The sequence below is a fragment of the Stenotrophomonas sp. SBJS02 genome (assembly GCF_020428325.2).
Taxonomy (GTDB): Bacteria; Pseudomonadota; Gammaproteobacteria; order Xanthomonadales; family Xanthomonadaceae; genus Stenotrophomonas; species Stenotrophomonas africana.
Genome location: NZ_CP109812.1, coordinates 662,671 through 720,167, shown reverse-complemented (window position 1 = coordinate 720,167; position 57,497 = coordinate 662,671). Strand labels below are relative to the sequence as shown.

Below are 57,497 nucleotides of genomic sequence, written 5' to 3'. Positions count from 1 at the left end.
ACGCGTGCTGCGTCGTTGAGGCTGAGGAAGCCACGCGTACTGTAGCGGTACGCGGCCAGGCCGAAGTTGGTGCCGGTACTGGCCACATAACGTTGGTAATTCAAGCGGAAGCTGTTGCCCGTCACGGTCTCGCTGCCGCGCAGGCGGGCGCGTGAGTGGGTGACATCGGCACCGAATGCGCCGATAGCCGTGTTGACCGCGGCACCGGCCAGCAGCGCGTGATAGCCCTCGCCCAGCTGCGCGCCCCCCAACACGGTAAGCCGGTTGTTCAGGCCACCCGCATAGGTTCCCTCGGCGAAGCGCAACGTCTGCAGCGTCGTGCCTGTATCGCGCAGTTCACCAACGGTGAACGCGAAGCGCGACGCTCCCGCACGCAGCGCCTGCGGTACGGCGGAGAAATTGACGGTGAAGCGCTGCACGCGCCCATCGGCTTCGCTGACGCTGACTTCCAGATCGCCACCGAAATTGGTGGGATACAGATCCTCAATGGCGAACGGACCAGGGGCCACGTTGCTTTCGTGGATGATGCTGCCGTTCTGGCGGATGGTGACCACCGCATTGCCTTCGGCAATACCGCGCACCACCGGCGCGTAGCCTCGCAACGAATCGGGCAGCATGCGCTCGTCGCTAGCCACACGCACGCCGGTGAACGGCACACTTTCAAACAGTTCGCCACCGGTATTGCCCTGGCCCAGCAACAGCTGGCTGTTCCAGCGGGGAATGTCGCGCTGCAGGTGGCTGCTGATGACCTGATGGGCGGTGCCTTGGTTGCCTTGGGTGAACGACGCACGGTGACGCAGGCGCCAGGCACCCAGATTCAGGCCTGCCCGCAGACCCAGGTAGCTGCTGCCGTTGCCCCGGCTGCGGTAGTGGCTGGCGCTGTAATCGATGAATGCGGCGGTGATGCCGTCATCGCGCAGTTCCGGCGCAACGAAGCCGCGCGCAGCGACGGCCTGGGCAGCCTGTGGAATGCTGATGGACACCTGCAGTTCGCCGCTGTCGAAGGCAATGCTTGCGCCGTCCACCAGCGTCGGCAGCTGCACGCAGGCACGTTCATCGACCGGCAGTGTTTCCAGGAATGCCGGCTTCAATGGCAGCGTGCGTACCAGCGTCGGGGACAGGCAGGGCACGGCGAGGTGCGGATCGTCGTCGATGACGAAACGGATGTCCTGGCTGCGCATGAACTGGCCGTTGACATGCACATCCACAGCGTAGTCGCCGGCAGGCAGGGGATTGCCGTTGGCGTAGCGGGTCATGTCGATGGCCTCGCCGCCAATCAGGAAGCCTTCACTGAACTCGACCGGTGCAGCGACGGCGTCCACCGCCACGCCAGCCGAAAGTACTGCGCTGACGGCCGCCGGCAGCGACCGCACCGCGCGCAACGCCCGGGTGCGCCGCAGCTGAAGGGTGCGAAATGTTCTCATCGGTAAACGGCGGTCAGCACCGCCTCCCCTTTCACCTCACCGGGAACCAGCGAATCGGCGGTACGCAGATAGCACGCACTGAATGGAATGGACTGCGAGACCTTGCTGGAGCAGCCGTGGGACCAGACGCGGCCAAACTGCACCGGAAGGCCGCCGCGCAGCAGCTGCACCTGCACGCCGCCAGCAGTAGCGCCCGGGGCGGGTGCGAGTTGACCATTGCTGCTGCCAGGATTGTTGGCGTCGGCCAGCGACAGATGAACATCGATGTTGCCCATCGGGCAATCCATCATCACATCGAAGCTGGACTCCTTGGCGTTGCTGCCGCTGGTAGCAAGGTCATTGGCCACCACATTGTCGAGCGCGTGCGAGGTGCTGGTGATGCTGCAGGTGGCAGGGCGGATGGTGACCTCCAGCCGCATGGCGTGCTGCATCGTCTGGCTTGGGTCGGACTCCGCCGACGACGTGGCGAAGCCCAGGGCGGTGGCAGGGAAGCCTTCCATGGCACCGCCGCGAGCGAACAGCATGATGTACAGGCTGGATGCAACTGGCGTGGTGGTCGCCAGTACGGGGCCCTGGTTGCGATTCCGCCCCAAAGCGAGCGGCACTAGAATCTGCCCGCTCGCCCCCCCTCCGGTGCTCAGCACGTGATGAAACCCGATCAACGGCGAGCGTGGGCCCACGCTGTAGGCCCGGAACGTGAGACCGCGATAACTGATATCGCGCTCGTATGCCAGGCCAGGGACGGTCAGGTCGACGACAAATGCGGTCTGCCCTGCGGTGCACTCAAAGCCTTGTTCGACAAAGCCATTGGAGAACGGTCCAAATGCAGCGTCGGGCCGATCCACGTTCGGCATCGGGAACGGGGGAAGCACGATGTCCTGGTCACCTGGGACGAACCGAGAGCATCCAGCCTCGGCGCCACCCGGCAGTGCCAGTACGCAGATGGCCAATGCCGACGCAAAGCACACACGCAGCGCGGTGGAAGGACGGTTCATTGACAGGGATGCCGGTACTTGAAAAACAGGAAGTCTAGAAACCACGCAACGCGCTTCCCATCGGATTAATTGCAATTGGCAGAGATCAAGCCGTTTTTGCAACTAGTTGCATTCCGCAGATGCGCGCCCGCACCGAAACTGCCCGCTGGCTGCCATGGGCGGCCATTGCGTGTCTTCATTCCTCTACAGAGAACTGCCATGTCACTGACGTTCCGTCTGCTGTCTCTTTCCGTCATTGCCGTCGTGTCACCCTCGGTGTCCGCCGAAACGCTGGAAATCACCGGCGAACTGATGACCTCCACCTGCTCGGTCGGCTCCACCGGCGGCACCATCAGCGTACCGATGGGCAAGGTCGACCTGGCCTCGGTGAACGCCAACACCGCGCGGGCCAGAAGAACTTCACCATCGCCCTGGATTGCTCCGGCTCAGGTGCATCGCAGGACGTAGGCGTGCGCTTCGGCGGCACCCCCGATGGCAGCACCGGCAACCTGGCATTGACTGGGCTATCGACCGCCACCAACGTGGGCGTGGCGCTATACGACGCGGCTGGCAACCAGCAGAAGATCGGTGAGGACCCCACCGTCTGGGTCACCATTCCCGCCGGTGCCAGCGGCCAGCTGGCCTACAGCGCCTGGTATGCCTCGCCGGGCCAGAACGCCACCATGGGCAGAGCTGATGCTTCGGGTGACTTCGTGGTGCTGTACCGATAATGCCGCAGCCGGTTGGCGCCGCATCGCGCCAGCCGGTGGCCTCAACGAGACGTCCTATGAAACTCCGCCACGCTTTCCGGCTGGTCACCCTGTTGACCAGCCTTGCCGCATTGCCGGCGCCGGCCGCAGTGACGCTGCAGGGCACCCGCGTGATTCATGACCTGAGCACTGGCCGCGATGTAACGGTCAAGGCCAGCAACGTCGGCGAGCTGCCGGCGCTGACCCAAGTGTGGATCGATGATGGCGACAGCCAGTCGCGCCCTGAGAACGTGCGTACGCCCTTCCGGCTGACGCCCGCCGAGCCGCGCCTGCTGCAGCCGAAACAGGGCCAGGCATACCGGATCACCTATGCGCCACGTCCCTCCGACGAACCACTGCCGACGGATCGCGAATCGGTGTTCTACTTCAACCTGCTGGATATTCCGCCCAAGCCCGCAGACGCCGCCGGAAGGAACCTGCTGCAGTTCGCGGTACGCACCCGGGTGAAGCTGTTCCATCGTCCTGCTGGCCTGCCAGGCAATGCCCGCGATGCAGCCGGCCAACTGCAGTGGCGCGCGCAGGCGGGCGGCTTGCAGGTGAGCAATCCCAGCGCCTATCACGTGACGCTGAGTACGCTGTCCCTGCCCGATGGCAGCGAGTTGGACGTGGACATGATCGCCCCCGGTGCGCAGGTGAACCTGCCGCTGCCGGCGGGTAGCGCGATGCCGGCTTCGGTGACGTTCCAGTGGCTGGATGACTACGGCACGCCACGCGATGCCCAGGCGCGCATCGAGGGGTAAGCGTGCACGGCGCCGCCAGCAACCGTCATCTGCCGGCCGCCAGGCCGATCAGCAGCTGGCGGAAGCTAGGCAGCAGCACGCGATTGCCGTGCCCGCTCAGGTGAACGTTATCGAAGAACAGCGGTTCACCATCCTGTACGGCCGAAAAGGTATCCGGCCCGCGCAGCAGCGGCAACGGATCCCACACGGTCAGTGACGGGTAGCGCGCGGCCAGCTCGGCCAGCAGTGCCATCTGCGGCGCACGCAGCCGCTGCAGATCCGCGCGCGACATGCTCAGGCCACCGGCGCACGCCGGATTGCTACGGTTGAACCAGTCCGAGCAGCGATAGGCCCCGGCCTTGAACAGCGGCAGCGGTGCATCGATGACCACGTGCACGCCCAACTGCTGCAGGCGACTCAGTACACGCTGCAGCGACAGCCCACCCCAAGCCCCACGCCATTGGCAAATTTCAGCGACGCAGCGGCACTGAACTCGCCACGACTGCACGGAATGTACGCGTCCACCGCCTCATCGTCCATCAGCACGCCCGACGCTGCACGCTGGTGCAGCCAGTGCGCAGCCACATACGGCTGCACCTGCGCGGCGCTCGTGCCCCACCGGGTCACGCCGTCAAGGCGCACACCCGCACGGCCGAACAGCCCATCGGCATCGCGCCTGGTCACAACCGTGCCGTTGGCTTCGGTGTGGCGCAGATCATCCCAGCGGTTGTACCCAACCTGCAGCTGCGGCTCCAGGTAGAGACCACCGTTGGCAGCACCCCCTACTCGCATCGCATAACCCGCTTCCACCGCGCCCTGCCGGGCCTTGCTGTCATAGCGCTCCGGGGTCTGCAACGAAACATCCACATAGAACCCTGCATACGGATCTTCATGCGGTGGACGCCAGGTGCCATACACACCCAGTGCGGCGCCCTTCACTTTGCCGCGCGCGTAGTAGCCGGTCAGCGCATTGGTGGAGGTGCCGCCGGCGTTGCCGCGCGGACAGCATGACGCCGAAGGCGCTGCCGCCCGCGTTGCGCAGCAGATCCGCCCCCACGCTCGCGCCGCAAGCGCGGCGATTGATGGAAGAGGCGGGAGCCTACGAGGGAAGCAGGAGCCAATCCATGCAATTTCTTGCATTTGTTGTCGTCGACAGCGACACAATGGCGACTGCACAATCACCGTTCAGGCGATGGGTCTAGCGATACTCCGCCGTGAGCACCGCTTCGCCCTTGATCAACCCGGCGCGCAGTGGATCGGCCGTGCGTACGTAGCGGGCCTGGAACGGCACCTGCATGCCACCGGCGGCGGTATCGCCGCTCATCCACGGCTGTTGCATCGCCACCGGAATGTTGTGCTGCAGGATCTGCAGTACCACGCCGCCGGCGGTGGAGCCGGGCGCGGGCGCCAAGGTGTCGGCAGTGCTGGCCAGGTCGTGCGCGTCGCGCAGCTCCAGATAAAGCGGGCGGCCGCCAGCGGCGCAGCTGAGGCCCACGTTGAAATCCTTGCTGCCGGCGGCGTGCTGTGCATCCAGCGCGCTCGCGCTGATGTCATCCAACGTCACATCGCGCGGGGTCACCGCGCAGGTCTGCGCGCGGAAACGGACGCCCAGGTTGAGGTGGTGCCGCGCGGAGCCGCCACCTATGGAGGTGGTAACCGTCCCTGCGCTGCGTGGGGAGAAGGCCTGCATCCGGCCGCCGCGTGAGTAGAAATGGACCGTGACGTAGATTTCCTTCTTGGCGGCCGAGCCGATAGCGACTCGTACGGGAACACCATCCCGCAGCGAAAAATCGCCTATCGGCGTCTCTTCCGGCGCACAATCGGGCTCCATCTCACCACAGCTTCCGTGCAGATAGGTGAGCACGATCAGCGGAGACTCCGGAGAGAGTTCATACGCAGAGACCGTGTAGCCCCACTGGTCGATCTCGCGGACGTAGCGCATGCCTGCGAGGGTGGGGAGCAGGTCGTACGTGCGATCGCTGGCATCATCGCAAAGCAGTTGCACCTTGCCCTCCCCATACCCCAACAAGCGGTCGGGCTGCTCGGTAAAGGTCACCTCCGGTTCAAGATCGATCCAGGCATCGCCGCCGATCTGTCGGCAGGCGGCCTCTGCCTCGAAGGCAAGGCCGAGCAGGACGCAGTGGGCAAGGATGGAATGGCGCATGCGGAACTCCTGAAAGGCCAAGCGGAGCGCCGGCTGACAAGGGCTGGCACGGTAGCGCAGTTGGCGACTCAATCCCATGCAACTTGTTGCGATGTGTTGGTGCGGCCGTGGCTATCGGGAATCGGCCGTGAGCACGGCCTCTCCGGTGATCACGCCCGGCACCAGTGGATTCGGGGTGATGCGTGGTGACAGTGACTACCGCGAAGCGACGGCGAACCTGAGCGTCGCCTACAGGTGGTGATGTAAGCTCGAACGGCGCCGGAGAGATCCGGCGCCGTTCTGGCTTTCTGCGTTCTGTAGCGCCGAGCATGCGCTCGGCGCTACAACACATGTCGCAACTGGCACGCGCATGCGTGCTCGGCTTCGCGCAAAGCATGCGACACGCGTCTGCAATGTTTTCGAAATTGAAACTTCTCTGATTGGTATAGCAGCATCTGCGTGCACATCATGGCGCGCCACCGACAACGGGTGGCACGGGCTTGCAATCCCGTTTGGCAACTTTGTTGTTTACGCTTGCCTGTCGGCGTCGCTCTTTCCTTGTTGGGCGGCGTCGGCAGGCAATCCGTCCGTGCCCTATGGCGGGCGGTGCGTGGGGGTCTCGTACCCGCCGGCGTTTCGCAGAGTTGCCACCGGTATTGCAACCACGCACCGTCCGCCGCCCTCGCCCAACGCGAGGGCGGCCCCTTGCTTCACACTCAAGGACGCCGCCATGACTTCTTCGCTCTATCCCTATCTGTTCGCCACACTGGGCGACGCCGTCGAACGCCTGCCGGATGATCTGGCCAAAGCACTGGAAACCACGTTGGGCAGCACGATGCGCGCCCACGCCGACGAAGGCATCACCCTGCTCGGCTGCCTGCAGCGCATCCGCCAGGTGGACGCTGCCGACGGCCAACCGTGGCCGGACAAAGGTCGCAAGTGCTTCGGCTTCGCGATGGCACGCATCGACCGCGCCAATGCCGGGCTGACCTTGCTGCTGGAACGGCTGCACGCCATCGAGCGCGTACGCGTGGACGGCGATGCCGACCAGCAGGTGGGCGATGACGTGCGCGAAGGCTTGCTGCTGGCCTGCCGTGGGCTGGCCGAGTATGTGGATGTGCAGTTGCGGGTGGCGTGATGCAGCTTCCGCGGCACCTCGGCCACGCCAATCCCTGTCCCTGGCTCAGGGATTGGCGTCGAACAGCACGGTCATGTCTCCTTCCCAGCGCGAGCCCGGTGTCTTCACCATCTCCAGCACCGCGTCACGCCCGGCGGTGAAGCGCAGGGTCGAACGGCGCTGCATCAGGTAACCATCGGGCGTGAAGCGCGGTGCCTGACCGTCATCGGCCAGCAGTACGGTGTTCTGCGCCGGACGGCCATCGCGCAGGTTGTTCATGCCCGGAAGGGTGACGTCCACCTCCACCGGCACCTGCTTGTCCGCCTGCGGATCATGAATGCCGCACTGGTCGCCGACGTGGTGCTGGCAGCGCAGCTTCATGCTGAAGTCCATCGACGTGGTCAGATGAAACGGCAGCTCCTGGCGCAGCCTCGCCGGCGCAGTGCCATGATCGATCCAGGGCGACCAGCCCCCTTCGGGCGCCAACTGTACGCGAGGCGCCTCGGTGGCGAAGCGCACCTGGAAATCGTGGATCACATCGAACACGAAGTTCATGCGCACGGCCTCGACACCGGTGATATTGTCGCCCAGATCGATGTCGGCCCCGGCGCCGCCGGTGGTCCAGGTTTCCTGGGCCACGTAACGGCCGTCCTGCAGCGTCATTGCATTGGGCAGGGTAACGTGGATGCCGAGCCCCACGTTCCTGTAGGAGTAGCTGCGGGCATACCGCGTGTTGGTGCTGTAGCACTCGGTGGGGCTGGCTGGCGTCCGCACCGCCCAACCGCCCAGCGACCATCCACGCCCACCGGCGCCGCGGATGGTCGTGCAACCTCCACTGACGCCGTAGTACCAGGGATCGGCGCCACCACCGAAGTTGATGCGCATGGACAGCGCCGCAAAGCTGATGGTCGCCTCGAAGGTGCGTCCGCTCGACACCTCCTGCAGGGTGATCGTACGCGGCGGCGGGAAGCGGATGTAGGTGGTATCACGCCTTGATGTGTCGTCGCTCGGCCCTTCCTTGCGCCAGTACTCGCGGTTGCCGAGATCGAAGATATAGGCTCCGTTTCTATCGCATTCGGCCGGCCTCCAGTTGCAGAAGCTGCCCCGGGGTGTCGTGTTGCGGAATGCGGTATCGCCCGGATCCAGGGCGTTGGGCCTGAATTCACCGGTGACATTGACGTCCACCACCTGTGCGGTGGCAGGCAACGCCGCCATTACGGCCAGCAACGGGAACAGCCGGATGCCAATAGTCATGCTTTAGACCTGCCTGGTTCGTCGGAACAATGGGCTAGTGCGCGACCACCGACGGCGGGCAACCGATGCCGCCCACCATCAGTACATCGCCTTCGCGCGGGTAGCGGCCCTCCTCCATGGTCAGCACACAGCTGATCCGGTTCGGGTAGCGCAGCTCCACCACCGGCGCGCGTGCGCTGAGTTCAAGGGTGAAGAAGCCTTCTTCCTGGCTGACGCTGCGGCCGGCGTGGTTGATCACCTGCACCCCGCGCATGCCGTTGCCATCGGCATCCAGTACCTGCCCCATCACGGTGAAGGTGCGCAGTACATCCACCGTGGTGTGCACCACGCCGCCCTTGTTGAGGTGGTAGCTGATGGTCGACGGCTGCAGCGCCGCCGCAGGTGCGTGCCGGCCGTGGAAGTCGAACTGCACCTGTCCCGCACGATAGGCGGTGACCGGAACGAAGTTGCGTCCCGGGCGCAGCTGCACGCCACCGCCACGACTGTCGTCGGCACGCAACGTGACATTGGGGAAGTCACTGCGCACGTCGACGATGATGCCGGTGTCCACGCTGCCGCTGCGTCCTTGGCCCAGCACGGCAGCATGTCCTCCCCCGATCACCACGGTGCTGTCCAGGTTGGCGCTGCCGCCAACGTGGCCAGAACTGGCACCGCGATACAGCTGCACATCGCCTTCCAGCAGTGGACTCTGCAGATAGGTACCGGCGCCCGCGCCAATGCCGCTGCGTTCAGCTGTGACCATGCCATTGACGCTGCGCAGGATCTTCCCATCCACACGCTGGGTGGCGACCGCGGTGACGTAGCCGTCGCGCTGGCCGGCTTCGCCCGTCCGGCTGCCCAGGCTGCCGCTGTAGCTGCGACGCTCGCTGCCGAGAGACAGGCTGACGGTGAGATCAATGCCGCGCTGGCGGCGATAGTGGGTGAAGCGGCTGCCCGGACGGTCGTAGGCCGAGACACGCCAGTTGACGTCATGCCTGCCGAACAGGGTTTCGCGGCGACCGTAGGACACGTCGATGCCGGTGCCACGGGTGAAGCCGGAACTGCGGGCCACGCGCAGGCTCGCATTGTCGCGGTGACTGAAGCGATGGGTGATCGATACGGCCGTGGTGTCCTGCCAGCCTCCCCGGGTTTCCCAACGTGGCGGAGCACCCTCGCTGGCGGGCAGCCGATGACGCTGCTCTGCCCAGCTGCGCGCGTGGTTGGCGACCACCGAACCGGCACGGTAGCGATACAGTCCCTGCAGATCCACGCCGCGCCCGGCATCGCTGGAGGTGTAGAAATTGGTGTAGGCGCTGAAGCGATCACTGGCCTGCCAGTCCATCGACAGGCCGGTGGCGCGGCGCGTGCCGATCTGCTGCACGGTGGCACCGGCCACCGCGCGCGGGTGCAGCAGGTAGTTGACCACCGCACCGGCGGCGATCTCGCCTTCCTGCATTGAACGATCGCTGTCGAGCAGGCTGCGCTGCTGGCCGGCGAACGCGCTGTAGCGCCAGCGCCGGGTGGGATCGCGCCAACGGCTGGGTTTGTGGATCGAGGCGGTTTCGCGCGAGGCCTCCTGGCCGTCTTCAATGACCCGCAGTACCACATCGTAGATGCCGCCTGGCAGGCGACGCGTGTCGATCTCCTGCACGCCCGGCTTCACGGCCTGTGTGGCCAGCAGGTTGCCGTCGCGCAGAATCTCCACCACACCCTCGCGGTTGGCGGTGATATAGACCGGATAGACGCTGGCGCTGCGCGTGTCGGCCAGCAGCACATCCGACGAACCGAACATCACCCCCAGCGCGGTGTCATTCTGCGTACCCGGCGCGCGTGGCTGGCGGATGATGCCCTCGAACGTGGGCAGGAAATAGCCCGCGCGGACGAAATGATCGCCGAGCTCGCGTTGTGCATACAACGCACTGAGATAGTGCTCCGTGCTGCCGGGTTGGGCGTAGTACTGGTAGCTGCCAACCGTGCTCCACAGACCGATGCTGCCACTCAGTTCAGCGCTGTAGCGTGCGCTGGCCGGCTGGTCCTGGCCGCCATGCACGGCCAGGCTGTTACGTACGATCAAGCCGTGGCTGCCGGACGCCGGCAGGGCAATGTTGCGTTGTTCCGCACTGGCAGTTGCCGGCGTCAACAGGCTCAGCAGTGAATTGGCCAGACTGTAGTGCAGCGCGGCCAGGCCACGGCACTGCGGCGCGCATATGCCAAGCGGCAGCGGTTCGGCCAGCTGCCCGGCCCAGCGCGTGCGCTCGCTCTGCGGCCACGGGCTGTCGATGCTTTCGACGAAGCCGATCAGCTGTACGCGGTTGTCTTCATGCAGCAGTACTTCGGCGTCGCCCAGGTACTGCCCGTCCAGTTCCACGCGAACGGTCAGCGGATTGCCGAACAGATGCTCGCGGAACTCCGCAGGCATGCGGTCGCGCTGCTCCAGCAGGCTGACCTGTGCGTCTGGCGCGCCTGCGTTTGCCTGCGCCGAGGCAGCAGCAAGCAGGGCGGCAATGGCAACCGCCAGCCGCAGCGGAACCGGTTGCGGAGGTAGGTGTGAAAGGCGCATAGATGACATTGGCCCTCCTGCCGCACGCGCGGTGGGGCAGGAAGGCACAGAGCTCGGCAGGCGTCAGATGTCGCTTTCGAAGATCATGTGGAACTGACCGCCGTAAGTACCCTGCTTGTAGCCGCCGCTCGGTGCGGTAGGCGCGATGGCGAAGGCCAGAGACTTGCCGGATGCGGCCTGGGCTGCGTTGGCAACGGTGATCTTGGCGGCGGCCGTTGCCGGCACGACCACGTTGTCCAGTTTCACCGCCAGATCCACGACGTCCGCGGCCGAGGCCATCTGCGCCGGGGCGGACAGATAGGCGGTGATCGCAGCCGGCGACTTCACGTTGATCACGCGACCGGTCAGTTCGCCGAGCACCTGGCGTGCGGTATCCCACGGCAGATTCTGCGGCAGGCCTTCCCAGCCGTCCGGCGTGGACACCTGCAGGCCGGCGACGTTGGGAACGTCAGCCGACACATTGACGGTGATCGATTTGGTTTCGGTAGCCGCAAAGCTGACGGCCGGGGTGATGAGCAGGACTGCGGCAGCCGCCATCGCGTGTTTCAAGAAGGACATTCAGATACTCCTGGGTGAGTGGGTACAAAAGCCAGGACAAGGGCAAAGCTGTCCCATCGGACTCCTGGCGGGCCCGGGCGGGACAATGGCGTTGGTGGGGACGGACGGTCAGCGGCGGCTGTCGATGCTGCGCTGGCGTTCGCCCTCCTTCAGGTCGTAACGGATGAAATGCGTATCGTCAGACGCCAGCAGGTGAGAGCGGCCGGGGCGTACGTGCACGATGATTCCGGTCGTACAGGCGTCGACCTTGGCCCGCTCGCACTGGCGCAGGTTTTCCAGAACAATGGTGGCGTTGCCGTGGTTGTGGATCTGGCCGGATTCGATGCGTGTGTCATAGCGCGGGTGTTGTGGCGCGATGAACAGCACGGTGCCGAAGCCGGTGAACACGCGGATGGCCGAGGAAAGCTCTGCGGCCTGCTGTGCCTGTTCCTCGCTGAGCGAGAATTCCTCGGCACTGGGCGCCACCGGCACGAAGCGCAGGCGGTAGTAGCGTTCCTCGTCGCGCAGGCCCCGATACACCAGACGTGTGGCCTGCTGGCCGTTGCCTGCGATGATCAGGCGGCTGGGACTGGCAATGACCCCATGCGCCCCAGGCGCGTTGCGCACCAGCGATGGCGCATCCACCGGAACTTCGACGGGCTTGTCATCGGCATCGAAAACGATCTCTGCCACTTCCACCCGGACGTAGGCGGTGCCGGCGCCGGTATTGCGGATGCGTTTGAGCAGGTTGCTGCTGCCAGGCTGCAGGTAGTCGAAGAGGACGCCGACATTGATCTGCGGTGCACCGGCGTGACTGGGGAACGCCAGCGCACACAGCAGCAGGACATGGACGACACGTGACATGGGACCGCTCGTTTTCAGGAGCGTGGAGTGTGTCGTCGCGTCAAACGCCCCGCTATGAAAATAGTTGTAAGCCGAAGCGCGCAGCGTCGAATTCGGAGGATTCCTAAATGCTCATCGCCCGTGCTGCCAGCATGGCCGGCAATCAAGGCACCCTGCCCGCTGCCGTGTACCGGCGGGACACGAATCCCTGCCGCACTCAGGCGAAGTGCTCGTATCCGCTCGAGCCGTCGTGGCCTTCAGTGTGCACGCCCTGCCCTTCCATGATGCGGCCGATGCGGGTGATCGGCACGTCCAGCGATTCGGCCAAGAAGTGGCACGCCCGTTCCGCACGTTTAAGGGTTACGCCAAAGAGGCGGCGCGCAGAGCGGTTACATCCGTGCCAACCAAGGTTGGCACCCACCAGAGCAACGCGGTAGCCCCGGGCCATGTCCGGCGTTTTGGTAGGCGTCGACCTTGGTCGACACAGCGTCGGCACGAAGGCCTGACACATCCGTGCCAACCAAGGTTGGCACCTACCAGAGCAACACGGTAGCGCCGGGCCATGCCCGGCGTTCTCGTGTGTCAGGCGAAATGCTCGTATCCGCTCGGGCCGTCGTGGCCTTCAGTGTGCACGCCCTGCCCTTCCATGATGCGGCCGATGCGGGTGATCGGCACGTCCAGCGATTCGGCCACGTAGTGCAGCGCGTCGCGCTGGTCGGCGGCGGCGGTGAAGCACAGTTCGTAGTCGTCGCCGCCGTGCAGCGCGCAGTCACGGGCGCCATCGCGGCCGAGCAGTTCGCGCAGTGCCGACGACATCGGCAATGCATCGGCATCGACTTCGGCGCGTACACCGCTGCGTGCAGCGATGTGGCCCAGGTCGGCCAGCAGGCCGTCGGAGACGTCGACGGCGGCATGCGCGAATGCACGCAGGCGCAGGCCCAGGGTGACGCGCGGGGTCGGCCGCAGCAGTCGCAGGCGCAGGCTTTCGTAGTCGGCCAGCAGGGTGGCGGTGGCCACGTTCAGCGCACCCTGCTGCCACAGGCGCAGTGCACCGGCGGCGTCGCCGAGGGTGCCGCTGACCCAGATGTCATCGCCAATCTGTGCGCGATCACGACGCAGCGCCTGGCCGCGTGAGACCTGACCCATCGCGGTGACCGACAGCGACAGCGGGCCACGCGTGGTGTCGCCACCAATCAGGGCGATGTCGTGCTGGTCGGCCAGTGCGAAGAAACCGTCGGCGAAGGCCTCGATCCAGTCTTCGCTGGCTTCGGGCAGCGACAGCGCCAGCGTGCACCAGGCCGGGCGCGCGCCCATCGCGGCGAGGTCCGACAGGTTGACGGCCAACGTCTTCCAGCCAATGTCGAACGCCGGCGTTTCGGCCGGGAAGTGCACGCCGCTGTTGAGTGTGTCGGCGGTGACCACCAGCTGTTCGTTCGGGCGCGGCTGCAGCAGTGCAGCGTCATCACCAATACCGAGCACGATGTCGTCGCGCTCGACGGTGCGGGCGCGGACGCGGTCGATGAGGGCGAATTCAGCCAGGGACATGGGGCGTTCCCGTGGGGGTGGCGGCGATCTCGGGCATCGGTGCCAACCAGGGTTGGCACCCACCAGAAGCGGAGTCAGGGCCGGTATCGACCCAGCAGGTCACGGCCCGTCCAGGACGAGCAGAACCGGGTCAGTGACCCGATTCGACCTTGCGCCATTCCACAGCGGCACGATCCAGCACGCCGTTGACGTAGGTGTGGCCGTGTTCGGAACCGAAACGCTTGGCCGATTCGATGGCTTCGTTGATCACCACGCGGTATGGCACGTCCAGGCGGTAACGCAGCTCGTAGGCGGCCAGGCGCAGCACCGCGCGTTCGATCGCGTCCACTTCTTCGATGCCACGGTCCAGGTACGGGCCGAGCGCTTCGTCGATGTCGCGACGGTTGTCGAGCACGCCGTGCACCAGCGCCTCGAAGTACGCCAGGTCGGCGATTTCGCGGGCCTGCTCGTGGGCGAACTGGGCGATCAGCGACTGGGCGTTGCCGCCGGAGATCTGCCAGGCGTAGATGGCCTGCACGGCACGACGGCGGGCGCGCGAGCGCAGCACCGGATCGACGCCATCGCGGCGGACGGGTTTACCGGAGGGCTTGCCCTGGGTGTTCTTGTTCATGGCAGCTGCTCCAGAAGATTGACCATTTCCAATGCGGCGAGTGCGACTTCCTCGCCCTTGTTGCCGTGGCTGCCGCCTGCGCGGGCCTCGGCGTCTTCAACGCGTTCCACCGCCAGCACGCCGTTCAGCACCGGCACGCCGAAGTCCAGCTGCACGCGCATCAGGCCCTCGGCGCAGCGGTCGGCCACGTGTTCATAGTGGCGGGTATCGCCACGGATCACGCAGCCCAGGGTGAGGATGGCGGCGTGTTCATGGGCGGCAGCCAGGCGCGCGGCCACCAGCGGCAGCTCCCAGGCACCCGGCACGCGGATCACGTCGATGTTGGCTTCGGTGATGCCGTTGCCGGCCAGGCTCTGGCGGGCGCCAGCGACCAGCGTATCGGTGATGCGGGCGTTCCAGCGGCTGGCCAGGATGGCGAAGCGCGCCGATTCGGGAGTGCGAAGATCGCCTTCGTAGTGGCTCATATGCGGCTTGGGGGACTCGATAAGGGGGTAATTCTAGCGTGGATGGGCCCCGGCCGTGGCTGGCGGGGCCTGCAGGGTGTGCCGACCAACGGTCGGCACCCACCACGGGCAGGGCATGGTCGGCACCCACCAGAGGGCGGACGGTGGGTGCCGACCGTTGGTCGGCACACCAAGGGGGTTACAGGGTCACCGTCTCCACCACTTCCAGGCCGTAGCCGGCCAGGCCGATCTGGCGACGGGGCGTGCCCAGCACGCGCAGCTTGCCCAGGCCCAGGTCGGACAGGATCTGCGCACCGGCACCGTTGCGGCGCCACTGGCCCACGTCCTTGTCCTTGCCCGGCACCACCGGCGCTGGCTGCTGGCGCAGGCGGGCCAACAGCGCTTCGCCGTCGCGCGGGGCCGACAGCACCACCATCACACCAGCGCCCTCGGCATCGATGGCACGCAGAGCGTCGGTGGCCGCCACGCCGAAGTCATCGCGGCGCCAGTGCAGCAGGTCGGCCAGCGGGTTTTCCACCTGCACGCGCACCAGGGTCGGCGTTTCGGCATCCGGGGTGCCGCGCACCAGGGCGAAATGCACGTCGTGGGCGATGCGGTCGCGATAGGTGACCAGCTTGAACGGGCCGAATTCGGTATCGATGTCGCGTTCATCGACGCGCTCGACGGTCTTCTCGGTGGCCAGACGGTAGGCGATCAGGTCGGCGATGGAGCCCATCTTCAGGCCGTGCTCGCGGGCGAACACTTCCAGTTCCGGGCGGCGCGCCATGCTGCCATCCGGGTTCAGGATCTCCACCAGCACGCCGGCCGGTTCCAGCCCGGCCAGCATGGCCATGTCCACGGCCGCCTCGGTGTGGCCGGCGCGGGTCAGCACGCCGCCCGGCTGAGCGATCAGCGGGAAGATGTGGCCCGGCTGGTGCAGGTCCGACGGCTTGGCGTTGGGCTTCACCGCGGTACGGATGGTGTGCGCGCGGTCATGCGCCGAGATGCCGGTGGTGACGCCCTCGGCGGCCTCGATGCTGACCGTGAAATTGGTCTGGAACTGCGCGGTATTGGCCTGCACCATCGGCGCCAGGCCGAGATCGGCGGCGCGGGTGCGGTTCAGCGGCAGGCACACCAGGCCACGGCCATGGGTGACCATGAAGTTGATGTCGCTGGCCTTGACCAGCTCGGCGGCCATGATCAGGTCGCCTTCGTTCTCGCGGTCTTCGTCATCGACGATGACGACCATGCGGCCGAGGCGGATGTCTTCCAGGATGTCGGGAATGGGGGCGAAGTTCATGCGCGGGCTCCTTCACCCAACAACCGCTCGACATAACGAGCGACCAGATCGATTTCCAGGTTGATCGCGCTGCCCACGCCGGTGGCGGAGAACGCGGTATTGGCCACGGTGTGCGGGATCAGCGCCACTTCAAAGCCTTCGTCGTCCACTTCGTTGACGGTGAGGCTGACGCCGTCCACGCAGATCGAGCCCTTCTTGGCGATGTAACGGCGCAGGGCGGCCGGCGCGGCGAAACGCCAGCGCTGGGCACGCGCATCTTCATGGATCGACAGGACCTGGCCGAGGCCGTCGACGTGGCCGCTGACCAGATGGCCGCCGAGGCGGTCGGTCGGGCGCATGGCACGTTCGAGGTTGATGACCGCACCTTCGGCCAGCTGGCCCAGCGTGGTCAGGCCCAGGGTCTCGGTGGACGCATCGGCCTGGAAGCTGCCGGCGTCGAATGCGATGACGGTAAGGCAGACGCCGTTGATGGCGATGCTCTCGCCCATCTGCACGTTGTCGAACGGCAGATTCCCGACGTTGAAGGTGAAGCGGACATCGCCGCCGATGGATTCGCGTGCGGCCAGACGACCGACGCCTTCGATGATTCCAGTAAACAAGTAACGTTCTCCGCGAAAAGTGAGCGAAAAACGCCGCAAGGCAAACAGGCGGGCGCAGGGCCGCAAAGGCCCTGTGGCACCGTCTTCTTTCATCCGGACTATACCGTCGGCTCCGGCATTGGACCGGATCTGCTGACCCCCGGCCGTGGGCCGGGGCGCTCGCGGGCTTGTGCTTGCGCACCTACCGCCGGTGGGGAATTGCACCCCGCCCTGAAGACGTTTGTATACCGGCGAACCGGCCCGCGTAGTGTACCAGCCTGGGCTGAACGGGGCCGGCAACCCCTCGCAGCCTGTGACGGCCGTCGCTCGCATTTTGTAAAACTTTCATTAAAATCGCTCACCGGACGACATGAGGTCGCCACGGGCTGCCCGGAGGGCCGGCCCGCCAATGGACTGAAATTCACAGGAATTCCCATGCGCAAGATCCTGATCGTGGCCGCCCTGCTGGCCGCCGCCCCGTTCTCGGCTTCGGCCGACGCCCTGAGCTACACCTACGTCGAAGGCGGCTGGACGCAGGTCAAGACCAACGACGACCTGCTTGATGACCCGAAGGTCGACGGCGGCTATCTGCGTGGCTCGGTCGCCCTGTCCGAACAGGTCCATGTGTTCGGTGGCTGGACCTACGCCAGCAAGTCGTACAACTACGACTACGGCTCCTACAAGCTGAAGCTGAACCAGCCGGAGCTGGGCATCGGCTACCACATGCCGTGGACCGACCGCGTCGACTTCACCGCTGACGCCGCCTGGGTCCGCCAGCAGGCCGAAATCACCGTCAACTCCGATTTCTACGGCCGCCTGCGCAACAAGGACCACACCAACCTGGGCCGCGTCACCGTGGGCCTGCGTGGCAAGCCGTCGCGCATGACCGAAGCCTGGGTCAAGACCGGCTACATGGACGGCGGCAACAACTTCAAGGGCACCTGGGTCGGCACCCTGGGTGGCCAGATCAACTTCACCAAGACCTGGGGTCTGGTGGGCGAGATCTCCGGCTACCGCGATGTCACCCAGTACTCGGCCGGCGTCCGCGCCAGCTTCTGATCCAACGATCGCTCCTCGTCGTGCGATCGAACGGGCCCCGCAAGGGGCCCGTTTTTTTTGTCCACTGCACACCGTCACCTGGCTGCACCGCGCCATCGAAAGTGTGGGCAGATGCGCTAGGCTTGCGCGCCTCTGGAACAGGAAAACACCGTCATGAAGACTCCCGCCCGTACCCTTCTGGCCAGCGTGCTGCTGTGCGCCCCGCTGATTGCCAGCGCTGCACCGGCCCAACTGACGCCCGAGCAGGCCTTCGACCTGTATGCACGCGTGCTGCTGGAAGACGACGCAGCCGCCACGCGCACGCTCAACGACGCACTGAAGCCGGCGTTCGAGGGCCAGGATGCCGTGACCCCCAACCCGGGTGCGCTGGCCAAGGCATTGGCCGAACCCTGGCAGACCGTACTGGCCAGCACCGGCGCCAAGGTCGACGCTGCGGCCACTGAAGCGCTGTATGCCAAGGCGCTGCGTGATTCGAAGTGCCGCGCGACCAAGAGCGTGATCGAAGACAACGAATACGTTGAAGACCAGAAGCTGGCGCGCATCACCTACAGCTGCCAGCTGCCGGACCTGGGCAAGGTCCGCCCGCTGTTCGCCGCCAGCCTGGCCGACGATGCCAGCCCGGCCTCACGCAAGCAGTTCACCGATGCCTATGCCCAGGCACTGCAGAGTGGCGCGCGCGTGCCGGTCAGCGGCACCTTCACCCTGTACCCGGCCAAGGACAACGGTTACTGGTACAGCGGCAACTTCGATGACCTGGTGGGCACCGTGGCCGGTGCGCTGGCACCGTTCGAGGACTGGATGCAGGACGCGCAGGCAGCCAACGCGCCGAAAGTGACCGGCGTACCCGGCTGCGACCTGCTGCTGCAGCAGCACCGCGCCTGCGTGGCGAAGATCGCACCCGACCAGATCAGCGGCGTGGACGCAATGGCCGAGGAACTGAAGGCCAAAGCACAGGTGAAGTCGACCGATGAGATGACGCAGGAGTGCAAGGCACTGCGCCCGATCGCCGAGATGATGTGGACCGACGAGTGCAGCTGAGGTGGTTTCGCTGAAACACCTGGGGCTGGCCGCACTGCTGGCCCCTTGCAGTGCAATGGCCGCTGCCGAAGCGGCATCGCCCGCAGAGTTGTTCGATCTGCATGCACAGGTGATCGTGCATGGCGATGCCCTCGCGCAGAAGGCGCTGGCCGCGCAGCTGGAGATGGATGACGCGCCAGCCTTCGTTGCCGCGTTGACGGCTGCAAGCCAACTGGATGAAGCCCCCGAGCTCGCTGGATGGCCGGCTGCTGCACAGGCCCTGCGCGAGCGGCAGGCCTCGGCACAGTGCAAGGCCGATGGCGTGCGCTGGCCGCAGGGCCATGACGGCGACGTCGCAGAAGTGGCGTATCACTGCCGGCTTCCGGATCTGTCAGGCCTGCTTCTACTCTATCGCCAGCACCGTGTTCCCTTCAATGGGCCGCATCCACCGCAGATGTCCCCACCTCTGGCGGCCGCCTACACGACGGCGATGCACAACGCGCCCGATCGCGTGCGCAGCGGCACACTGATCTTCCAGCGCACTGGCGGCCACCGCGCATGGCGCGTGCGCGATCCGAGCCCGCTGATCGCGCTGGTGGCCGACGCCTTCCTGCCGTTCTTCGAATGGAACGAGCATCTGCCGGATGATTCCGGGTAGCACTGGGCCGCATCTCGGCTCACGGTCGCGGATGACGACTGCATCCGCATTTTCAGAACCGTTGCATGGCCCCGCGTGGCCTGCGTGGTCAATGCTGTTGCCCTGTTCCACCGGGGCACCCTTCGATTGCCTTCGAGTCAAGCCAGCTGAGCGACAGGCAGCTGGATGCGTGGATGAGCGAGGACGACGACTGCCACGCGCTCCTGAAGTATCACGATCAGTGTGCCGTGCTGGTGCAGGCGGATGAGTACGACGACGGTTTCACCCGTCACCAGCTGCGGTTGAAGGCTAGGCAACTGCCGGGCGAGGCACTGGGCACGTACTGCCGCGACCTGCATGTGCTGTGGAAGCAGCAATGGAAAGGACAATGCCCCGTCGGCGAAGACGACGAAGAAGGCGCCTGATGTCGGCGGAACAGCCTTCGCCGGGTCATTGCCTCACGGGCGCAGCAGCAGCCTGATGTCCTCGCCCACTTGCCGCTGATCGATCACACGCAGGCGACGCTGCTGGTCCATGGCGTCGATGCCGAGACCGGCCAGCAACGGGCGTCCGTTGTCGCCCAGCAACGTGGGGGCCTGGTACAACAGCAGTTCGTCCACCCAGCCGCCGCGCAGCAGCGCACCGGCCAAGGTGGCGCCGGCTTCGGTATGCACTTCGTTGATGCCGCGCTCGGCCAGCAGCGCCAGCACCGCGCCCAGATCCAACCGCCCCTCTGCGCTGGGAATGCTGGCAAATTCTGCGTCGGCCGCGTCCGGTGCGCTCACCGCTGCATCGTGCAGGTACAGCGTCGGTGCCCCGCCCTCGCGTACACGGCTGCATTCGAGCGAACGTAGCCGCGAATCGAGCACCACGCGCAGCGGTGGCATCACCTCGGTATTGGCCAGGCGCACGGTCAGCATCGGGTCGTCGGCCAGCACCGTGTAGGCGCCGGTGAGAATCGCACCGGCACGCGCACGCCAGTGCTGCACGTCTTCGCGCGCGGCCGACCCGGTGATCCACTTGGAGCTGCCATCGGCCATCGCGGTGCGGCCATCGAGGCTCGCCGCCAGCTTCACCCGCAGCCACGGTCGATTGCGCTCCACGCGTGACAGGAAACCCTTGTTGATCTCACGCGCCTGCGCCGCCATCAGTCCTTCGGCGACCTCGATGCCGGCATTGCGCAGCAGATCAAAGCCACCGCCATCGACTTTCGGGAACGGATCGCGCATCGCCGCGACCACGCGCGACACGCCCGCCTCGATCAGCGCCAACGCGCAGGGCGGCGTACGCCCGTAGTGCGCGCAGGGTTCCAGGGTGACGTAAGCAGTGGCACCGCGGGCCTCGCTGCCGGCCTCGCGCAGCGCGAACACTTCGGCGTGCGGTCCACCGGCGCGCTGGTGCCAGCCCTGCCCGACCACGCGTTCGCCATGGGCGATCACGCAGCCGACCATCGGGTTCGGGCGGGTGGTATAGGCAGCGCGCTCGGCCAGGCGCAGCGCGTTGGCCATGTGCAGGTGGTCGAGGACGGAGAACGGGGTGGTCATGCGGCCATGGTAACGCTGCCGGTGGTGGTGTAGATCCATGCCATCAGTGCCAACCAAGGTTGGCACCCACCAGAGCAAAGGAGATCCATGCCATCAGTGCCAACCAAGGTTGGCACCCACCAGAGCGAAGGAGATCCATGCCGTCGGTGCCAACCAAGGTTGGCACCCACCAAGGCAGAGGCGGTCAGCCCTTCTTCTTCTTGGTCAGGGCAATCACGTCGCCCAGCAGCTGCAGCTGTTCGGTACTGGAAGGCAGGTCGCGTTCAAGCTTCTCGATCTCCTCGCGGAAATCGGCCACGTCCTCGAAGCTGCGATAGACCGAAGCGAAGCGCACATAGCCGACATGGTCGAGCTTGCGCAGTTCGTTCATCACGAACTCGCCGACCTTGATCGAGGGCACTTCGCGCTCGCCGCTGATGCGCAGCTGGTGGACCACCGCACGCACCGCCGCTTCGATCTTGTCTTCGGCCACGGCACGCTTCTGCAGCGCGCGGTCGAAGCCTGCACGCACCTTGCGCTGGTCGAACGCCTCGCGGGTGCCATCGCTCTTGACGATGGCGGGCAGCTTCAACTCCACCGTTTCCATGGTGCTGAAGCGTTCGCCGCAGGCTTCGCATTCACGCCGACGACGGATCGTCGCGCCGTCTTCGGAGACGCGCGAGTCGATGACCCGGGTATCGGCATGTTGGCAGAAGGGGCAGTGCATGGAACGCCTGGCTCAGGGAGTACCTATTGCCACGGTCATGGCAGCGTCGCAAAGGTACCTGAGAAAGGGCCCCGCAGCAAATGCTGTCTGCGCGGAAGTGCCTGCATTTCGGCCGAACAGAGCCTCCAGCGCGGTCAGCGCTGCGCGTTCAACCAGGTGCCGGCGCCGCCGAGGCCGCGCGTGCCCAGCGCAACCACGCCAGGTGCCCGGCCATCACCAGCAGCGGCGGGCCAAAGCCGAGGAAGGCCAATGTAGAGATTTCCCCGTGCTTGAAGGTGAAGTACAGCGTGGCGGCAACGACGCCCAACGCGGCCAGCGCCCCCACCCCCAGCCCTACCCAGGCAACAACCGGGGAGTGGCGCAGGCCGGTGACACCGCGCCACAGGAACAGGCCGCTCAGCCACAACCAGGACAACGCGCCCAGGATTCCGGCCGACGACCACAGCAGCAACAGCCTGTGCTCGTCGCCCGTCAGGTACTTGCCGTCCCATACGACCATCAACCCCAGCACGGCACCCGTGCCGCCTGCCGCCACGGTGGGCAGGCCCACCAGCAGGCCGGCGATCGCCATCCAGCGTTTGTGCAGACGCTCATCCATGCGTTCGATCTCCTTCCCTGGGCCACGTCATGCGCGGCATTTGATCCACACCAGCATCGCAGCCGGCACAAGCATCGACGGGCCCAATAGCAACACGCCGATGCCTTCGGCATGCACGGCGACGCCCCACCACAGCGCCAGCCCCAGCGGGGGCAAGGCGGCGAGACCGCCCGCCAGCAGCATCCACCACCAGAGGCGGTGCACGTGCAGCCCGGCACGCCCCTGCAGCAGAAAACCCGCGCTGAGCCACAACCAGGCCAGGCAGCCGGCAATGCCGGCCAGGCCCCACAGCGGCATCACCGTCACCGAGGCCAGCGTGCCATGACCGAACTGGCCCAGCCCCATCAGCAGCAGCATCGTCGCCGCCGCGCCGCCCATCACCAGGCTGGGCAGGCCAAACAGCACCGCCAGCGCGGTGTACAGATACTTGAGGTGGCGCTCATCCATGCGCGGCATTCCTGCTGGCGGGGTCAGAGCCCTTCCCTGCGGGAAGGGATCCGACCCCACTCCCTGATCAGCCGTAGACCGGGTACTTGCGGCACTGCGCACTGACGGCGTCGCGCACGCGGGCGATGACGGCGTCATCGCTCGGCGCGTCGAGCACGTCGGCGATCCAGTTGGCCAGGTCCACGCAGTCCTGTTCGACGTAACCACGGGTGGTCACCGCCGGGGTGCCCAGGCGCAGGCCCGAGGTGACGAACGGCGAACGCGGGTCGTTCGGCACCGAGTTCTTGTTGACGGTGATGTGGGCCTTGCCGAGCGCGGCTTCCGCATCCTTGCCGGATACGTCCTTGCCGATCATGTCCACCAGCATCAGGTGGTTCTGGGTGCCGCCGGAAACGATCTTGTAACCGCGCGCGATGAGCGTGTTGGCCATCGCCTGGGCGTTCTTCACCACCTGCTGCTGGTAGGCCTTGAAGCCCGGTTCCAGCGCTTCCTTGAAGGCCACGGCCTTGCCGGCGATGACGTGCATCAGCGGGCCGCCCTGGATGCCCGGGAACACGATCGACTGCAGCTTCTTGACCAGGTCTTCGTCGGCGCCCTTGGCGACGATGATGCCGCCACGCGGGCCGCGCAGGGTCTTGTGGGTGGTGGAGGTGACCACGTGGGCGTGTTCCAGCGGGCTCGGGTAGACGCCCGCAGCCACCAGACCGGCAACGTGCGCCATGTCCACGAACAGGTAGGCACCGACCTTGTCGGCGATGGCGCGGAAGCGCGCCCAGTCGATCACCTGCGAGTAGGCCGAGAAGCCGGCCACGACCATCTTCGGCTTGTGTTCCAGGGCCAGGCGCTCGACTTCGTCGTAATCGATCAGGCCCTGGTCGTTCACACCGTACTGCACGGCGTTGAACAGCTTGCCCGAGGCGTTGACCTTGGCACCGTGGGTGAGGTGGCCGCCGTGGGCCAGGCTCATGCCGAGGATGGTGTCACCCGGCTGCAGCAGGGCGAAGTACACGGCCTGGTTGGCCTGCGAACCGCTGTGCGGCTGCACGTTGGCGTAGTCGGCGCCGAACAGCTGCTTCAGGCGGTCGATCGCCAGCTGCTCGGCGATGTCCACGTATTCGCAGCCACCGTAGTAGCGCTTGCCCGGGTAGCCTTCGGCGTACTTGTTGGTCAGCTGGCTGCCCTGGGCTTCCATCACCGCCGGGCTGGTGTAGTTCTCGCTGGCGATCAGCTCGACGTGGTCTTCCTGGCGCTGGGTTTCAGCGGCGATGGCCTTGGCCAGTTCGGGATCGTAGGATTCGATGCGGACGTCACGCGGGAACATCGGGTACTCCAGCAGGCAGGGAAAAGGGGGTACGGCTCAGCCCCCGATTGTAGCCCCGCACCGGCCCGCTGGGGCCGAAACAGACGGGGCCGGCATCCCCGAAGGAATCCGGCCCCGTATGGTTTCGACTGCGCTGCCCCGGCGTACCGGTGGTGCCTCGCCATGCGTGGATGTGGCTGTCGCCTCAGCGGTTGTTGAGCACGTACTGGGCGATCACGCCGGTGGCGATGGCGACCAGCAGCATGTTGCCGCGGTCATCGCGGATCCACTGGTGCCCGTACGGCGGGCGGCGCAGGTTGTAGCGCGGGTAGTCGTTCACCACGTAGATCGGGCCGCGGTAGTAGTCGCGGTAGCGGTGGCCGACCTTCCAGCCATAGCCCGGGCCGTAGGCCGGTCGATAGACCACGCGCGGCGGTGCCGGGCGGTAGTAGCGGTCATGGTCGCGGTGCCAGTCGCGGCGGTCGCGTTCCCAGTCACGACGGGCCTCGCGGCGGTCGCGCTCCCAGTCGCGGCGGTCCTGGCGCCACTCACGGCGATCCTCCCGCCACTCACGGCGGTCGTGGTCGCGGCGATGGTCGTTGTCGGCGAAGGCCGGGGCCACGGCGCCCAGCGCCAGCACAGAGGCCACGGCGCCGGCCATTACTCGATTGATGCGCATGTCAGACCTCTGCTCGGGTGGGTGGTGAGCTCATATTGCGCAACCGATCTGAACCGTTTCCGGCTGGAAACGCTTCCCGTTGCAGGACTGTGACCCAGTATTCAGGCCACGGCCAGCCCGGCGGCGCTTCCCGGGCGCGGCCCGGAACCGGTTCCGGCTATAATTGGCGGTATTCCATTTCAGTCTGTGCCCGCTGCCGCAACGGGATCTTCCCGTGACGGACCGGGCGCAGGGCCGCGCCTACGGAGACCGCATGTCCTCGCAATACATCTACACCATGAACCGCGTGTCCAAGGTGGTTCCGCCCAAGCGGCAGATCATCAAGGACATCTCGCTGTCCTTCTTCCCGGGCGCGAAGATCGGCCTGCTGGGCCTCAACGGCGCCGGCAAGTCCACCGTGCTGAAGATCATGGCCGGCGTGGACACCGATTTCGAGGGCGAAGCCCGCCCGCAGCCGGGCATCAAGGTCGGCTACCTGGCGCAGGAACCGGAACTGGACCCGACCAAGACCGTGCGTGAAGCGGTCGAGGAAGGCGTGGGCGAAGTGCTGCAGGCACAGGCCGCGCTGGACGCGGTGTACCTGGCCTACGCCGAAGAAGGCGCCGACTTCGACGCGCTGGCCAAGGAACAGGAGCGCCTGGAGGCGATCCTGGCCGCTGGCGACGCGCACACCCTGGAAAACCAGCTGGACGTGGCCGCCGATGCGCTGCGCCTGCCGCCGTGGGATGCCGTGGTCGGCAAGCTGTCCGGTGGTGAAAAGCGCCGCGTGGCGCTGTGCCGCCTGCTGCTGCAGAAGCCGGACATGCTGCTGCTCGACGAACCGACCAACCACCTCGACGCCGAGTCGGTGGAATGGCTGGAACAGTTCCTGGCGCGCTATACCGGCACCGTGGTGGCGGTCACCCACGATCGCTACTTCCTGGACAACGCCGCCGAGTGGATCCTGGAACTGGACCGCGGCCGCGGCATTCCGTGGAAGGGCAACTACACCGACTGGCTGACCCAGAAGGATGAGCGCCTGAAGCAGGAAGACAACCAGGAAAAGGCCCGCCAGAAGGCGATCCAGAAGGAACTGGAATGGTCGCGCCAGAACGCCAAGGGTGGCCGTACCAAGGGCAAGGCCCGTCTGGCCCGCCTGGAAGAGCTGCAGTCGGTCGATTACCAGAAGCGCAACGAGACCAATGAAATCTTCATCCCGCCGGGCGAGCGCCTGGGCAATGCGGTGATGGAGTTCAAGAACGTGTCGAAGAAGTTCGGCGACCGCCTGCTGTTCGACAACCTGAGCTTCCTGGTGCCGGCTGGCGCCATCGTCGGCATCATCGGCCCGAACGGTGCCGGTAAGTCGACCCTGTTCAAGATGATCACCGGGCAGGAAAAGCCGGATACCGGCGAGATCGTGGTCGGCCCGACCGTGAAGCTGTCCTACGTGGACCAGAGCCGCGACGCGCTGGAAGGCAACCACAACGTCTTCCAGGAAATCGCTGGCGGCCTGGACATCCTCAACATCAACGGCATCGAGATCCAGTCGCGCGCCTACATCGGCCGCTTCAACTTCAAGGGCCAGGACCAGCAGAAGATGGTCGGTTCGCTGTCCGGTGGTGAGCGTGGCCGCCTGCACATGGCCAAGACCCTGCTGCAGGGTGGCAACGTGCTGCTGCTCGACGAACCGTCCAACGACCTGGACATCGAAACCCTGCGTGCGCTGGAAGATGCGCTGCTGGAGTTCCCGGGCAACACCTTCGTCATTTCGCATGACCGCTGGTTCCTGGATCGCATCGCGACCCACATCCTGGCGTTCGAAGGCGACTCGCACGTGGAGTTCTTCCAGGGCAACTACCGCGAGTACGAAGAAGACAAGCGCCGCCGCATGGGCGACGACGCGGCGCCGAAGCGCCTGCGCTTCAAGGCGCTGAAGTAAGGCAACCGGAAAGGCCGCGCTCGCGCGGCCTTTCTCATTTCGGTAGGTCACCACCGTTGGTGGTGACGCTTTGAAGTGTACCGACCAACGGTCGATACCCACGTTCTGCATTCGGGTAGGTCACGACCGTTGGTCGTGACACCTTATTGTCGCGAGAAGCCTCATGTCCCTGTTCGAGCGCCTGTTCCAGCTGCAGCAGCACGGCACCACCGTGCGCACCGAGCTGCTGGCCGGTGTCACCACCTTCCTGACGATGTCCTACATCGTCTTCGTGAACCCCGAGATCCTCGGCACCACCGGCATGGATGCGGGTGCAGTGTTCGTGGCCACCTGTCTGGCCGCAGCGCTGGGTTCGGCGGTGATGGCACTGGCCGCCAACTTCCCGGTCGGCATGGCACCGGGCATGGGCCTGAACGCATTCTTCGCCTTCACCGTGGTCGGTGCCGCCGGACTGCCGTGGCAGCAGGCATTGGGTGCGGTGTTCATCTCCGGCCTGGTGTTCCTGGTGCTGTCGCTGACCGGTGTACGCGCGTGGCTGGTGTCGGGCATTCCGTCGTCGCTACGCTCGGCCATCGTGGCTGGCATCGGCCTGTTCCTGGCGATCATCGCGCTGCAGAAGTCGGGCGTGATCGTCGGCAATGAAGACACGCTGGTGGCGCTGGGTCCGTTGAACACGGCGCCGCCGCTGCTGGCGCTGGCTGGCTTCCTGCTGATCGCGGTGCTGGAAGCGCGCCGCATCCGCGGTGCGATCCTGATCGGCATCCTGGCGGTGACCGGCGCTGGCTGGGCATTGGGCGATGTGCAGTACCAGGGCCTGGTCTCGCTGCCGCCGAGCCTGGCACCCACCTTCCTGCAGCTGGACCTGCCGGGCCTGCTGCACCATGACGGCGGCGCACCCATCGCAGTACTGCTGCAGGTGGTGCTGGTGTTCGTGCTGGTGGAAGTCTTCGATGCCACCGGCACGCTGTACGGCGTGGTCGGTCGTGCCGGCCTGCTGAAGCTGCCAGGTGCGCAGAAGCGTTTCGGCCGCGCGCTGCTGGCCGACAGTACCGCCATTGTGGCCGGCTCGATGCTCGGCACCAGCAGCACCACCGCCTTCGCTGAAAGCGCCTCGGGCGTGCAGGTGGGTGGGCGGACCGGCCTGACCGCACTGGTGGTGTCGGCACTGTTCCTGGCCGCGTTGCTGTTCTCGCCGCTGGCGGCGATGGTGCCCAGCTATGCCACCGCACCCGCGCTGCTGTTCGTGGCCGGCCTGATGCTGCGCGAACTGGTGGAAGTGGACTGGAGCGACCTGACCGAATCGGTGCCGGCCGCGCTGTGTGCGCTGGCGATGCCGTTCACCTACTCGATTGCCAACGGCCTGGCGTTCGGCTTCATTGCGTATGCCGCGCTGAAGGCCGGTACCGGGCGTTGGCGCGAAGTGCATCCGGCGGTGTGGCTGGTGGCGGTGCTGTTCACCCTGCGCTATGCGTTGGAATAAGCGGTAGGCGATGCCGGCCAGCGGCCGGCACTACCAGAGCGCGCTTCGGCCCGCGGCCGGCAGGGTTCACCCGCCACGCACGGCGCTCTGGGATGATGCGGGCATGGTTCGGCCTGACCTTCCCGCGGATCCGTCTTCGCCGTTGCGCCGCCGATTGCTGCGCGCGGCGGTACTGGCGCCATTGGCCGGTACGCTCGCTGCCCTGCCCGGCTGCTCGCTGCCGGTGCAGGTGGATGGCACCTTCCTGCAGCCGTGGCGCAGCCACCTGCAATGGGGCCTGGCCGACTGGCAGCGATCCTTGAAGCTTGCACGTACGCTGGGCTGCCGGCAGCTGGTGCTGCAGTGGACCGGCATCGCCGGTGGCAGCGACGGCGACTGGTCACTGCCCGACAGCAGCTTGCAGCAGCTGTTCACCGCCGCCAGCGAGAACGACATCCGCATCCGCGTCGGCCTGCCCTTCCAACAACGCTGGTGGCAGGCGATCGGCGCAGACGACGCCACGCTGCAGGCCTTCCTGGCCGAGAGCCTGGCGCATGCACGCAGCTGGTTGGCACAGGCACCCTGGGCACAGCAGCCGGCCTTCGGGGGCTGGTACCTGCCCTACGAACTGGAGCAGTACCACTGGGCCGATCCGGCCCGCCAACAATGGCTGGCGCAGTGGCTGCACGGGCTGGTGCAGGCCGCCAGCGCGCGCGGCGGTGACTGTGCGGTCTCCTGTTACTTCAGCCGCCTGCCGACCGAGGGCAACCTGGTCACGCTGTGGCAGGCGATACTTGCGCACGCGGCCGTGCGGCCCATGGTGCAGGACGGCGTGGGGGTGGCCGGTGCCGGCAACGTGCAGCAGCTGCAACCGCTGCTCGATCATTTCCACGCACACGGCATCGGTTTCGATGCGATCGTTGAGTTGTTCCGCGAACTGCCCGGCGGCCCTGCCGACGGCAGCGGATTCAAGGGCGAAACCGCCGATGCCGCACGCATCCAGCGGCAGTTGGCATGGGCACGCGGCAGCGGTGCTCAGCACGTGCTGGTCTATGCATTGGAGCCATGGCTAACCCAGGACACACCGCAGGCTGCAGCGCTGCGGCGACGCTGGGGCCTGCCTCAGTAGTACAGGATGGCGGTGGCGAACAGGCCCTTGGCACGCTGCGTATCACCGCCGCCGATCGCGAAGCGGTACTGCACGGTCAGGTCCAGGTAGGAACGCGGCGTGTTGTAGTGGTCCTCGCGGAACCAGTAGCGCACGCCCACGCCCGGCCCTGCGCCGAGTGACCAGCTGCGCTGCGTATCGTTGAGCGCGAACGACTGCACCGGAAATGGCGGATAACGGATGTCGCGCACGCGCGAGCGCTGGTCCAGCCAATCGGCACCGACCACGACATAGGGTGTGACCACCCAATGCGTCTGCCCTGCACCGAAACGGAAGCTGCGCCCGGCGCGTAGTTCACCGGCAGCGAACCACTGCTCCCGATGCAGGCGGCCATTGGCCTCGCCCAGGCGCCGCACCGGCGTGCCGTTGGCATCAAGCGCGTCGAGGGTGAAGGTGGCACCGTTGTCGTCCCAGGTGTATCCGCCCTGCGCATAGCCACTGACCATCCACCACTGGTTCACATCGGTGCGCAGATCAGTGCCGTGGTAGTAGCCGTAGGTGAGATAGGACATCCAGCCACCGGAACCACTGGCCAGCCGGTAGCGTGCCAGCGTGCTGGCTTCCAGCGGCCGGTTCAGGGCCAGCTGCAGTCGGCACTGCACTGCTGCCGACTCGGGGTAGACCTCACCTTGGCGGGTTGCACTGCCGAGGAACTGCCGGCGCTCGATGCCAGCACTCAGACCGGTCTGGCCAAACGCGTAGCGCAGGCCGAAAGACGCGATCGTGGATGGCCAGCCAGTAGTGGAACGCGAGTGGCTGAGGCGCTCGGCACGTGCGCGCGCATCCGGTGTCGATTCACCCGTGCACGGATCCACCGCGCGGATCGACTCGTAGGTGCCGCCCTCGTCGTACAGCGTGTTGAGCAGGCGTGCGTAGAGTTCGAGCGTGCCATGCTGGTCGTTGAAGGCCGGGGGCCGCCAGAACGCCTCCAGCGTGCTGAACACCGAATCGCCGGGTGTACTGATCGCCGCACCTCCGACATTGGTCGCCGCCTGGCGCGCACCACGGAAGCCCGCCGAGGCGATCACGCCCCACTCGCGCGAGTAGTTGGCGATGGCATTGCGTACGTTGTAGCGCTGGCGCTCATCCAGTGGCAGCTCACCGGCATCGGCGCGATCAATGGCGCTACGCAGCAGCGTCACCGCCTGTGGGTGGTCGCCGTTGGCTGCGCTGGCGTAGGCTTGGTCGAGCACTACACTTTTCGGTGCCCTGCCGGTGGCCTCGGCGGCACGGAAGTCGGCCAGTGCGCGCGCCGGTTCGTGGGCCTTCTGGTTGAGGTAGCCGCGTTGCATCAGCGCCCCCGCGTCATCAGGACGCTGCGCCAGTGCCGCATCCAGGCGCAGCCGCGCTTCGTCCCGTTGGGCCTGGTTGCCCGACGCCAGTGTGGTGGTCAGCAGGACTTGCAAGTTCGCGTCGTCCGGTGCGAGTTGCACGGCCTGCCGCGCCTCACCAATGGCCTCGGCATAGTCCTGCCGCGCGTAGGCCGCATAGGCGCGCTGTGCGGCGCCTCCGTCGCCCTGCAGATCGGCCGGCATCAGCACGCAGACAGTGCCGGTGTCACCCGGCTGGCAGTGCTGGAACGGCGCTGGATAGGCCCGCGCACTCATGTGCGGACGCTCGCGACTGGAACCGATCGCCTTGGCGCGCTGCGCGATGCCTTGCTGCAGCAGTTGCTGTGTTCGCACGTCGCTCTCACCGGCCGGCGCTGTCGCCTGCAGGGGCGCCATCAGTGCAGCGGCACGGGCGCGATCCCCGGCGGCCAGGGCTGCATCCACCGCCAGCAGGCGCACGTTGCGTTGCTGCGTTGTCGACGCCGGCATGGCGAGCGCCGCGTCGAAGTCCTCATTGGCGAGCACGCTATTGCCCTGGCGCTGGCGCAGGTAGCCACGCATCACCCGGGCATTGAGATTGTTGCCGTCGATCTGCAGCGCCTGGTCGGCACTGCGCTCGGCATCGGCCAGCTGATCGCCCTGCAGCTGCGCGGTGATCAGCAGCAACCGGTATGAAGCAACGTCCGGGGCCAGCTCCACGGCGGCGTGCGCCTGCTCAATGGCGGCGGCGCCCTCGCCTGCAGACAGCGATTGATAGGCCTGCTGGGCCTGCAGCAGCGCGCGTTGGCGGCCCAGCGCCACGCGCCGCGCGCGCAGCGCTTCGACATTCGGTGCGCCCAACTGCAGCGCGGTGCTGATGGCGGCGTCGGCCTGTTCGGGCTGTTGCTGTGCTTCCAACGCGGCCACCCACAGCAGCGCCCATGCGCCCTGTTTCGGCTGCTGCCGGAACGCCTGCTCGGCCTTGCGGGCGGCGATGCCCATCTGCCCGGCGTCGTAGGCCGCATAGGCTTCGGTTGCCAGCATGTGGGCCTGCCGGTTGTTGCGATCTGCCGCCGTTGCGGGCGCACGCGGTACCGCTGTACTGCGCGATGCACCTGTGGTCGTCCTGGGCGCAGCCGCCGCCAGCGCCGGCAAGGCCGGATCCTTCAACCCCGCATCCAGTGCACGACGTGCCTGCTGCTGCGCCTCGCCCCCCCGTCCCAGTTTCTGCAGCGCATAGATCTGCAGCAGGCGCAGCCGCACCACGTCCGGGCGCAGCCGGATCGCTTCAGTGGATTGCTGGTAAGCCGCGCGGTAGTCGCCGCGCTCATAGGCGGCAAACGCCTGCTCGGCGATGCGGTAAGCCGCACCGGACAGCGGCAGTGCCGTATCGGCCTGTGCCAGCACCGGCGCAGCGGCCGTGGCCAGTGCCACGGCAATGACGGTGGACAGCAGCGTGGTCTTCATGCCGGCAAGGCTCCGGGAGGCGGCGACTGCAGCGTGGCCGCGCGCCGGCGCTGCTCCTGCATGGCCTGGGCCACGGCGTCTTCGGTGGTGATGCCCTGCTTGACCAGGTAATCGCCGATGCGGCCATCGCGCTGCGGCTTGTATGCGTCCAGCGCAATCTCAAAGCGCGCGTGGTCGATCAGGCGCATCTCCACCAGCAGGTCGCCCAGCAAGGGCACGTTGTCCAGCTGCCACTGCCGGTCGCCGCCGATCAGGCGCAGGCCAGCATTGATTTCACTTTCGCGGGCGATGCTCTGTTCGATGTGCCCGCTGCGCGTTTCCTGCTTCAGCAGCGCCACGGCGTCCTCGGGCAGCGGACTGGCCACGGCCAGCCGCAGGGTACCTTCCTGGCGCGGCGGCAGCGGCAGCATCCGCCATTGCACGCAGGCATCGGCACTGACCGGGAACTGGCAGGCGCGCAGGTAATCCACGTCGATCACCGCGCGTGGCAGGTCGCCCTGGAAGGCGATGGCCTCGGCCAGGGTCTCGTCATCCAGCCAGCCCTGGGTGAGCAGGATGCGGCCCAGCGGTTGCTGGCGGCCTGCCTGCTGCTGGTCCAGCGCCTGCTGCAGGCGTTCGGGCTCCACCGCCTGCCAGGTGGTCAACAGCTCACCGAGCTGCTTGCGGGTCTGCACCAGCTGCGCCGCATCCGGGAAGTCATGCATTGTCTTGTCCCAGACCATGCGCTTGCCGAACAGCAGGTAGGCGAGGAACACCTTCCAGGCGCGGGCGGTGGCCATGAAATTGATCATGTTGCCGACCACCATGCGCGGGATCGACATCAGCGCGTGCTCCCAGCCGTACAGCCGGTTGACGAAGTAGAAACGCTGCACGACCCGGGTCGCCAGCGCTGCGGTGGTCAGCAGCGCGACATTCATCTGCCAGGTACCGGCCTGGAACACGCTGGGAAACTGCATCGTCCACAGCCCGGTCATCTTCAACAGCCAGAACAGCAGCAGCTGCAGGAAGATGATGTAGGCGATGATGCTGACGAACGAGGTGATGATGCCCTTGCGGTCACGCGCCAGCAGGTACTTGGTGGCCAGCGAGCCGCGCCAGCCCAGCGACTCCCAGCTCTGCAGGCCGATGCCGAGCACCCAGCGCGCCTTCTGCCGGTACGAGGCGCGGAAGTTGTCGGGGAAGTACTCGCGCACGCACAGCGCCATCTGCTGGGTGCGCTCGCGCACCGGCCCCCAGCCGAACCATGACGGGCGGCGCACGCGGAACTGCACCGGAAAGCGGGCGAAGATCGACTGCATGCCCATCGCCGCCAGTCGCGCACCGACGTCGTAATCTTCGGTGAGGCTGTCGGTGTTGAAGGGCTGGTTGTCGGTCTGCGCGCTCAACGCCAGCAGTGCGCGCCGCGAGAAGCAGGTACCGACGCCTGCGGAGGGCACCATGCCGGACACGCTCTCGCGTACCACCAGGTCCTTGGCGTGCCATTCGGCGAACTCGTCCATGTAGACACCGGCCACCAGCTCGTACCATTCGCGGTCCAGCGAGGTCACCGGCAGCTGGATCATGTCCTTGCGCGGCAGCAGGTAGTTGTAGAAGCGCAGTTCCATCGGGTGCAGCACGTCCTCGCTGTCGTGCAGGATCACCCCGGCGAACGCGATGTCGTGGCGCTTCTCGTAATCGAAGATGGCCAGGATCAACCAGTTCAGGCAGTCGGCCTTGCTGGTCGGCCCGTCATGCGGCACCTCCACGCGGCGCAGGCGCTTGTAGCGGCGTCGCATGCGCTCCACTTCATCGATGGTCTGCTGGTCGTTGGGATAGGTGCCGACGAACACGACGTACTCGCGGTAGTCGAGCACGTTGATCATGTTCTCCACCATCTGCGCGATGACGTCGTACTCCATCCACGCCGGCACCATGATCGCCAGCGGCTGTTGCGGCCGCTGCATCAGGTCTTCCTGGGTCAGCGGCCGGTATGCTTCGCGACGCTTGATGGTCAGCGCGCGCCAGCTCTCGCGCACCCAGTACCAGACATCGATGAACAGGTCATCGAGGCTGGAGATCAGGATCAGCACGGCCACCGCCGCCGCCGTGGTTTCCAGGGCGGCGTAATAGTTGGCCAGCTGGATGTTCCAGAACAGACCGTCCACGGTGGATCAGTGCCCTGTGTTGGCGGACTTGCGGCGGCGCACCTGCGTGACGCGGGCGGCCAGCAGGGCGAACACAATCACGCCGACCAGCAGCAGCAACCAGACCATGTGCCGTTCCCACTTCGATTGCGGATTGCCATCCTGGGCAACGCGGCTCCCGTAAGGATCCTGGCGATCGAACTCGCGCACGGCATCACTGCCGTCGAGCACCGCGAGATCACCGCGCAGCAGCCGGAACGGTGCGCCGAACGACGGCGCCTGAGTGCCCAGGTCGCTGTACAGCACGCCGAGCTGGCCGCTGGATGTACCGACCTGCACCACCGCGGCGCGGTCCAGGCCGCTGACATCCAGCAGCGGCTGCGGCTTGCCGCCGATCAGCAGGTGGCCGTCCTTCAGGCCGGCCACATCGACTCCCGACGGCGCCACATCGAAGGCCAGCCACGGCGCACCCGGGCTGACCGCTGCACCGGCATCGACCACCTTCAGCTCCGACGCCTCCGGCGAGGCCCCCACTGCACTGGCCACCGCGATCACCTTACGCAGCGATGCCGGCGCGTCCTGCAGCCACGTGGCGGGCACGAATACCTGGTTGCCGCGTGACAGCTGGCTGCTGGCACCGACGAAATCGCTGCCCAGCGAACGCTTGGCCAGGGTCATGTGGCTGCTGGGCAGGATCGAGACCGGATAGGCAGTGGCCGGATCGTGGCAGTAGGGACGTGCCGGCTGGCGCAGGAAGCTGACGCGGATCTCGTTGCGCGCCGACAGCGCATAGGCCGGCACCTTGGCCACCAGCCGCTGCGGCTGGCCGTTGGCCGACAGCACCTTGCCGCCCAGCAGGTAGTCATTGAAGTGGATCGTGGCCACTGCGCCCTGCCCGGCCGCATTGGGGGCCGCCGAGACATCGATCACCACCTCCTCGGGCAGGCGTCCGTCGGCCGACAACGCGCCGAGGTCGAAGGTGGCGCTGCGGTCCGCGCGGGTGACGACATCCATCGTGCCGGCGATGTTGCCGAGCCGGCTCAGCAGCACCTGGTCACCGTCCAGCTTCGGCGTGCCCGCTGCGCTGACCTGCAGGCTGCGGCCCAGCGCGTAGCTGCGCCACTGTTCGGCGAACAGCCCGGCGACCTTGCCCGCCGCTGCCGGGTCGACCACCAGCGTCGGACGCCCGGCCACGGCCACCACGCTGACCGATGCGTTGGCGGCGGGCTTTTCCAGGCCGCCCATGTCGGTACCGCGCCACGCGGCGAATGCCGTGCCCGCATCGGCGCCAGTGGTGGCAACCTGTGCGGCCAGCGCGTCCAGTGCCGCGCGCACGCCGGCCCGCAATGCATCGCTGCCGATCATCACATCGGCGGCCAACGGCCCACTGTCACGCAGCGACAGCAGTGCCCCCACTTCGGCCAGATCCTTGATCGCATGCGCGCGCTCGCCCGCAGCCAGCGCAGCATAGGCCGGCACGCCCTGCAGGCTGGCCGGGATGCTGATGCCGGTCAGATCGACACTGTCACCGACCTTCGGCAGCGCCACCACCTGCACCTGCTTGCCACCGGCCTGCAGCGCGGTACCGATGCGCCAGGCCGCATCGTAGGCGGGCGCCTGCAGCGCCTTGCCGTCCACCAGCAGGCGCACCTGCGGTGGCAGCGCGCCCCAGGCCTTGGCCACGGTGTCCACGGCGCGGCCGTCGAAGCGGTAGCTGAAGCGCGAGTCCGGCGACAGCCGCAGCACGTTGGCCGGTGCGCTCTGATCGGCACACTGGTAGTCGGACACGATCGACCACCAGCCGACGCCGACCCGCACGAAGCCGTTCTGGCGGGGTTCGCCATCGATGGCCAGCAGCTGGCTGGCGTCACCCTGTGCATCGGTGATCGAGCGCGCGGCGATTGGATCGCCATCGACCGACCACAGGCCGGACGTGCGCCCGGCGTGGCCGCGCACATAGCGCCCGTCCAGCTGCAGCTGCGCATCGCGGGTGGCGACGCCAGCCGGCACCGGCAGGTAGACCTCGCGCTGGCTCTCCTGCCCGCTGAGCACCAGCGGTTGGCGGAAACCAAGTTCACGCAGGGTCATCTGCCGGCTGACCGTGCTGTCACCGCTCCACTCGGCGAATTGGCCGGCAACGCTGTCGGCAGCATGGGCACTGCCAACCACGCCCGACAGGACGAACGCGGCGGCGGATGCAAACAGGGGAGAGCGGCCGGTCTGGCTCATGGCGTCACTTCGCGTGGATGGGGGTGGGCGGCACCGACGCTGCGGAGGCCAGGAGAGAATTCGGGAAGGGGCGTGCCACGCAGGGCGGCGACGATGCGCGCACTGGCGCGGCCATCGCCGTAGGGGCTGGCGTCGGGATCGAAGCGGGTCGGATGCGGTGGTTGTGCCAGTGCCGCGTTGACCGCCTCGACAATGCGCGAGGGCGTGGTGCCGACCAGCGTCACCACACCGGCCTCGACCGCCTCAGGGCGTTCGGTGACGTCGCGCATGACCAGCACCGGCTTGGCCAGCGCCGGTGCCTCTTCCTGCACGCCACCGGAGTCGGTGAGGATGACGTCGGCGCGCTGCATCAGCCGCACGAAGCGCAGGTAGTCCTGCGGCGGCACCAGGTGCACGTTGTCGAGATGGCCGAGGTGGGCGTTGACCGGGCCCTGCACGTTCGGGTTGAGGTGGACCGGGTACAGCACCTGCAGGTCCGGCCGCCGCGCCAGCTCGGCCAGCGCACGGCAGATGTCCTCGAAGCCCTGGCCGAAGCTCTCGCGGCGGTGGCCGGTGACCAGCAGCAGGCGTCGATCGGGGTCGAGCATGTAGAAGGGTTCGTCCGCCCGCGCACGCAGCGCCGGGTCGGCCTCCAGGCGCTCTACGGTCTGCTGCAGGGCATCGATGACGGTGTTGCCGGTGACCAGGATCTGCCCGCCCAGGTGCTCACCGGCCAGGTTGGCGCGCGAGCTGGGCGTGGGCGCGTACAGCTGGTGGCCGACCACATCGATCACCCGCCGGTTCATTTCCTCCGGCCACGGCCGGTTGATGTCGCCGGTGCGCAGTCCGGCCTCGACATGGCCGATCGGAATACGGTGATGGAACGCGGCCAGTGCGGCGGTCATCGCCGTGGTGGTATCGCCGTGCACCAGCACGCGATCCGGGCGAACCTGCGTGTACAGCGCATCAAGCCGCTCGAACAGCTTCGCGCACAAGCCATTGAGGGTCTGGTTGGGCACCATGACGTCAAGGTCATGGTCGGCGGTGATCTCGAACAGCGACATCACCTGGTCCAGCATCGACCGGTGCTGGCCGGTGATGCAGACCACCGATTCGATGTCCGCGGCCTCGGCCAGGGCCCGCACCAACGGCCCCATCTTGATCGCTTCCGGCCGCGTGCCGAACACCGACAGGACCTTCACCGCAGCGCTCCGGAGGACCGACGCGGGGGAATGCCAGGAGCTGTAGCCACGTCTGGATCCTTTCGGCGTTCCCGTCCAACACCCGCAGGCAGGAGACGGTCACCTCATGAGGAAACTCCAAAATCGCGACGTACATCACATTTGAATGACAGTACGCGCGTCGTGGCATTGATCTTCATCGTTGGAAGATCAAGACGCAGTCAACGCCGCCCGCGGAACGGGCGACGTTGCGGTGGAACGCAGCAGTGGCCGCGGCCTGGGGCCGGCTTACTCGTACTGGATGGTGAAGGTGGCTTGGCCGTTCGCGACACCGGCACCCACCGTGCCGGCCTGGGTCTGCACGTAACGGGCGCGCAGCGGCAAGGTCATCGTGCTGGTGCCGGGGGTGGTGGTACCGACATTGACGGTCTGGCCGAAGCGCACTTCTCGCTCGGTGCTGCCATCCCGCTGGACCATCTGGATGCCGATGCGGGTGGCGCTGTTGGTGGCCGCACTGAGCTTCAGCACACCCGGCATGTTCGAGCTGTCCTGGTCGGCGTCGAGGCGGATGCCGATCTTGCTCTGGTAGGCGGCGACATTGCTGCCCTGGCAGTTCAGGCGGATCTCGAAGTCGCGGTCGACGGCCCTGGAACCGACACCGGTGAAGGTGGTGTTGGGCACGCTGCCGAAATCGACGGCGATGTTGCGGCTGCCGGCCTGCACTTCACAGGTCGGGCTGACCACGGTGGTGCCCGAGCCCCTGAACGTCGAGGTCAGCACCGGACGGCTGGGACCGTCACCATCGAAGTAATAGGTGGTGAATCGACCGTTCGGTGCGATCACGCCCGAACCGGTCTGCGCGGCGGTCTTGATCAGCTGGATGCGGAACTGGCCACCGATCAGCGAGATGGTGGAGTTGGCAGCGAAGTTGATGGAGTGCGGGTAATAAGTCTGGATCGCGCCGGAGTCGCGGAACAGGCGGATGCCCACACCCGCGACGCCAGTCTCGTAAACGTTGGCAAACCCGGCCACCGGTCGCTTCTGCGGTGCGTTGACATACTCACCGGTGGAGTAGCCACCGTTCCAGTAGTCGCAGCGGGCAACGCTGTTCTGCTGGTTGATCGGTACGCTGATTTCCTTGATCACGCCGCCTACCGGCGTGCTGGGCAGGATCACGATCTGACCCATGTCCATCTGCACGTCCTGTGCAACGAAACCATTGATCTGGATACGGCACGCGGCGCTGGCCTGCTGGGCCAGCAGCACGCCGCCCAGCAATGCAAGGGCACTCAGCACCTTGCGGCCACGGGAAGAAATCATCGGCATGCTGCCTCCAGCGGGATGAAGCCGGTCTTGGACGCATCGGCGCCCGCCGGAACCTGGTAATCGACGGTGCAGCGCTGATCGGCGCCGGCGCCCCACTCCACCAGCAGGCTGCCCTGGTTCTTTTCACTGCGCACGTACAGGCGGCCACCCTGGCTGACCATGCCCACCGGCTGGCCCTGCTCGTCCTTGACCTGCGCACCGAACGGCATGGTGCGGCCGTCGGGGTTGCGCACCTGGATCAGCAGCGCGTTGCCCTTGCGGGTATCGAAGCGCAGATAGCTGATCGCACCGGCAAACGGCGCGACCGACTGGCTGGTGCTTTCCAGTTCGACGTCGTGGGCCATGCCCTGCGGGTCGAGGGTGACGGTGTTGAGGCGGTATGGCGACACGTACGGGACCACCGCGTAACCGCGGCCATCGACGCGCAGGCCCGGGGCGTTGCTGACGATCGCATCGCGTGCGCCCGGCGCTTCCACCAGCACCATGGTGTCGCCACGCTGCGGGGTGAAGGTGAAGCCGCCCGGATGCACGACCACGCTGCCGTTGGCACCGACCGAGGCCTGGCGGAAATCACGCGAATGACTGTAGGTGGCGTTCAACGCGGAGTAGCGGCTGCGGTACTCGGCATTGCCGACCGCAGTGGTGCCACCTTCGCGGGAATCGGACAGGGCCACGCCGTAGCTGAAGTTGTTGTCGACGCCGGCCGAGCCGGTGATGCCGACGCGGCTGTTGTCGTAGCCACCGCGCTCGCGCACGCCGAGGTCGGCGCTGAACGACACAGGGTGGGAACCACGGCCCAGCGGCACGCTCATCGACAGCAGGTACTGGGTATCGGAACGGCCCAGCACGCCTTCTTCGGTGCGCAGTGCCGAGAAGCCGTAGTTCACCGAGCGCCAGGCATTGTTGTAGCCCACCTGGTACTGCTTGGAGGTGCCGGAACGGTCGTAGAAGTCACGCACCGAGCCGGTCACGTACAGCGCGCCGCCGCGACGGCCCAGCGGCTGGTTCAGCGTTACCTGGAACTGGCTGCGCTGACGACCGCGGGTGGTCGGGTCGATGCCGCGCTTGTCCGAATCACGGCCATACAGCGCGTCCTGCAGGCTGTAGAAGCCTTCGGTCGAATAGCGGTAGGCGGCCAGGGTCAGGTTGGTCCCGGTCTCTCCGATCATGTTGCTGTAGCTCAAGCGCACACTGGCACCGGTGTGGTTGCCGTAGTGGTCGAACGTGGTACGGGCGTGGGTGACGTCGGCGGCGAACGCGCCAACCGGCGTGGACAGGCCGACGCCGTACAGCAGCGACAGGTAGCCATCGCTCAGTGCACTGCCGCCGTACAGGGTCAGCTGGTTGCCGATGCCGCGCTGGTAGGTGCCCTGCACCAGCCATGGCTCATCGGCCAGCAGCTTGTTGCGCACCTGGCCGGCGGTCAGCGAATAGCGCGACACGCCTTCGCGCAGCATCTGCGGCACCGAACCGAACGGCACCTTGAATTCACGGCGGCGGCCATCGGCCTCGATCACGCTCACTTCCAGATCGCCGCCGTAACCGGTCGGGTACAGGTCGTCGATGACGAAGCTGCCCGGCGACACGGTGGAGGAGTAGATCAGCTGCTGGTTCTGGCGCACTTCAACGCGCGCGTTGGTTTCGGCAATACCGCGCACGACCGGCGCGTAGCCGCGCAGCGAGTCGGGCAGCATGCGGTCGTCGCTGGCCAGGCTGGCACCCCGGTAGCCGATCGAATCGAACAGTTCGCCGGTGGTGTAGGCCTCACCGATGGTGAGCATGCCGCGCACCTGCGGAATGCCGCGCTGCGCATAGGTGGCGATGCTCTGCCAATGGCGGCCGTCGCCCTCGGACCAGGTCAGATTGGAATCGTGGCGGAACTGCCAGCCACCCAGGTTCAGGCCGGCATTGAGGCCGAGGTATGCGCTGCGGTTGCGCTGGCCACCTTCGACGCGGCTGTCGCTGTCGATGGCATTGAAGCTGTAGCCGACGAAGCCGGCATTGATGCCGCGGTCCCACAGCGCCGGGTTGACGTAACCGCGTGCCTCACGACGCAGGAACACCTGCGGGATGCTCAGGTCGTAGCGCAGGTTGCCGCTGTCGTAGACACCATAGGCATTGGCCATGCGCTGCTGCACCGGCACGCAGCTGGTCTTGTCGGTGGGCACGGACGGATCCTGCTGCAGCAGCACGGCCTCGCTGTCCACGCCCATTTCTTCCAGCATCGGCAGCGGCAGGCAGGCATCGACACGGCCCTGTGCATCGGCCTTGAACTGCAGATCGCGACGGCCCTGCCAGGCACCGTTGACGTAGACATCGACACGGTAGTTGCCGGCCACCATCGGGTTGCCGTTGCTGAAGGCCGCCAGGTCGACCTGCTTGGCCTGGCCCGACAGGAAGCTGGAATTGAACTGGGCCGATTCCGGTGCACGCGCATTGGCCGCACCACTCTGCGCCATCAGCGCCTGTTCGCCGAGATTGGCCGGAGCAGCCAGCGCCCATCCTGGGCAGGCCACGCCAGCAACCAACAGGCACAGCGCCTGATGGATCGACAATGTCAATCTGTTTCCGATCACACTGACATTCCTTCAATTCGCCGCACAGCGGCGGTGGCGGGATGCGCAGGCCAGGGGCCGGCGCGGCGCGTTCAGCCCCCGGTGCTGCCGAGGCGGATGGTGTGTTCCACCCGGCCGCCGTAGTCGTTGATGGTGATGAAGCGGACCTGGTCGGTGCCCGCCGGTGCGGCGAACTCCAGGCTCTGCTTCGGCGCGACCATCGCGCCCTTGTCCTCGACGGCCTTTTCACTGCTGCCGGTCACGGCATGTACTTCGGCCAGAGTGACGTGGAAGGGGCTCGGGTTTTCCACCCGCAGGCGGTCGCCCGTGCGGGTCCAGCGCAGCGCTGCCGGCGCGTCGTTGGCGACGCCCTTCAGGCCCTGCGGCCGGTAGAAAAGCTTCAGGCGCGAACGGAACGCGACCTGCAGGTAATTCTGTTCGCCGCTTTCGGCGTTGTCCGGGGACGGCGGAACATCCAGCACGTTGAGCCAGAACACCGACTCACGGTCGGTCGGCAGCTGCGCGCCGGAGAAGATCAGTCGCAGCGCCTGGCTGCGGCCCGGCTCGACACGCGCGATCGGCGGTGTCAGCACGAACGGGGCATCGCTGGTATCGGCGGTCTGGTTGGCGTCGCCGCTGTCGATCCAGGCCTGCACCAGCGCCGGCGAATCGCCCACGTTGTCGACCTGCACAGTGACTTCGCGCGCCTGCGCCGGATAGATCACTCGCGTGCCATTGACCACCACGCCGGCCAGAGCGTTCTGGCAGAAGGGCAGCGTGAACGCTGCCAGCAGCAGCGCCCGGGGAAAGAATGCTTTCATCGGAAGTACTACGCTCTAGGGGTGTGGCCAGAGGCCGCGGAGCACTGGCCGGCGCGTACGCCGGCCAGTGCGGGTACGGCTACGATCAGTTGTAGATGATCGTGTACTTGACGCTGCTGGTGACGTCGCCCGGGGTGGCGGCGGCAGTGGCGTAGTACTCAGCGTAGTAGTTCAGGTCGGCCGAGCCGTCGGTGCCGACGGTGACCCACTGCGAGTTGGTCTGGGCCAGGCCAGCGCCAGCAGCCTTGATCGGCAGGACCTGGTTGTTCGAACCCAGCAGCTGCAGCTGCACGTTGGTGGCAGCGTTGGCCGAAGCCTGGTTCAGCAGGCGGCCGGTGTTGAAGTCAACGGTCGAACCCGGCTCGAAGTAGGTCGCGACGTTGCCGGCGCTGCACTTGGTCAGGTTGATGGCGAACGGGGTACGGCCGGCAACCGAACCTGCGGTGGCCAGGGTGTTCTTGGACACGGTCGGCAGGTTGACGGAGAAGTCCTTGCCGCCCGGGGTCGAGATGGTGCAGGTCTTGTCGGTCACCTTGCCGTTGAAGGTGATGGTGCCGTCGGCGGCGTTTGCGGCCAGCGGAGCGGCGGCCAGCATCAGAGCGGCGATGATATTGATCTTGTGCATTCGCTTTTACCTAACCCTACTGAAGAGATGAGAAGTAGAGGAGGAAGCAAGGAGCACTGCCGGGGCTATCAAGACCCATCCTTGCGTCTCACCTGTGGCCGGACTCGGACATACCTTCCCCTGAATCCGTGACGCAAGTATATGCACAACTGTGATGAAAGTCTCATTATTTTTCTGAACGCCAATTCATTGACGCCTTAAATGTGACGTGGTAAGCGAAATAAGATCGCGCGGCGCGCAGAGGATTTGACGGTGGCCGGGATCAGGTCACAAGCGACCTTGCATGACGCTCTTGGTGACGCGTTCGGCATGCGCGGAACAGGCCTTTTTAAGGTGGAAATCACCTTATTTGATGCGCATCACTCTTTGTTGGTGACGGCCCTAGCAGATTCGAAATCGTCCTATTAAAGGCGGATCGAACCTGTCGCTAACTAGGACACACCGAACCAGAGAACGTGTCATGAGGAACTCCATTCTGCTGTGCGTGGCCCTGATGTCCGTCAGTGCGCTGGCCCAGGCCAGCAGCGGCAGCATCCGTTTCAGCGGCCGCATCGCCGAGCCGGGCTGCACGACGAACCTGTCCCAGGGTGAGCTGAGCCTGGCCGCCTGCCCGCCCTCGGCCAAGGGCTCGACGGTGGCGGTGACGGCGCTGGCCGATGGCCAGGCCGCGACGCTGCGCGACGGCAAGCGCCAGGGCCAGAAGCTGTCGGTGTCAGCCAGCGCGATGCGCGCCGGCGATATCGCCTTCTCCGAGCGCTACAGCGTGCAGGCCTCGAAGCAGCAGCCGCTGCAGGGCGCCTACCTGGTGGTGGTCGACTACCTGTAAGCCGGCGTGCTGCAAGCCGACGTGTTTACGCCGGCGGCAGCTCGAAGACCTGGCGCAGGTAGGCCAGGTAGCCGGGGTCGTCGCACATGCTCTTGCCCGGCGAATCGCTGAGCTTGGCCACCGGCTGACCGTTGCAGCGCACCATCTTGATGACGATGTTGAGCGGCGTTGGCCCCAGATCATTGGTCAGGTGGGTGCCGACGCCGAACGCGACCTGGCAGCGACCCCGGAAGTAGTCGTACAGGCGCATCACCTTGGCGATGTCGAGCCCATCGCTGAACACCAGCACCTTGCTGCGCGCATCCACCCGACGCTGCTGGAAGTGCGCCAGCATGCGGTCGCCCCAGTCGAAGGGATCGCCCGAGTCGTGGCGGACACCGTCGAACAGCTTGCAGAAGTACATATCGAAGTCGCGCAGGAACGCATCCAGGCCGACCACGTCGGACAGCGCGATACCCAGATCGCCGCGATACTCGCGCGCCCACGATTCCAGTGCCGCCACCTGCGAATCGCGCAGGCGCGGGCCCAGTGCCTGGAACGCCTGCAGATACTCATGCGCCATGGTGCCGTGCGGGGTCATGCCGTACAGGCGGGCGAAGTGCACGTTGCTGGTACCGACCAGCTGCGGGCCGAGCGCATCGCGCAGCAGCGGCAGCAGCCGGGCGTGCCAGTCGCGCGAGTACCGGCGGCGGCTGCCATAGTCGGCGATGCGGCACTGCTCGAAGCCCGGGGTATCACGCAGCAGCGCGGCCTTGGCCTGCAGGCGACGCTCGCCCTCGGCAAAGTCGGCCGTGGTGGTGTTGCGGAACCAGACTTCGTTGATGATCGCCAGCAGCGGCACTTCGAACAGGATGGTGTGCAGCCACGGGCCGGTGATGTCCAGTTCGATCTCGCCGGGCACGGTCTTCGACGCGCGCAGCTGGATGTACTTGCGGTCGAGGTGGAACAGGCCGAGGAAATCAGCGAAGTCCGGTTTCACGAAACGCAGGCCACGCATGTAGTCCAGCTCCGCGTCGCTGAAACGCAGGCTGCACAGGTGGTCGATTTCTTCGTCGATCTGGTCGATGTAACGAGCCAGGTCGATGCCGGGCGTGCGGCACTTGAACCGGTACTGCACCTGGGCGCCGGGGTGCTGGTGGAGCACCGCCTGCATCATGGTGAACTTGTACAGGTCGGTGTCGAGCAGGGACTGGATGATAGGCATGGGGCGGATTATGCGCCCGGCGGAGTGAACCGTGGGCGCGCCCGCCTTCCGTAGAGCCGAGCCCACGCTCGGCTGGAGTGTTGCCTGAGCCGAGCGTGGGCTCGGCTCTACAACGACCTGCGCAGCAGGCGCGGCATCAGCATCAGGGCGTGCGCCCAGATCGCGCCCCACACCGCAGCCCGCACCGGCAGCGAACGTTGCGCGGCCTCGAACTTCTGGAAGTAGCGCCACAGGCCCCGGTGCTTGTGCCATTCGACGAAGAACGGCCGCGAGCGGCTGGAGACGCCCCGTACATGGGTGACATGCAGATCGTTGGCGATCGCCACCACCGCGCCGGCCTCGCGTGCGCGGCGGCACAGGTCCAGGTCCTCGGCGTGCAGGCGGTAGCCCGCGTCCCAGCCGCCGATGCGGTCGAACAGTGCACGCGGCATCATGAGCAGCGCACCGGACAGGGCCGGCACCCGCTGCAGCGCCTGGTGGGGATCACGCGGCACCGCCAGCTTCGAGCCCTTGCCGGGCGAACGCAGCATCAACAGGAAATCCGGATCACGGCGACGCACCGCCTCGTCGGCATGGCCATGCTCGTCCACCTGTTCGACGCCCAGCAGGCAGTCGCCCAGCGCTTCGGCACGGGAGCGCAGTTCAGCCAGGGTGTCCGGCTCGACCATCAGGTCCGGGTTGATGAAGGCCAGCCATGGGCTGTGCGAATCGGCCACGCCCTGGTTGTTGGCGGCGGCGAAGCCGGGGTTGTCCGGATTGCCGACGAAACGCACGCGCGGATCATGGCTGGCATGGCGCTGCACGATATCCAGCGTGCCATCCATCGAGCCATTGTCGATCACCCGGATCTCGGCCACATCCTGCGCCTGGCGCAGACGCGAGAGACAGGCATCAATGGTGCTGCCGCTCTGGTAGGTGACGACGATGGCGGCAATGGCAGCATTCAAACGGGAGGCTCCGGCGCAGACGGGACGAACAGGTCCCCCTGTTCCTTCGGCATTATCGCCTGCCGCATGCGCTGCTGCAGGTCGGCACGCAGGCCATGCAGCGGATCGTGCATGAGGAAGTCAGCCAACCGCGGCACCCAGCCCGGCCAGCGTGCGGCCAGGGCTTCGAGATCGCCATCACGGCTGATCGCCTCCCCTGCCCGGCTGACGAAGGCGGTCTCGCACAACACGTTGCGCCATCCCAGGCCAGCCATGCGCAGGCTCAGGTCCACCAGTGCCGCGTTCCAACCGCCGTAGCTGTCCACGTCCAGGCCCCCGGCACGTCGTCGCGCGTTGCCCCGCACCAGCACCGCGTGGGTGACTGCCGACGGCAGCTCCGGGTGCAGCGTTGGCAGGCCCGCACAGGTCTGCGCCAGCAGCGCGGCATCGTCCGGTTCGGGATTGATCTCGCCCAGCCGGGGCCACGCAGCGGTTTCGCCGGCGTTGCACCACGGGGTTGCGGTCGCGATGGCGGCATCGCGGGCGAAGGCGTCCTGCAGCTGCTGCAGCCAGCCCGGGGCGGGCACGCTGTCCGGTGCCAGCACCGCCACGTCCATGCCATCGCAGGCCCGCAGCATCTCGTCCAGGTGGGCGACTTCACCCAGCGGCCGTGCACGCCGGGTGTACTCAGCCTGCAATGGCGTTTGTGCCAACCAGTGTTCCACCACCGCCTGCGCGCGCGGCCCGGTCTGCGCATCGTCGGCCAGCCAGACCGCGGTGCCCGGCGCGGTGCCCGCATCCAGTGCGGCCAGGCAGCGGTCGAGCGCGGCATCGTCCACGCACAGCGGCAACAACACGATCGCCCCCATCCCGCCTCCGTGGTTGTCGGTAGCCACAGCCTAGCACTGGGAGGGTATCGGCCGGGTTGCACCCGGCACCCGCCTCAGGCCAGGGCAACAGCAACAGCCGAAGCAAAAGCTGGGTTCCTGGGGGTTGGCGGGGTGGGTCCGGTTGCGGGGGACGCTGCAAGTACGTCCATGTAAGCTCGGTCGCCGCATCCATGCGGCTCACGCCCCCGCAACCGGACCCACCCCGCCTTCGACAGATTTCCGCGACCTGCCTGCTCTTCTGTAGAGCCGAGCCATGCTCGGCTCAGATCTCACATATATCGAAATATTCGATTTCGATGGAGAGTCATCCACGCATGGCGTGGATCGTGTCGACCAAGGTCGACACCTACCAACAGCAGCAGGAAACTGTCGAAGGCGGGGCACTGTGGGTTTGCGGGGTGTGAGCCGCATGGATGCGGCGACCAAGCCTACATGGACGTATTTACGGCGTCCCCGCAAACCCACAGTGCCCCGCCATCCCTCAGTAAACCCGCTGTTGCCGTTGCTCTGGCTCCGGCTCTGGCCTCTGCGGGTGCCGGGCGCAGCCCGGCCGAAAACCCCTTACTTTTTTTGCGCGCGGCTGGTTCAGCGGCTCCATCGCGCGGAAGCGCTGGCTGTACTCGTCGGTCAGATTGCGCGCTTCCTGGCTGTTGCGCACGATGCTCGGGGTCAGCAGCACGATCACTTCGGAACGGCGGCTGGTGCGGCTCTTCTGCCCGAACAGCGCGCCCACCACCGGAATCCGGCTCAACCCGGGAATGCCGCTGCTGCCATCGGTGCCCGAATCGGTGATCAGGCCGGCCAGCATGATGGTGTCGCCGCTCTGCACCGCCGCTTCGGTCGACAGCTTCTTGGTGGAAATCCGCGGGTTGCAGTTGCGCTCGGTCGGATTACAGTTGTCGGGCACGTTCGAGGCGCTGCTCACTTCCTGCACGATGTCGAGGAACACCGTGCCGTCGCGCGTCACGCGCGGGCGCACCTTCAGGATCACGCCGGTGTCGATGTACTGCACCGAGCTGTAGCTGCTGGTGCCGATGCCGGTGTTCACCGTAGTCGTGTTGATCGGCACCTTGTCGCCCACGTTGAGCGTGGCCTCGGCATTGTTGCGCACGAACACCGAAGGGGTCTGCAGCAGGCGCACATCGGTGACCTTGTCCAGCGCGCTCACCACCGCTGCGCCGTTGTGGCCGGTGAACGCCCAGCCCAGGCCTTCGCCACCGGTCGCGGCACCGGCGAAGCTGCTCCAGGAGCCACCCGCTGCTGCCGGCAGGGTCACGCCGCCCAATGCTCCCGTCAGCGCACGCCCGGCCACGGCATTGTCGAAGAACCAGTTCACGCCGTACTTCAGGTCGCCATCCAGCGAAACTTCGGCCACCTGCGCTTCGATATGTACCTGCAGCGGCATCACGTCCAGCTTCTCGATCACTTCGCGGATCGAGCGCCAGGCCTGCGGGGTCGAACGCACCAGCAGGGTGTTGGTTTCCTCCACCGCCGACACGCCCACGCGGTCGCCTTCCACTTCCAGGCTGACACTGACGTTGCCGGACTGGCGCTGCGGCAGGTTCATGCTGCCATTGCCGCCACCACTGGCGCTGCTGCCCGGGGTCGAACCGAAGCTGCTGCTGTTGTTGCTGTCCATGCCACGGTCGCCATCACTGCCCAGCTGCGATGGCATCGCGCCCGGTGCCAGCGATGCAGCGCTGGAGCCACCGCGGTTGCCGCTGCTGGCGAACGCTTCACTGAGGCGCTCGGCCAGGTCGCGCGCCTTGATGTAGCGCAGTTCGTAGGAGAACAGGCGGGCACTACCACCGGCCGTATCAATGCGGTCCAGCCACTGCTGGATCTGGTCCAGGTAGCGCACCTGCGGGGTGATCACCAGCACCGCATTGGCGTTTTCCAACGGCAGGAAGCGGAACATGCCGGCGCTAGGCGTCTTGCTCTCCTCGCCGAATACTTTCTCCAGGTCGGCGGCGACCTGCTCGGCCTTGCCGGACTGGATCGGGAACACACCCACCGACATGCCCGACAGCCAGTCAACGTCGAAGATCTCGACGGTGCGCATGTAGTTTTCCAGCTCGGCGCGGGTACCGCCCAGGGTGATCACGTTGCGGCCACTGTCGACGTTGACGATGGCGTTGGGCCGCGCATACGGCTCCAGCACCTTCTTCATCTCGGTGGCGGAGATGAACTGCAGCGGGATCACACGTACTTCGAAACCGCGCGCGCTGGCGGCCGGCGCCGTGCTCGGCGCAACCGTGCCGGCCAGCGCCTGGTCGGCGGCGACGATGTTGTAGCGGCCACCGCTGTAGACCATGCGTGCGTTGTTCCAGCCCAGCACCATTTCCAACAGGTTCAACGCCTGCGCCGGCGACACCGGCTTGGGCGTTGCCAGCGTGACCGTACCCTGCACCCCCGGTGCGATCACGTAGTTCTGGCCCAGCATGTCACCGAGAATCGCCTTGACCACCGCGTGCACCGACTCGCCTTCGAAGTTGAAGGTCGCTTCACCGGTACTGGCGCCATGCAGTGCCGGTGCCGGCGAGCGGGCTGCCTCGCGGTTGATCATGGTGCCGGTGCCACGACGGATCACCGCCTGTGGCGCACCTTGTGCGTCGCGGGCGGCATCGGCGGCCACCTCCGCTGCCTGTCCGGCATCGGTGGTGGATGTCAGGTTGCCCTTGCGCTGCACATGCGGCGCGGACACGGTGCTGCAGCCGACCAGCAGCGCGAGGGCAAAGGACCAGGGAAGAAAACGCAGGCTCATGCATTCACTCTATCGGTTGGTGCCATCGCCCGGGGGCGGCGACGGTTGTTGCTGCTGTTGTTGCTGCAGCTGGCGGCGACGGGCCTGGATGCGTTCGCGGATGGCCTGCATCTGCGCTTCGCTGGGGCCGTTGTTGTTGGCAGGCGGTGTGGCGGCCGCCGCAGCCGAAGGCGCTGGCGCACTGCCAGCAGGCGACGGCGATGGGGTTGCAGCCGCCGCCGGCGGTGCCGGCGGAGCGCCTGCCGGGGCGGCACAACGATGGCACCTGCCGGCGGCGCACCGTTGGCGCCGCGCAGCACGGTCGGCGGCTCGCCGCCCTGCCCATTGAATACGGCCAGTTCCAGCACCTGGTTGCCACCGGGGCCGATCACCGTGGCCTGGCGTGGCGCCAGCCCCACCAGCTGCCAGCCATCCACGGCGTCGCCATTGAGGCGCAGGCGCAGCGAACGGTTCTGTTCGGTGGTGAAGGTGGCCATGCCGAAGTCGCCGGTCAGCAGCACGCCGGTCAGGCGCAGCGCGGCGCTGGCGGCGGGCTCGCTGCCGCCGAGCAGGTAGGGCTTCGGCCTGCGGTCCTCGGCGAACAGCGGTCGTTCGCCGATGGCGCTGTAACTGTCGGCGCTGGCCATGCGCTCGGCAGCCAGTGGCGGCAGAGCCGGCAGCGAGGGCGCCGCATCGGCATCGCTGTCGGCACCCGGCAACCGACTGCCCAGACCAAAGCCGGTGGCCAGCCAGACCGCCGCCGCCCAGCCGGCCAGAGCCAGCAGGAAGCCGGTACGCAGGCTGATCTGCTCAAGCTTCATCGGCCACCTCCTGCCCTTCTTCCGGCGCAGCCGGTGCGGGTGTTGGTGCGGTCGATGGCGGTTGCGGCGCCGCGCCCGGCTCGGCGGCAGGTGCCGGGGCAGCGCCATCGACAGCGGCACCGGGCAGCAGGTAACCGGCCAGTTCGAACGACACGTCCAGGCCGAGCCCGGATTCATTCGGCGACTGCTGGAAGCGCTGTGCGATCAGGTTGAGGTTGTCGACGAACAAACGCGGGCTGCCGGTTTCCAGGCTGTGCAGCACGGTGGCCAGTTCGGCCACGCCACAGCGCAGGCGTACCTGCATGGCAACGCGCACGAACTCGGCGTCGCGCCGGTTGTCGGTGAGCGGCGTGCGGTTGCTGATGGTGCAACTGCGGTTGCCCGGGCTGGCCATCGCCACCGCATCCTGCAGCTTGGCACCCAGTGCGGCGGCGGCGGCTTCGGCGGTGGCCTCGCGCAGGAATCCCGGCCGTTGCTGCAGGGCTTCGCGTGTGGCTCGCAGGCGCTGTTCGATCTGCGGCTGCTGTTGCAGCTGCGACTGTACGCGCGACTCGCGCTCGCGCAGCGCCGCGACATCGGCATCGATCTCGCGCAGCGGCTGGGTGAACCAGGGGTGCACCAGCAGCAGGTAGGCCAGGCCCAGCACTGCCAGCAGCAGCGCCAACGCCAGCCAGCGGTCACGGCGTGCGCTTGGCATCGGCATCGGCCGCCTCCCGGGTCGGGGCCGCTGCCGGCAACGGCTGCAGCTCAGCGGTCATGGTGAAGCGGTCGCGGCCACTGGCGGCACCATCGGCCTGCAGCACACCGGTCAGATTGACCTTGCGCCACTGCGGCGCGTCCTGCAGCAGCTGTACCAGCTGCGACGCCTCGCGGCTGAGCCCGATCAACTGCAGGTTGTTGCTCTCGATGGCCAGCTTTTCCAGATAGGTACCTTCCGGCAGGCGGCGGGTCAGTTCGGTCCAGATCTCCACCGTACCTGCGCGCTGGCTGCGCTGCTTTTCCAGGAACGCCGCACCGTCGATCAGCGCCTGCAGCTGCGCTCGTTCGCTGGCCACGCCGCGTGCACTGCGCGCACTGCGCTCCACCTGCGCGCGCAGTTCTTCGGCCGCCGCGCGACGGTTGTCGAGCAGCTGCAGGCCGGCCAGCACCAGCATCACCACCGCGGCCACCGCCAGCAGCAGGTTCCAGCGCCGCATCGGATCGGTCCGCACCTGGCGCTGTGCGGGCGGCAGCAGGTTCACCTGCAGCGTGGTGCCCTGTGCATCAATCGCATCGACACCGGCCAGCGCGTCGGCCCATTGGCCCACGTCGTTGCGCCAGGCCTCCAGCTGGCGCAGAGGCCAAGCCACCAGTTCGACCTGCAGCTGGCCTTCGCCGGCCACACCGAGTTCACGCACGTCATAACTGACCTGGCTGGATTCGAACGGCGTCTGCCGATCGATCTCGAAGCCGACCACCGCGCGCAGGCGGTCGGCCGCCGCCGCAGGCAACCGCAGCTGACGACGCAGTACATCGCTGGCCGGCAGCAGCCACACCCGCGGCAGGCTGCGCAGGCGCGCCTCCAGCACCCGGTCCAGTTCAACCGGCGACAGCGGCCACGGCAGGCGCGCCACCGGCTCGCGACGCTCGCCCGCCTCACGCCAGACCTGCAACTGCTCGCCCTCGCACTGCAGCAGCAGGCGTGCCTGTGCCCAGCCCAGCGCCCATTGCCAACGAGCCGGCACCCAGGCCAGCAGCGATTGCCGCCACCAGCGCAGGAAGCGGCCGACGCCGGGGCCGATCCGGCCCTGCACCTGCCGCAGACTGTCCTGCCAAGCCGTCATCTTGCTGTCATTCCCTGCTCCCAGCGAAGCACTGTGTAGGACCGCCCGGGAACCCCGCCCGAGCCATTGCGTACCACCGCCTGCAACACCGACCGGCGTCCACTGCCGTCGGTGGCACGGGACTCGATACTATAGGTGCCACTGCTGCTGGCAAGGGTTGACGCACCGGCAGCGGAATCGGCATCACGCTCCTGCTGGGCACGCTGGGCCAGCACGGTATCGGCGTCCAGGCCCAATGCGGTCAACACCACGGCACTGGCGAACTGCGGATCCGGCCGCGCCTGGCGGCTGTACAGGGTAAGGTGCGGCAGCATCTTCTGATACAGCGGCCCACGCATGCCGAGCACCCGCTGCAGCTCGCCAAGGGTCTCGAAACGCTTGTTGCGCGGGCCGTACGGCAACCCGGCCGCCGCGTAGTCAGGCGCCTCGGCGCCCCCTCCCGGCTGCAGCAGGCTGTCCTCGTCACGCCAGTCGACGATGGCACCGGCCAACTGCCGCGCAGCCCCTTCGTCTTCGCCCAGCGCCTTGAGGAAGGCGGTCAACAGGGTCACGTCGGCCAGGTTCAGGTTGATCTTGCCGTTCTCGTCCAGCACCTTGATCTCGATGCTGGCGTCATCGAACTGCCATCGATAGGTACGGCCATCGGCGCGCCAGGGCGCCCGCTGCGGATCGGCGGACAGCCGCGTCAATGCGTACTCCAGACCCGCCCGTGCACGCTCCTGGCCACGCGCATCGTCATCCAGCACCCGCTGCTGCAGGTGCTCGACACGCGCACTCAGCGCGAAGGCGCCGACCAGTGCGGTCATCAACGCGATCAGCCACAGCACCAGCACCAGTGCCGCGCCACGTGTCCGGATCACCGTGCACCTCCGCTGCCACCGGCGCGCGGCGCCACCACCAGCGTGGGCCAGGGCGCGCCCTTGGCTGGCACGATCTGGATCTCCACCAGTATCGGCAGGCGACGGGTATCGTCCCAACGCGGCATCCAGTCGGTCACCTGGCCGGTGCTGGCATCGATGCCGCGATAGCGCAGCTGCACCGACTTCAGGTTCTCCAACAGCACTTCCGGCGGACGTGGTGGATTCTCCGCGATGCGCTCGCCTTCCTGCAGCAGCACCAGATCCAGCAACAGACGTTGCTGACCATTGCGGCCATCAACCTGCAGTGCATGCAGGTACGATCCTCCCCGACCGAGATAACCCGGCAGATCCGCGGCGAACAGCATGCGATTCTCTTCACCCTGGAAGAAGATCGGCTCGCGGGTGGGATCAGGCGCTTCGAGCGGCGTACGTAGCGCGCCTGCCAACTGCCGACGCAGCAACGCCTCCACTGCGCGCATGCGTTCACTCTCGGCAGCGATCTGCTCGCCGCGCTGGCTGACCGCCATCGCCGAGCGAACGCTGGCGAACGCCAACGCCAGGCCACCGGCCAGCAGCACCGTGGCCAGCATCACTTCAACCAGAGTGAAACCCGCGGCGCGGCGTTTCATCGCGCGCTCTCCAGGTCCGGCGGCAACAGGCGCAGGCTGCGCCAGCGCAGCTGCTCACGCTCACTGTCGCCCCACCGCACCTGCAGCTGCAGCTCGGCCAACCAGGGGGCACCCGGTGATTGAGATTGCGCCTGCGCCACGTTGCCGGCGCGTGGCTCCACCCACGGCTGCACCTGCAGCTGCCAGTGGTAGCGGCCTTGTTCCCAGTCACCCTGCTGACTGCCGACCTGCAGTGGCGAGGCAACCCCGGCCTCGGCCAGCAGCGACTGCGCATGCAGCACCGCACGCGTGCGCAGCTCGGCCTCGCGCACCTGTTTCGCGCCACCTGAGAGACTTCCCAGCAGCAGGGTCAGCGCCAACCCGAGCAGGGCGAAGGCGATGATCACTTCCAGCAGGGTGAAGCCGCGGGCGCGCCGCTTCATTGCGACCGCCAGGGGCCGGAGCGGACCTCGCCGGTCAACCAGCCAACATCGATGCGCCATTCGGCGTCGTCACGCTGCAGCCGGATGCGGCCACCGCTGGAGCCACCATCGGGGTGAAACTCGATCACGCCCTGCCCCGGCGCGGTGGCCAGCTGCGCGGCGCCTTCGAACTGCACCTGCAGCTGTGCCGGCACGTCACCGTGGCGCTGGTTGGCGCCTTCCCAGCGCCGCTTTGCCGGCTCGATGACAAAACGCTGCGGCTCGCCACGGGCGATCGCCTGCGCGCGCACCATGCGCAGCTGGTTGGCGATGTCCTTGCCGGCGCTGCGCAGCTGCATGCCGGCGAACCCGCGCGACAGCCCTGCAGCAGTGATCAGGCCGATCGCCGCGATCAGCGCGATCACCAGCAGCATTTCCAGCAGCGACAGGCCCGCCGCACGCCTGCCGTGCAGGCGCGGGCGTGGCAGCCGGCGCGGCAGGAAATGGGTCATGCAGGTTTACGGCTGGTAACGGATGTCGGCATCGACGCTGCTGCCGCCGGCCTTGCCGTCCTTGCCCAGGCTGACCAGCTCGTACGGCTGCCCCTCGCCCGGCGCGCGGTATTCCAGCGCGTGGCCCCACGGGTCGTTCAGATCGGCCGGCTTGGCATACGGGCCCAGCCAGCCGCCGACACCGGCCGGTGCGGTCACCAGGTCGTTCAGCGAACCCGGCAGCTTGCCGGTGTCGATCTGATAGTTGTCGATCTTGGAGGCGACGGTCTGCACCTGCGCCTTGGCGATGTTGGCCTTGCCGCGGTCGGCACCGCCCAGAACGCGGCTGGCCACCAGGGTCAGCACCGCGCCGATCAGTACGATGACGATGATGATTTCCAGCAGGCTCATGCCCGACTGGTTGCGCGCGGCGGTGAAGGAAAGGCGGATCGGTCGACGGGAAGCAATCATGGTCGGTCCTTTCAGTTGCGGAGTTTCGGGGTTGCGTAGGGATCCATCGTCAACCGATGGCATTGGTCAGGTCGTACAGCGGTACCAGCACGGCCACGATCACCGCGCCCACCACCGAGGCGAGCACCAGGGTGATCGCCGGCACCATTGCCGCCAGCAGACGATCAATGCGGCGGGCGCTGTCCTGTTCAAACGTGTCGGCGGCCTTCAGCAGCATGGTATCGAGGGCGCCGGATTCCTCGCCAACCTGGATCATCTGCAGCGCCAGGCGAGGGAAACGCTTGCCGCGTGACAGCGCCAGCGACAGGCCGGCACCGTTCTTCACTTCGTCTGCGGCGGCTTCCACATCGGCGGCCAGCGCGCGGTTGCCCAGCACGTTGCGGGCGATGCCCAGGGCACCCAGCAGCGGCACGCCATTGCGCAGCAGGGTGCCCAACGTGCGGGCCAATCGCGCGGTTTCCAGTTCACCCAGCAGGCGGCCGATGCCGCGCCGCTGCAGCAACCAGCCGTCCAGCGCCAGCCGGAAGGCCGGTTGCCGCGCCTTGCGTTCAAGGAACAGCACCAGCACCGCCGGCACCACCAGCAGCAGCACCCACCAGTCGCGCACGAACAGACCCAGCTGCAGCACCGCGTTGGTGAACCACGGCAGCGCCACATCCAGGCTCTCGTACATCTGCGCGAACTGCGGCACCACGTAGCCGAGCAGGAACAGCAGCGCACCGCCCACCACCACCAGCAGGATGGCTGGATAGACCAGCGCGTTGATCACCTTGCCCTGCAGCGCGCGGCTCCGTTCGAGATAGTCGGCCAGGCGCTGCAGGGTCTCGTGCAGGCTGCCGCCGGCTTCGCCGGCACGCACCATGTTCACGTACAGGCGCGAGAACAGGCCGTGCTGGCGTTCCAGCGCGGTCGACAGCGGTGCACCACCGCGCACCACATCGCGGATATCGGTGATCGCGCGGCGCGAGCGTTCGTCTTCCGGCAGGCCGAGCAGGATCGACAGCGCACGATCCAGTGGCTGGCCGGCCCCGAGCAGGGTTGCCAGCTGCTGGGTGAACTGCAGCAGCGCGGCGCCCTGCAGCGGGCGCTGGCGCAGCAGGTTGCGCCAGCTGCTGCCACCGATCGCGCCGCCATCAGCCAGCTGCGTCTCCATCGGCAGATGGCCCTGGTCCTGCAGGCGCGCCACCAGCTCGGCCTCGCTGGCCGCTTCCATCTGACCGTCGAAGATCTCGCCGTGCGGATTGAGCGCCTTGTAGCGGTAAGTCGGCATATCAGCCCCGGGATCCTGCGCGCATCAGCTTTCCTCGGTCACGCGCAGCACTTCCTCGATGGTGGTCTGCCCGCTCAGTGCTTTGGACAGGCCATCCTCGTACATGGTGCGCATGCCGGCTTCGCGGGCGATGCGTTCGATCTCGCCCATGCCGTCGCGGCGCATCACCGCACGCCGCAGCGCATCGTTCATCACCAGGAATTCCATGATGGTGGTACGCCCCAGATAGCCGGTCGGCGCCAGCGCCGAGGGCTTGGGGCGGAACAGATGGATCGGCCCCTGCGGCTGCAGGCGGCGCAGCTCGAAGCGTTCAATCTCTTCCGGCGAGGCTTCGTAGCGCTCGGCGTGGGTCGGTTCCAGCCGGCGCACCAGGCGCTGGGCCAGGATCCCGTTGATGGTTGACGTGAGCAGGTAGTCCTCCACGCCCATGTCGAGCAGGCGGGTGATGCCGCCAGCCGCATTGTTGGTGTGCAGGGTGGACAGCACCAGATGGCCGGTCAACGCCGACTGGATCGCGATGCGCGCGGTTTCCAGATCGCGCATTTCGCCGATCATGATGATGTCCGGATCCTGGCGCACGATGCTGCGCAGGGCGTTGGCGAAGTCCAGCCCGATCTGCGGCTTGGCCTGGATCTGGTTGATGCCCTCGATCTGGTATTCAACCGGGTCTTCAACGGTGATGATCTTGACGTCGGCAGTGTTGAGCTGGCTGAGCGCGGTGTACAGCGTGGTGGTCTTGCCCGAGCCGGTCGGGCCGGTCACCAGCAGGATGCCGTGCGGCTGTTCCAGCACCTTGCGGAACTGCGGCAGGAACGCGTCGGTGAAACCGAGGCGATGGAAATCGAACACCACCGTTTCACGGTCGAGCAGACGCATCACCACGCTTTCGCCATGCGCGGTCGGCACCGTGCTCACGCGCAGATCCAGCTCCTTGCCCTGCACCCGCAGCATGATGCGGCCATCCTGCGGCAGGCGGCGCTCGGCGATGTTGAGCCGGGCCATGATCTTGATGCGGCTGATCACCGCAGCGGTGAGGTTGGCCGGCGGGCTTTCACCCTCCACCAGCACACCGTCGACGCGGTAGCGCACCTTCAGCCGGCTCTCGAACGGTTCGACATGGATGTCCGAGGCACGCAGCTCCACCGCACGCTGGATCACCAGGTTGACCAGGCGGATCACCGGCGCTTCCGAAGCCAGG

At 66.8% G+C, this 57,497-nt stretch carries 50 protein-coding genes, 3 pseudogenes and 1 riboswitch (2 of these 54 only partly in view); of the genes and pseudogenes, 12 read left to right on the top strand and 41 right to left on the bottom strand.

Going from position 1 to position 57,497, the window contains the following annotated elements:
* Positions 1-1,424 carry the 5' portion of a fimbria/pilus outer membrane usher protein gene (locus tag FQS62_RS03255; RefSeq protein ID WP_208043136.1) on the bottom strand. 1,111 nt of this gene lie to the left of the window's left edge, so 1,424 of the gene's 2,535 nt are visible here — the first part of the coding sequence; it begins with the start codon at positions 1,422-1,424; its stop codon lies off the left edge, out of view.
* Positions 1,421-2,419, bottom strand: coding sequence for a fimbrial protein (locus FQS62_RS03250; RefSeq protein WP_226053601.1), 999 nt, complete (start codon positions 2,417-2,419; stop codon positions 1,421-1,423). The genes FQS62_RS03255 and FQS62_RS03250 overlap by 4 nt, the downstream gene beginning before the upstream one ends.
* Positions 2,420-2,617: 198 nt before the next feature.
* Between FQS62_RS03250 and FQS62_RS03245 the strand changes: the two genes are divergently transcribed.
* From FQS62_RS03245 to FQS62_RS03235, 3 genes are read left to right on the top strand one after another with little or no spacing between them, the layout of a single operon-like run.
* The gene (locus tag FQS62_RS03245; RefSeq protein ID WP_226053604.1) at positions 2,618-2,866 is read left to right on the top strand and encodes a fimbrial protein; all 249 of its coding nucleotides are present in this window, start codon (positions 2,618-2,620) and stop codon (positions 2,864-2,866) included.
* Positions 2,824-3,129, top strand: coding sequence for a fimbrial protein (locus FQS62_RS03240; RefSeq protein ID WP_226053603.1), 306 nt, complete (start codon positions 2,824-2,826; stop codon positions 3,127-3,129). The genes FQS62_RS03245 and FQS62_RS03240 overlap by 43 nt, the downstream gene beginning before the upstream one ends.
* Before the next feature lie 56 nt (positions 3,130-3,185).
* Complete coding sequence (locus FQS62_RS03235) at positions 3,186-3,908, top strand: fimbrial biogenesis chaperone (protein ID WP_208043134.1); 723 nt, start codon at positions 3,186-3,188, stop codon at positions 3,906-3,908.
* Between the two features lie 25 nt (positions 3,909-3,933).
* Here FQS62_RS03235 and FQS62_RS22240 read toward each other — a convergent pair.
* Positions 3,934-4,947 (bottom strand): annotated as a pseudogene (locus FQS62_RS22240) (autotransporter outer membrane beta-barrel domain-containing protein); the annotation flags it as partial.
* A 138-nt stretch (positions 4,948-5,085) separates the two neighbouring features.
* Positions 5,086-6,051: a fimbrial protein gene (locus FQS62_RS03220; RefSeq protein WP_208043133.1), complete on the bottom strand. Its 966-nt coding sequence runs from the start codon at positions 6,049-6,051 to the stop codon at positions 5,086-5,088.
* 709 nt (positions 6,052-6,760) lie between these two features.
* Here FQS62_RS03220 and FQS62_RS03215 point away from each other — a divergent pair.
* Entirely contained in the window at positions 6,761-7,168 is a 408-nt protein-coding gene (locus tag FQS62_RS03215; protein WP_208043627.1) for a hypothetical protein, read from the top strand.
* Positions 7,169-7,213: 45 nt separating this feature from the next.
* On the opposite strand, the gene FQS62_RS03210 is transcribed toward FQS62_RS03215, so the two are convergent.
* From FQS62_RS03210 to FQS62_RS03170, 9 genes are all read right to left on the bottom strand, one after another.
* Positions 7,214-8,401 (bottom strand): hypothetical protein, encoded by a 1,188-nt coding sequence (locus FQS62_RS03210; protein ID WP_208043628.1) that lies wholly within the window; start codon positions 8,399-8,401, stop codon positions 7,214-7,216.
* A gap of 34 nt (positions 8,402-8,435) precedes the next feature.
* Positions 8,436-10,940: a TcfC E-set like domain-containing protein gene (locus FQS62_RS03205; RefSeq protein ID WP_226053598.1), complete on the bottom strand. Its 2,505-nt coding sequence runs from the start codon at positions 10,938-10,940 to the stop codon at positions 8,436-8,438.
* A 63-nt stretch (positions 10,941-11,003) separates the two neighbouring features.
* Complete coding sequence (locus tag FQS62_RS03200) at positions 11,004-11,498, bottom strand: CS1 type fimbrial major subunit (protein WP_226053597.1); 495 nt, start codon at positions 11,496-11,498, stop codon at positions 11,004-11,006.
* 108 nt (positions 11,499-11,606) lie between these two features.
* Complete coding sequence (locus tag FQS62_RS03195) at positions 11,607-12,341, bottom strand: CS1 fimbrial subunit B flags: Precursor (protein ID WP_088480865.1); 735 nt, start codon at positions 12,339-12,341, stop codon at positions 11,607-11,609.
* Between the two features lie 561 nt (positions 12,342-12,902).
* Entirely contained in the window at positions 12,903-13,865 is a 963-nt protein-coding gene (thiL, locus tag FQS62_RS03190) for a thiamine-phosphate kinase (RefSeq protein WP_208043629.1), read from the bottom strand.
* Between the two features lie 130 nt (positions 13,866-13,995).
* Positions 13,996-14,475, bottom strand: a complete 480-nt coding sequence (gene nusB / locus FQS62_RS03185; RefSeq protein WP_005415268.1) for a transcription antitermination factor NusB — start codon at positions 14,473-14,475, stop codon at positions 13,996-13,998.
* Positions 14,472-14,939 (bottom strand): 6,7-dimethyl-8-ribityllumazine synthase, encoded by a 468-nt coding sequence (ribH, locus tag FQS62_RS03180; RefSeq protein ID WP_010481977.1) that lies wholly within the window; start codon positions 14,937-14,939, stop codon positions 14,472-14,474. The genes nusB and ribH overlap by 4 nt, the downstream gene beginning before the upstream one ends.
* A 178-nt stretch (positions 14,940-15,117) precedes the next feature.
* Positions 15,118-16,218 (bottom strand): 3,4-dihydroxy-2-butanone-4-phosphate synthase, encoded by a 1,101-nt coding sequence (ribB, locus tag FQS62_RS03175; protein WP_208044030.1) that lies wholly within the window; start codon positions 16,216-16,218, stop codon positions 15,118-15,120.
* Positions 16,215-16,817: a riboflavin synthase gene (locus tag FQS62_RS03170; RefSeq protein ID WP_088480869.1), complete on the bottom strand. Its 603-nt coding sequence runs from the start codon at positions 16,815-16,817 to the stop codon at positions 16,215-16,217. Before FQS62_RS03170 ends, ribB begins: the two co-directional genes overlap by 4 nt.
* A gap of 77 nt (positions 16,818-16,894) precedes the next feature.
* A riboswitch (FMN riboswitch) is annotated at positions 16,895-17,039 on the bottom strand.
* Between the two features lie 192 nt (positions 17,040-17,231).
* Here FQS62_RS03170 and FQS62_RS03165 point away from each other — a divergent pair.
* The 4 genes from FQS62_RS03165 (at position 17,232) to FQS62_RS03150 (ending at position 19,934) form a co-directional block, all read left to right on the top strand.
* Positions 17,232-17,855: a hypothetical protein gene (locus FQS62_RS03165; RefSeq protein WP_049445008.1), complete on the top strand. Its 624-nt coding sequence runs from the start codon at positions 17,232-17,234 to the stop codon at positions 17,853-17,855.
* Between the two features lie 153 nt (positions 17,856-18,008).
* On the top strand, positions 18,009-18,893 hold the full coding sequence (locus FQS62_RS03160) for a hypothetical protein (RefSeq protein ID WP_088480870.1): 885 nt from the start codon (positions 18,009-18,011) through the stop codon (positions 18,891-18,893).
* A 1-nt stretch (position 18,894) separates the two neighbouring features.
* The gene (locus FQS62_RS03155) at positions 18,895-19,530 is read left to right on the top strand and encodes a hypothetical protein (protein ID WP_208044029.1); all 636 of its coding nucleotides are present in this window, start codon (positions 18,895-18,897) and stop codon (positions 19,528-19,530) included.
* A gap of 173 nt (positions 19,531-19,703) precedes the next feature.
* Complete coding sequence (locus FQS62_RS03150) at positions 19,704-19,934, top strand: hypothetical protein (RefSeq protein ID WP_226053596.1); 231 nt, start codon at positions 19,704-19,706, stop codon at positions 19,932-19,934.
* Positions 19,935-19,967: 33 nt separating this feature from the next.
* Here the strand turns inward: FQS62_RS03150 and ribD are convergent, their stop codons facing one another.
* The 6 genes from ribD to FQS62_RS03120 all read right to left on the bottom strand — a co-directional run bounded on the left by ribD (position 19,968) and on the right by FQS62_RS03120 (position 24,783).
* A complete protein-coding gene (ribD, locus tag FQS62_RS03145; protein WP_049445001.1) occupies positions 19,968-21,053 on the bottom strand; it encodes a bifunctional diaminohydroxyphosphoribosylaminopyrimidine deaminase/5-amino-6-(5-phosphoribosylamino)uracil reductase RibD in 1,086 nt (361 codons plus the stop codon).
* 184 nt (positions 21,054-21,237) lie between these two features.
* Positions 21,238-21,759, bottom strand: coding sequence for a transcriptional regulator NrdR (nrdR, locus tag FQS62_RS03140; protein WP_004143350.1), 522 nt, complete (start codon positions 21,757-21,759; stop codon positions 21,238-21,240).
* Between the two features lie 148 nt (positions 21,760-21,907).
* Complete coding sequence (locus tag FQS62_RS03135) at positions 21,908-22,357, bottom strand: hypothetical protein (RefSeq protein WP_088480874.1); 450 nt, start codon at positions 22,355-22,357, stop codon at positions 21,908-21,910.
* 27 nt (positions 22,358-22,384) lie between these two features.
* On the bottom strand, positions 22,385-22,804 hold the full coding sequence (locus FQS62_RS03130) for a hypothetical protein (protein WP_049444997.1): 420 nt from the start codon (positions 22,802-22,804) through the stop codon (positions 22,385-22,387).
* Positions 22,805-22,871: 67 nt separating this feature from the next.
* Positions 22,872-24,125 (bottom strand): serine hydroxymethyltransferase, encoded by a 1,254-nt coding sequence (gene glyA / locus FQS62_RS03125; RefSeq protein ID WP_099588522.1) that lies wholly within the window; start codon positions 24,123-24,125, stop codon positions 22,872-22,874.
* A gap of 184 nt (positions 24,126-24,309) precedes the next feature.
* A complete protein-coding gene (locus FQS62_RS03120) occupies positions 24,310-24,783 on the bottom strand; it encodes an RcnB family protein (RefSeq protein WP_088480877.1) in 474 nt (157 codons plus the stop codon).
* Between the two features lie 253 nt (positions 24,784-25,036).
* Here FQS62_RS03120 and ettA point away from each other — a divergent pair, with 253 nt between their 5' ends.
* From ettA to FQS62_RS03105, 3 genes are all read left to right on the top strand, one after another.
* Entirely contained in the window at positions 25,037-26,701 is a 1,665-nt protein-coding gene (gene ettA, locus FQS62_RS03115) for an energy-dependent translational throttle protein EttA (RefSeq protein ID WP_005412220.1), read from the top strand.
* Positions 26,702-26,864: 163 nt separating this feature from the next.
* The gene (locus FQS62_RS03110) at positions 26,865-28,181 is read left to right on the top strand and encodes an NCS2 family permease (RefSeq protein WP_005408048.1); all 1,317 of its coding nucleotides are present in this window, start codon (positions 26,865-26,867) and stop codon (positions 28,179-28,181) included.
* A gap of 142 nt (positions 28,182-28,323) precedes the next feature.
* The gene (locus FQS62_RS03105; protein ID WP_099588530.1) at positions 28,324-29,289 is read left to right on the top strand and encodes a DUF4434 domain-containing protein; all 966 of its coding nucleotides are present in this window, start codon (positions 28,324-28,326) and stop codon (positions 29,287-29,289) included.
* On the opposite strand, the gene FQS62_RS03100 is transcribed toward FQS62_RS03105, so the two are convergent.
* The 8 genes from FQS62_RS03100 to FQS62_RS03065 all read right to left on the bottom strand — a co-directional run bounded on the left by FQS62_RS03100 (position 29,283) and on the right by FQS62_RS03065 (position 42,944).
* Positions 29,283-32,105 (bottom strand): NfrA family protein, encoded by a 2,823-nt coding sequence (locus tag FQS62_RS03100; RefSeq protein WP_208044028.1) that lies wholly within the window; start codon positions 32,103-32,105, stop codon positions 29,283-29,285. The two genes, FQS62_RS03105 and FQS62_RS03100, sit on opposite strands and share 7 nt — an antisense overlap.
* Positions 32,102-34,249: a glycosyl transferase family protein gene (locus FQS62_RS03095; protein ID WP_208044027.1), complete on the bottom strand. Its 2,148-nt coding sequence runs from the start codon at positions 34,247-34,249 to the stop codon at positions 32,102-32,104. Before FQS62_RS03095 ends, FQS62_RS03100 begins: the two co-directional genes overlap by 4 nt.
* A gap of 6 nt (positions 34,250-34,255) precedes the next feature.
* Positions 34,256-36,457: a hypothetical protein gene (locus tag FQS62_RS03090; protein WP_208044026.1), complete on the bottom strand. Its 2,202-nt coding sequence runs from the start codon at positions 36,455-36,457 to the stop codon at positions 34,256-34,258.
* Positions 36,454-37,638: a non-hydrolyzing UDP-N-acetylglucosamine 2-epimerase gene (gene wecB / locus FQS62_RS03085; protein ID WP_088480882.1), complete on the bottom strand. Its 1,185-nt coding sequence runs from the start codon at positions 37,636-37,638 to the stop codon at positions 36,454-36,456. Before wecB ends, FQS62_RS03090 begins: the two co-directional genes overlap by 4 nt.
* Before the next feature lie 267 nt (positions 37,639-37,905).
* Positions 37,906-38,943, bottom strand: coding sequence for a fimbrial protein (locus tag FQS62_RS03080; protein ID WP_154348493.1), 1,038 nt, complete (start codon positions 38,941-38,943; stop codon positions 37,906-37,908).
* Entirely contained in the window at positions 38,934-41,498 is a 2,565-nt protein-coding gene (locus tag FQS62_RS03075) for a fimbria/pilus outer membrane usher protein (RefSeq protein WP_088480884.1), read from the bottom strand. The genes FQS62_RS03080 and FQS62_RS03075 overlap by 10 nt, the downstream gene beginning before the upstream one ends.
* 92 nt (positions 41,499-41,590) lie before the next feature.
* Positions 41,591-42,319, bottom strand: coding sequence for a fimbrial biogenesis chaperone (locus FQS62_RS03070; RefSeq protein WP_049444978.1), 729 nt, complete (start codon positions 42,317-42,319; stop codon positions 41,591-41,593).
* 85 nt (positions 42,320-42,404) lie between these two features.
* Positions 42,405-42,944: a fimbrial protein gene (locus FQS62_RS03065; protein ID WP_049444976.1), complete on the bottom strand. Its 540-nt coding sequence runs from the start codon at positions 42,942-42,944 to the stop codon at positions 42,405-42,407.
* A 460-nt stretch (positions 42,945-43,404) separates the two neighbouring features.
* Here FQS62_RS03065 and FQS62_RS03060 point away from each other — a divergent pair, with 460 nt between their 5' ends.
* Positions 43,405-43,770 (top strand): fimbrial protein, encoded by a 366-nt coding sequence (locus FQS62_RS03060; protein WP_014645902.1) that lies wholly within the window; start codon positions 43,405-43,407, stop codon positions 43,768-43,770.
* 25 nt (positions 43,771-43,795) lie between these two features.
* On the opposite strand, the gene pncB is transcribed toward FQS62_RS03060, so the two are convergent.
* The 14 genes and pseudogenes from pncB to gspE all read right to left on the bottom strand — a co-directional run.
* Positions 43,796-44,974 (bottom strand): nicotinate phosphoribosyltransferase, encoded by a 1,179-nt coding sequence (pncB, locus tag FQS62_RS03055; protein WP_149908772.1) that lies wholly within the window; start codon positions 44,972-44,974, stop codon positions 43,796-43,798.
* A gap of 107 nt (positions 44,975-45,081) precedes the next feature.
* Positions 45,082-45,921, bottom strand: a complete 840-nt coding sequence (locus FQS62_RS03050; RefSeq protein WP_208044025.1) for a glycosyltransferase family 2 protein — start codon at positions 45,919-45,921, stop codon at positions 45,082-45,084.
* Entirely contained in the window at positions 45,918-46,769 is an 852-nt protein-coding gene (locus tag FQS62_RS03045; RefSeq protein WP_049444968.1) for a glycosyltransferase family 2 protein, read from the bottom strand. Before FQS62_RS03045 ends, FQS62_RS03050 begins: the two co-directional genes overlap by 4 nt.
* Positions 46,770-47,355: 586 nt before the next feature.
* Positions 47,356-49,554, bottom strand: a pseudogene (gspD, locus tag FQS62_RS03040) (type II secretion system secretin GspD); the annotation flags it as partial.
* A 9-nt stretch (positions 49,555-49,563) separates the two neighbouring features.
* Positions 49,564-50,354: pseudogene (locus FQS62_RS03035) on the bottom strand (hypothetical protein).
* The gene (gene gspM / locus FQS62_RS03030) at positions 50,344-51,057 is read right to left on the bottom strand and encodes a type II secretion system protein GspM (RefSeq protein WP_208042850.1); all 714 of its coding nucleotides are present in this window, start codon (positions 51,055-51,057) and stop codon (positions 50,344-50,346) included. The pseudogene FQS62_RS03035 and the gene gspM overlap by 11 nt, the downstream one beginning before the upstream one ends.
* The gene (locus FQS62_RS03025) at positions 51,032-52,177 is read right to left on the bottom strand and encodes a PilN domain-containing protein (RefSeq protein ID WP_208042849.1); all 1,146 of its coding nucleotides are present in this window, start codon (positions 52,175-52,177) and stop codon (positions 51,032-51,034) included. Before FQS62_RS03025 ends, gspM begins: the two co-directional genes overlap by 26 nt.
* The gene (locus tag FQS62_RS03020; RefSeq protein WP_208042848.1) at positions 52,174-53,037 is read right to left on the bottom strand and encodes a type II secretion system minor pseudopilin; all 864 of its coding nucleotides are present in this window, start codon (positions 53,035-53,037) and stop codon (positions 52,174-52,176) included. Before FQS62_RS03020 ends, FQS62_RS03025 begins: the two co-directional genes overlap by 4 nt.
* Positions 53,034-53,666 (bottom strand): type II secretion system protein J, encoded by a 633-nt coding sequence (locus tag FQS62_RS03015; protein WP_208042847.1) that lies wholly within the window; start codon positions 53,664-53,666, stop codon positions 53,034-53,036. The genes FQS62_RS03020 and FQS62_RS03015 overlap by 4 nt, the downstream gene beginning before the upstream one ends.
* Positions 53,663-54,088 carry a type II secretion system protein XpsI gene (locus FQS62_RS03010; RefSeq protein WP_049443609.1) on the bottom strand — a complete coding sequence of 142 codons (426 nt, stop codon included), beginning with the start codon at positions 54,086-54,088 and terminating at the stop codon, positions 53,663-53,665. The genes FQS62_RS03015 and FQS62_RS03010 overlap by 4 nt, the downstream gene beginning before the upstream one ends.
* Entirely contained in the window at positions 54,085-54,579 is a 495-nt protein-coding gene (locus tag FQS62_RS03005; RefSeq protein WP_049443607.1) for a type II secretion system protein XpsH, read from the bottom strand. Before FQS62_RS03005 ends, FQS62_RS03010 begins: the two co-directional genes overlap by 4 nt.
* Positions 54,580-54,585: 6 nt before the next feature.
* On the bottom strand, positions 54,586-55,029 hold the full coding sequence (gene gspG / locus FQS62_RS03000) for a type II secretion system major pseudopilin GspG (protein ID WP_004154150.1): 444 nt from the start codon (positions 55,027-55,029) through the stop codon (positions 54,586-54,588).
* A 49-nt stretch (positions 55,030-55,078) separates the two neighbouring features.
* The gene (locus tag FQS62_RS02995; RefSeq protein WP_057501351.1) at positions 55,079-56,299 is read right to left on the bottom strand and encodes a type II secretion system protein XpsF; all 1,221 of its coding nucleotides are present in this window, start codon (positions 56,297-56,299) and stop codon (positions 55,079-55,081) included.
* A gap of 24 nt (positions 56,300-56,323) precedes the next feature.
* On the bottom strand, positions 56,324-57,497 hold the 3' portion of the coding sequence (gene gspE / locus FQS62_RS02990; protein WP_049443602.1) for a type II secretion system ATPase GspE. 551 nt of this gene lie beyond the right edge of the window; the window shows 1,174 of its 1,725 coding nt (coding positions 552-1,725); its start codon lies beyond the right edge, outside the window; its stop codon occupies positions 56,324-56,326.

Bases quoted from the DNA above. Each gene is read 5' to 3' on its own strand.
- FQS62_RS03250 (WP_226053601.1), bottom strand. From the start codon at position 2,419: ATGAACCGTCCTTCCACCGCGCTGCGTGTGTGCTTTGCGTCGGCATTG.
- FQS62_RS03245 (WP_226053604.1), top strand. From the start codon at position 2,618: ATGTCACTGACGTTCCGTCTGCTGTCTCTTTCCGTCATTGCCGTCGTG.
- FQS62_RS03235 (WP_208043134.1), top strand. From the start codon at position 3,186: ATGAAACTCCGCCACGCTTTCCGGCTGGTCACCCTGTTGACCAGCCTT.
- FQS62_RS03220 (WP_208043133.1), bottom strand. From the start codon at position 6,051: ATGCGCCATTCCATCCTTGCCCACTGCGTCCTGCTCGGCCTTGCCTTC.
- FQS62_RS03215 (WP_208043627.1), top strand. From the start codon at position 6,761: ATGACTTCTTCGCTCTATCCCTATCTGTTCGCCACACTGGGCGACGCC.
- FQS62_RS03210 (WP_208043628.1), bottom strand. From the start codon at position 8,401: ATGACTATTGGCATCCGGCTGTTCCCGTTGCTGGCCGTAATGGCGGCG.
- FQS62_RS03205 (WP_226053598.1), bottom strand. From the start codon at position 10,940: ATGCGCCTTTCACACCTACCTCCGCAACCGGTTCCGCTGCGGCTGGCG.
- FQS62_RS03200 (WP_226053597.1), bottom strand. From the start codon at position 11,498: ATGTCCTTCTTGAAACACGCGATGGCGGCTGCCGCAGTCCTGCTCATC.
- FQS62_RS03195 (WP_088480865.1), bottom strand. From the start codon at position 12,341: ATGTCACGTGTCGTCCATGTCCTGCTGCTGTGTGCGCTGGCGTTCCCC.
- thiL (WP_208043629.1), bottom strand. From the start codon at position 13,865: ATGTCCCTGGCTGAATTCGCCCTCATCGACCGCGTCCGCGCCCGCACC.
- nusB (WP_005415268.1), bottom strand. From the start codon at position 14,475: ATGAACAAGAACACCCAGGGCAAGCCCTCCGGTAAACCCGTCCGCCGC.
- ribH (WP_010481977.1), bottom strand. From the start codon at position 14,939: ATGAGCCACTACGAAGGCGATCTTCGCACTCCCGAATCGGCGCGCTTC.
- ribB (WP_208044030.1), bottom strand. From the start codon at position 16,218: ATGAACTTCGCCCCCATTCCCGACATCCTGGAAGACATCCGCCTCGGC.
- FQS62_RS03165 (WP_049445008.1), top strand. From the start codon at position 17,232: ATGCGCAAGATCCTGATCGTGGCCGCCCTGCTGGCCGCCGCCCCGTTC.
- FQS62_RS03160 (WP_088480870.1), top strand. From the start codon at position 18,009: ATGAAGACTCCCGCCCGTACCCTTCTGGCCAGCGTGCTGCTGTGCGCC.
- FQS62_RS03150 (WP_226053596.1), top strand. From the start codon at position 19,704: ATGAGCGAGGACGACGACTGCCACGCGCTCCTGAAGTATCACGATCAG.
- ribD (WP_049445001.1), bottom strand. From the start codon at position 21,053: ATGACCACCCCGTTCTCCGTCCTCGACCACCTGCACATGGCCAACGCG.
- nrdR (WP_004143350.1), bottom strand. From the start codon at position 21,759: ATGCACTGCCCCTTCTGCCAACATGCCGATACCCGGGTCATCGACTCG.
- FQS62_RS03135 (WP_088480874.1), bottom strand. From the start codon at position 22,357: ATGGATGAGCGTCTGCACAAACGCTGGATGGCGATCGCCGGCCTGCTG.
- FQS62_RS03130 (WP_049444997.1), bottom strand. From the start codon at position 22,804: ATGGATGAGCGCCACCTCAAGTATCTGTACACCGCGCTGGCGGTGCTG.
- glyA (WP_099588522.1), bottom strand. From the start codon at position 24,125: ATGTTCCCGCGTGACGTCCGCATCGAATCCTACGATCCCGAACTGGCC.
- FQS62_RS03120 (WP_088480877.1), bottom strand. From the start codon at position 24,783: ATGCGCATCAATCGAGTAATGGCCGGCGCCGTGGCCTCTGTGCTGGCG.
- ettA (WP_005412220.1), top strand. From the start codon at position 25,037: ATGTCCTCGCAATACATCTACACCATGAACCGCGTGTCCAAGGTGGTT.
- FQS62_RS03110 (WP_005408048.1), top strand. From the start codon at position 26,865: ATGTCCCTGTTCGAGCGCCTGTTCCAGCTGCAGCAGCACGGCACCACC.
- FQS62_RS03100 (WP_208044028.1), bottom strand. From the start codon at position 32,105: ATGAAGACCACGCTGCTGTCCACCGTCATTGCCGTGGCACTGGCCACG.
- FQS62_RS03090 (WP_208044026.1), bottom strand. From the start codon at position 36,457: ATGAGCCAGACCGGCCGCTCTCCCCTGTTTGCATCCGCCGCCGCGTTC.
- FQS62_RS03080 (WP_154348493.1), bottom strand. From the start codon at position 38,943: ATGCCGATGATTTCTTCCCGTGGCCGCAAGGTGCTGAGTGCCCTTGCA.
- FQS62_RS03070 (WP_049444978.1), bottom strand. From the start codon at position 42,319: ATGAAAGCATTCTTTCCCCGGGCGCTGCTGCTGGCAGCGTTCACGCTG.
- FQS62_RS03065 (WP_049444976.1), bottom strand. From the start codon at position 42,944: ATGCACAAGATCAATATCATCGCCGCTCTGATGCTGGCCGCCGCTCCG.
- FQS62_RS03060 (WP_014645902.1), top strand. From the start codon at position 43,405: ATGAGGAACTCCATTCTGCTGTGCGTGGCCCTGATGTCCGTCAGTGCG.
- pncB (WP_149908772.1), bottom strand. From the start codon at position 44,974: ATGCCTATCATCCAGTCCCTGCTCGACACCGACCTGTACAAGTTCACC.
- FQS62_RS03045 (WP_049444968.1), bottom strand. From the start codon at position 46,769: ATGGGGGCGATCGTGTTGTTGCCGCTGTGCGTGGACGATGCCGCGCTC.
- gspM (WP_208042850.1), bottom strand. From the start codon at position 51,057: ATGCCGATGCCAAGCGCACGCCGTGACCGCTGGCTGGCGTTGGCGCTG.
- FQS62_RS03025 (WP_208042849.1), bottom strand. From the start codon at position 52,177: ATGACGGCTTGGCAGGACAGTCTGCGGCAGGTGCAGGGCCGGATCGGC.
- FQS62_RS03015 (WP_208042847.1), bottom strand. From the start codon at position 53,666: ATGAAACGCCGCGCCGCGGGTTTCACTCTGGTTGAAGTGATGCTGGCC.
- FQS62_RS03010 (WP_049443609.1), bottom strand. From the start codon at position 54,088: ATGAAGCGGCGCGCCCGCGGCTTCACCCTGCTGGAAGTGATCATCGCC.
- FQS62_RS03005 (WP_049443607.1), bottom strand. From the start codon at position 54,579: ATGACCCATTTCCTGCCGCGCCGGCTGCCACGCCCGCGCCTGCACGGC.
- gspG (WP_004154150.1), bottom strand. From the start codon at position 55,029: ATGATTGCTTCCCGTCGACCGATCCGCCTTTCCTTCACCGCCGCGCGC.
- FQS62_RS02995 (WP_057501351.1), bottom strand. From the start codon at position 56,299: ATGCCGACTTACCGCTACAAGGCGCTCAATCCGCACGGCGAGATCTTC.